This window comes from Levilactobacillus namurensis (genome assembly GCF_032197885.1).
Taxonomy (GTDB): Bacteria; Bacillota; Bacilli; order Lactobacillales; family Lactobacillaceae; genus Levilactobacillus; species Levilactobacillus namurensis_A.
This window is the reverse complement of the sequence record NZ_CP134159.1, coordinates 1497593-1555263: the sequence shown is the minus strand read 5'-3', so window position 1 is coordinate 1555263 and position 57671 is coordinate 1497593. Positions and strand designations below refer to the sequence as shown.

At 52.2% G+C, this 57671-nt stretch carries 53 protein-coding genes and 1 pseudogene (2 of these 54 running past the window's edge); 49 read left to right on the top strand and 5 right to left on the bottom strand.

Annotation, left to right across the window (positions count from 1 at the left end):
- From frr to lepA, 26 genes are all read left to right on the top strand, one after another.
- Positions 1-92: the end of a ribosome recycling factor gene (frr, locus tag RIN67_RS07440; RefSeq protein ID WP_034544743.1), read on the top strand. It extends 466 nt beyond the left edge of the window; the window shows 92 of its 558 coding nt (coding positions 467-558); its start codon lies off the left edge, out of view; it ends in the stop codon at positions 90-92.
- A 28-nt stretch (positions 93-120) separates the two neighbouring features.
- The gene (locus RIN67_RS07435) at positions 121-543 is read left to right on the top strand and encodes a hypothetical protein (protein WP_024746161.1); all 423 of its coding nucleotides are present in this window, start codon (positions 121-123) and stop codon (positions 541-543) included.
- A 101-nt stretch (positions 544-644) separates the two neighbouring features.
- On the top strand, positions 645-1424 hold the full coding sequence (locus tag RIN67_RS07430) for an isoprenyl transferase (RefSeq protein WP_264998915.1): 780 nt from the start codon (positions 645-647) through the stop codon (positions 1422-1424).
- Positions 1425-1450: 26 nt separating this feature from the next.
- Complete coding sequence (locus RIN67_RS07425; RefSeq protein ID WP_264998914.1) at positions 1451-2239, top strand: phosphatidate cytidylyltransferase; 789 nt, start codon at positions 1451-1453, stop codon at positions 2237-2239.
- A gap of 88 nt (positions 2240-2327) precedes the next feature.
- Positions 2328-3605, top strand: a complete 1278-nt coding sequence (rseP, locus tag RIN67_RS07420) for an RIP metalloprotease RseP (RefSeq protein WP_264998913.1) — start codon at positions 2328-2330, stop codon at positions 3603-3605.
- Between the two features lie 31 nt (positions 3606-3636).
- Positions 3637-5349 carry a proline--tRNA ligase gene (locus tag RIN67_RS07415; protein WP_264998912.1) on the top strand — a complete coding sequence of 571 codons (1713 nt, stop codon included), beginning with the start codon at positions 3637-3639 and terminating at the stop codon, positions 5347-5349.
- 74 nt (positions 5350-5423) lie between these two features.
- Positions 5424-9758 carry a PolC-type DNA polymerase III gene (locus RIN67_RS07410; RefSeq protein ID WP_313825945.1) on the top strand — a complete coding sequence of 1445 codons (4335 nt, stop codon included), beginning with the start codon at positions 5424-5426 and terminating at the stop codon, positions 9756-9758.
- A 220-nt stretch (positions 9759-9978) separates the two neighbouring features.
- Positions 9979-10251: a hypothetical protein gene (locus tag RIN67_RS07405; protein WP_024746167.1), complete on the top strand. Its 273-nt coding sequence runs from the start codon at positions 9979-9981 to the stop codon at positions 10249-10251.
- A 128-nt stretch (positions 10252-10379) separates the two neighbouring features.
- Entirely contained in the window at positions 10380-10853 is a 474-nt protein-coding gene (rimP, locus tag RIN67_RS07400; RefSeq protein ID WP_024746168.1) for a ribosome maturation factor RimP, read from the top strand.
- 21 nt (positions 10854-10874) lie between these two features.
- Positions 10875-12125 carry a transcription termination factor NusA gene (nusA, locus tag RIN67_RS07395; protein WP_264998910.1) on the top strand — a complete coding sequence of 417 codons (1251 nt, stop codon included), beginning with the start codon at positions 10875-10877 and terminating at the stop codon, positions 12123-12125.
- 27 nt (positions 12126-12152) lie between these two features.
- Positions 12153-12449, top strand: coding sequence for an RNase P modulator RnpM (rnpM, locus tag RIN67_RS07390; protein ID WP_024746170.1), 297 nt, complete (start codon positions 12153-12155; stop codon positions 12447-12449).
- Positions 12442-12747: a L7Ae/L30e/S12e/Gadd45 family ribosomal protein gene (locus RIN67_RS07385; protein WP_264998909.1), complete on the top strand. Its 306-nt coding sequence runs from the start codon at positions 12442-12444 to the stop codon at positions 12745-12747. The genes rnpM and RIN67_RS07385 overlap by 8 nt, the downstream gene beginning before the upstream one ends.
- A 46-nt stretch (positions 12748-12793) precedes the next feature.
- Entirely contained in the window at positions 12794-15145 is a 2352-nt protein-coding gene (infB, locus tag RIN67_RS07380; RefSeq protein ID WP_264998908.1) for a translation initiation factor IF-2, read from the top strand.
- A gap of 21 nt (positions 15146-15166) precedes the next feature.
- The gene (rbfA, locus tag RIN67_RS07375) at positions 15167-15520 is read left to right on the top strand and encodes a 30S ribosome-binding factor RbfA (protein ID WP_024746173.1); all 354 of its coding nucleotides are present in this window, start codon (positions 15167-15169) and stop codon (positions 15518-15520) included.
- A 72-nt stretch (positions 15521-15592) separates the two neighbouring features.
- The gene (truB, locus tag RIN67_RS07370) at positions 15593-16504 is read left to right on the top strand and encodes a tRNA pseudouridine(55) synthase TruB (protein ID WP_264998907.1); all 912 of its coding nucleotides are present in this window, start codon (positions 15593-15595) and stop codon (positions 16502-16504) included.
- A 23-nt stretch (positions 16505-16527) separates the two neighbouring features.
- Positions 16528-17481: a riboflavin biosynthesis protein RibF gene (gene ribF, locus RIN67_RS07365; protein ID WP_264998906.1), complete on the top strand. Its 954-nt coding sequence runs from the start codon at positions 16528-16530 to the stop codon at positions 17479-17481.
- 243 nt (positions 17482-17724) lie between these two features.
- Positions 17725-18762: a heat-inducible transcriptional repressor HrcA gene (gene hrcA / locus RIN67_RS07360; RefSeq protein WP_034544747.1), complete on the top strand. Its 1038-nt coding sequence runs from the start codon at positions 17725-17727 to the stop codon at positions 18760-18762.
- A 21-nt stretch (positions 18763-18783) separates the two neighbouring features.
- Positions 18784-19383: a nucleotide exchange factor GrpE gene (grpE, locus tag RIN67_RS07355; protein ID WP_264998905.1), complete on the top strand. Its 600-nt coding sequence runs from the start codon at positions 18784-18786 to the stop codon at positions 19381-19383.
- Between the two features lie 37 nt (positions 19384-19420).
- On the top strand, positions 19421-21298 hold the full coding sequence (dnaK, locus tag RIN67_RS07350) for a molecular chaperone DnaK (protein ID WP_024746178.1): 1878 nt from the start codon (positions 19421-19423) through the stop codon (positions 21296-21298).
- Between the two features lie 116 nt (positions 21299-21414).
- Positions 21415-22560 (top strand): molecular chaperone DnaJ, encoded by a 1146-nt coding sequence (gene dnaJ, locus RIN67_RS07345; protein ID WP_024746179.1) that lies wholly within the window; start codon positions 21415-21417, stop codon positions 22558-22560.
- Positions 22561-22862: 302 nt separating this feature from the next.
- Positions 22863-23012: a teichoic acid D-Ala incorporation-associated protein DltX gene (locus RIN67_RS07340; RefSeq protein WP_024746180.1), complete on the top strand. Its 150-nt coding sequence runs from the start codon at positions 22863-22865 to the stop codon at positions 23010-23012.
- Positions 23013-23054: 42 nt separating this feature from the next.
- Complete coding sequence (dltA, locus tag RIN67_RS07335; protein WP_264998904.1) at positions 23055-24581, top strand: D-alanine--poly(phosphoribitol) ligase subunit DltA; 1527 nt, start codon at positions 23055-23057, stop codon at positions 24579-24581.
- On the top strand, positions 24581-25792 hold the full coding sequence (gene dltB / locus RIN67_RS07330; RefSeq protein WP_024746182.1) for a D-alanyl-lipoteichoic acid biosynthesis protein DltB: 1212 nt from the start codon (positions 24581-24583) through the stop codon (positions 25790-25792). The genes dltA and dltB overlap by 1 nt, the downstream gene beginning before the upstream one ends.
- 36 nt (positions 25793-25828) lie before the next feature.
- Positions 25829-26062 carry a D-alanine--poly(phosphoribitol) ligase subunit DltC gene (gene dltC, locus RIN67_RS07325; protein ID WP_024746183.1) on the top strand — a complete coding sequence of 78 codons (234 nt, stop codon included), beginning with the start codon at positions 25829-25831 and terminating at the stop codon, positions 26060-26062.
- 3 nt (positions 26063-26065) lie between these two features.
- Positions 26066-27355 carry a D-alanyl-lipoteichoic acid biosynthesis protein DltD gene (gene dltD / locus RIN67_RS07320; RefSeq protein WP_107738542.1) on the top strand — a complete coding sequence of 430 codons (1290 nt, stop codon included), beginning with the start codon at positions 26066-26068 and terminating at the stop codon, positions 27353-27355.
- 114 nt (positions 27356-27469) lie between these two features.
- Positions 27470-29302 carry a translation elongation factor 4 gene (gene lepA / locus RIN67_RS07315; protein ID WP_313825947.1) on the top strand — a complete coding sequence of 611 codons (1833 nt, stop codon included), beginning with the start codon at positions 27470-27472 and terminating at the stop codon, positions 29300-29302.
- Between the two features lie 185 nt (positions 29303-29487).
- Here the strand turns inward: lepA and RIN67_RS07310 are convergent, their stop codons facing one another.
- The gene (locus tag RIN67_RS07310; protein WP_264998903.1) at positions 29488-29709 is read right to left on the bottom strand and encodes a CsbD family protein; all 222 of its coding nucleotides are present in this window, start codon (positions 29707-29709) and stop codon (positions 29488-29490) included.
- Between the two features lie 440 nt (positions 29710-30149).
- Between RIN67_RS07310 and RIN67_RS07305 the strand changes: the two genes are divergently transcribed.
- The 9 genes from RIN67_RS07305 (at position 30150) to RIN67_RS07265 (ending at position 40831) form a co-directional block, all read left to right on the top strand.
- Positions 30150-32615 (top strand): bacterial Ig-like domain-containing protein, encoded by a 2466-nt coding sequence (locus RIN67_RS07305; protein WP_264998902.1) that lies wholly within the window; start codon positions 30150-30152, stop codon positions 32613-32615.
- 187 nt (positions 32616-32802) lie between these two features.
- Positions 32803-33093, top strand: a complete 291-nt coding sequence (locus tag RIN67_RS07300) for a hypothetical protein (protein ID WP_264998901.1) — start codon at positions 32803-32805, stop codon at positions 33091-33093.
- Between the two features lie 477 nt (positions 33094-33570).
- The gene (locus RIN67_RS07295; RefSeq protein WP_264998900.1) at positions 33571-34659 is read left to right on the top strand and encodes a bifunctional glycosyltransferase family 2/GtrA family protein; all 1089 of its coding nucleotides are present in this window, start codon (positions 33571-33573) and stop codon (positions 34657-34659) included.
- The gene (locus RIN67_RS07290; RefSeq protein WP_313825949.1) at positions 34649-36391 is read left to right on the top strand and encodes a glycosyltransferase family 2 protein; all 1743 of its coding nucleotides are present in this window, start codon (positions 34649-34651) and stop codon (positions 36389-36391) included. The genes RIN67_RS07295 and RIN67_RS07290 overlap by 11 nt, the downstream gene beginning before the upstream one ends.
- A 6-nt stretch (positions 36392-36397) precedes the next feature.
- Positions 36398-36640 (top strand): hypothetical protein, encoded by a 243-nt coding sequence (locus RIN67_RS07285; RefSeq protein ID WP_313825950.1) that lies wholly within the window; start codon positions 36398-36400, stop codon positions 36638-36640.
- 31 nt (positions 36641-36671) lie between these two features.
- Positions 36672-37442 (top strand): hypothetical protein, encoded by a 771-nt coding sequence (locus RIN67_RS07280; RefSeq protein WP_313825951.1) that lies wholly within the window; start codon positions 36672-36674, stop codon positions 37440-37442.
- Complete coding sequence (locus tag RIN67_RS07275) at positions 37439-38506, top strand: hypothetical protein (protein ID WP_313825952.1); 1068 nt, start codon at positions 37439-37441, stop codon at positions 38504-38506. Before RIN67_RS07280 ends, RIN67_RS07275 begins: the two co-directional genes overlap by 4 nt.
- 17 nt (positions 38507-38523) lie before the next feature.
- On the top strand, positions 38524-40377 hold the full coding sequence (locus tag RIN67_RS07270) for an ABC transporter permease (RefSeq protein ID WP_313825953.1): 1854 nt from the start codon (positions 38524-38526) through the stop codon (positions 40375-40377).
- Between the two features lie 130 nt (positions 40378-40507).
- On the top strand, positions 40508-40831 hold the full coding sequence (locus tag RIN67_RS07265) for a DMT family transporter (protein WP_024746196.1): 324 nt from the start codon (positions 40508-40510) through the stop codon (positions 40829-40831).
- A gap of 50 nt (positions 40832-40881) precedes the next feature.
- Here the strand turns inward: RIN67_RS07265 and RIN67_RS07260 are convergent, their stop codons facing one another.
- Together RIN67_RS07260 and mscL are read right to left on the bottom strand one after the other, a co-directional pair.
- Entirely contained in the window at positions 40882-41244 is a 363-nt protein-coding gene (locus RIN67_RS07260; RefSeq protein WP_024746197.1) for a hypothetical protein, read from the bottom strand.
- Positions 41245-41444: 200 nt separating this feature from the next.
- The gene (mscL, locus tag RIN67_RS07255; RefSeq protein WP_024746198.1) at positions 41445-41825 is read right to left on the bottom strand and encodes a large-conductance mechanosensitive channel protein MscL; all 381 of its coding nucleotides are present in this window, start codon (positions 41823-41825) and stop codon (positions 41445-41447) included.
- Between the two features lie 342 nt (positions 41826-42167).
- Here mscL and RIN67_RS07250 point away from each other — a divergent pair, with 342 nt between their 5' ends.
- The 7 genes from RIN67_RS07250 to RIN67_RS07220 all read left to right on the top strand — a co-directional run bounded on the left by RIN67_RS07250 (position 42168) and on the right by RIN67_RS07220 (position 48105).
- Positions 42168-42485, top strand: a complete 318-nt coding sequence (locus RIN67_RS07250; protein ID WP_024746199.1) for a hypothetical protein — start codon at positions 42168-42170, stop codon at positions 42483-42485.
- A 92-nt stretch (positions 42486-42577) separates the two neighbouring features.
- Complete coding sequence (gene prmA, locus RIN67_RS07245; protein WP_264998897.1) at positions 42578-43525, top strand: 50S ribosomal protein L11 methyltransferase; 948 nt, start codon at positions 42578-42580, stop codon at positions 43523-43525.
- 2 nt (positions 43526-43527) lie between these two features.
- Positions 43528-44271, top strand: coding sequence for a 16S rRNA (uracil(1498)-N(3))-methyltransferase (locus RIN67_RS07240; RefSeq protein WP_264998896.1), 744 nt, complete (start codon positions 43528-43530; stop codon positions 44269-44271).
- 83 nt (positions 44272-44354) lie between these two features.
- A complete protein-coding gene (locus tag RIN67_RS07235) occupies positions 44355-44696 on the top strand; it encodes a hypothetical protein (protein ID WP_264998895.1) in 342 nt (113 codons plus the stop codon).
- A gap of 17 nt (positions 44697-44713) precedes the next feature.
- Positions 44714-46942, top strand: coding sequence for a RelA/SpoT family protein (locus RIN67_RS07230; RefSeq protein ID WP_264998894.1), 2229 nt, complete (start codon positions 44714-44716; stop codon positions 46940-46942).
- An 11-nt stretch (positions 46943-46953) separates the two neighbouring features.
- The gene (dtd, locus tag RIN67_RS07225; RefSeq protein ID WP_024746204.1) at positions 46954-47400 is read left to right on the top strand and encodes a D-aminoacyl-tRNA deacylase; all 447 of its coding nucleotides are present in this window, start codon (positions 46954-46956) and stop codon (positions 47398-47400) included.
- A 60-nt stretch (positions 47401-47460) separates the two neighbouring features.
- Positions 47461-48105, top strand: coding sequence for an HAD-IA family hydrolase (locus RIN67_RS07220; RefSeq protein ID WP_313825954.1), 645 nt, complete (start codon positions 47461-47463; stop codon positions 48103-48105).
- Positions 48106-48191: 86 nt separating this feature from the next.
- On the opposite strand, the pseudogene RIN67_RS07215 reads toward RIN67_RS07220, so the two are convergent.
- A pseudogene (locus tag RIN67_RS07215) lies at positions 48192-49036 on the bottom strand (fructosamine kinase family protein).
- A gap of 24 nt (positions 49037-49060) precedes the next feature.
- On the bottom strand, positions 49061-49912 hold the full coding sequence (locus tag RIN67_RS07210) for an N-acetylmuramoyl-L-alanine amidase (RefSeq protein WP_264998892.1): 852 nt from the start codon (positions 49910-49912) through the stop codon (positions 49061-49063).
- Between the two features lie 360 nt (positions 49913-50272).
- On the opposite strand from RIN67_RS07210, the gene hisS reads away from it, so the two are divergent.
- The 7 genes from hisS to RIN67_RS07175 form a co-directional block, all read left to right on the top strand.
- Positions 50273-51568, top strand: a complete 1296-nt coding sequence (hisS, locus tag RIN67_RS07205; protein ID WP_024746208.1) for a histidine--tRNA ligase — start codon at positions 50273-50275, stop codon at positions 51566-51568.
- A gap of 25 nt (positions 51569-51593) precedes the next feature.
- Positions 51594-53384 (top strand): aspartate--tRNA ligase, encoded by a 1791-nt coding sequence (gene aspS / locus RIN67_RS07200; RefSeq protein WP_056943839.1) that lies wholly within the window; start codon positions 51594-51596, stop codon positions 53382-53384.
- 163 nt (positions 53385-53547) lie between these two features.
- Positions 53548-54072, top strand: a complete 525-nt coding sequence (gene msrA, locus RIN67_RS07195) for a peptide-methionine (S)-S-oxide reductase MsrA (protein ID WP_107738515.1) — start codon at positions 53548-53550, stop codon at positions 54070-54072.
- 104 nt (positions 54073-54176) lie between these two features.
- Positions 54177-55052, top strand: coding sequence for a YitT family protein (locus tag RIN67_RS07190; protein ID WP_024746211.1), 876 nt, complete (start codon positions 54177-54179; stop codon positions 55050-55052).
- A gap of 160 nt (positions 55053-55212) precedes the next feature.
- On the top strand, positions 55213-55410 hold the full coding sequence (locus tag RIN67_RS07185; RefSeq protein ID WP_024746212.1) for a hypothetical protein: 198 nt from the start codon (positions 55213-55215) through the stop codon (positions 55408-55410).
- Positions 55411-55777: 367 nt separating this feature from the next.
- Positions 55778-56905 (top strand): CDP-glycerol glycerophosphotransferase family protein, encoded by a 1128-nt coding sequence (locus tag RIN67_RS07180; protein ID WP_313825955.1) that lies wholly within the window; start codon positions 55778-55780, stop codon positions 56903-56905.
- A gap of 21 nt (positions 56906-56926) precedes the next feature.
- Positions 56927-57671: the 5' portion of an ABC transporter permease gene (locus tag RIN67_RS07175; RefSeq protein WP_024746214.1), read on the top strand. The gene runs 65 nt beyond the window's last position; 745 of the gene's 810 nt are visible here — the first part of the coding sequence; it begins with the start codon at positions 56927-56929; the stop codon falls past the right edge of the window.

The following is a 57671-nucleotide window of genomic DNA, read 5'->3' as shown; positions in this document are numbered from 1 at the left end:
TAGAGGACCAAGTTCAAAAGGAAACGGATAAGGCCATCAAGGGTGTCGACGCCATTGCGGCAGATAAAGAAAAAGAAGTTATGACGGACTAGTTACCGACTAAAAGGAGAGTGCTGGATTATGGCAGAAGATAACCAACAAGAACCAGAAAACATCGAAATCACCCCCGGTTCCAAAGAATTTGGGAAGATGGTCTTTCGTTTGAACAACCCGGTCAACGCCGAGAATGTTTCGGTCTTGAACTACAACGGTGCTGAATTGGAGGAAATCCAAGACGGCGTCTACGCCCAACCAGCTTTTGTCAGTGATGATTTCAACTTGTTCTTCGTGGTCACCCAATTGATTGGGGATGACTGGATTGTGGCGTTCTCGAAGGCTACGATTGAGAACGGCAACGAAATCACCGACTTATCCGATCCGTTACCAACGGGTGAGGGCTTGAACCTGTTGGGGCAAGTCAGCGCCGATGACGCAAATAACCTGTTGAGCTATTTTGGCACGTTAACGGATGCGAAACGCGGTGAATGGCGGTTAATCGAATAATCGCACAAAGCTAAAGATTTCGCACAATTTTGGGGCTAGGATAGTATCCTAGCCCTTTTTTTGTTAAGATGAGAGGTTGTAAAGAGCAATGGAGGTGCGCTGTGTTCTCATTTTTAAATAAGGATCAACAAACCGGCGAGGTCGCCGAGCGACAGCTTGATGAAAGCAACATTCCCGCCCACGTTGCCATCATTATGGATGGTAACGGTCGGTGGGCGCAGCAGCGGCATTTACCGCGAATCGCTGGTCATAAGCAGGGGATGTATACTGTGAAGACGGTCGCCAAAGCGGCCAGTCAGCTGGGTGTGAAGGTGTTGACGCTCTACGCGTTCTCAACGGAAAATTGGAAACGGCCGATAGCAGAAGTCAATTACCTCATGAAATTACCGGTCGACTTCTTCAGCACGTTCGTTCCGGACCTGGTGAAGAATAATATCCGCGTCAAAGTGATGGGGTATACGGATAAGCTTCCTGCGGCCACGCAACAAGCGGTACAGGATGCGATTACGGCGACTCAGGATTGTACGGGGATGGTCTTAAACTTCGCCTTGAACTATGGTGGTCGGGCCGAAATCGTCACGGCGATGCAGCAGTTGGCCCAACGCGTTCAAGCGGGCGACTTAGCGCCGGAAGCCATTGACGAAGCCTTGATCAGTCAACACTTGATGACGGGTGACTTGGGGGACTTACAAGACCCTGACCTGTTGATTCGGACCAGTGGGGAAGAGCGACTGTCGAACTTTATGCTTTGGCAGGTCGCCTACAGCGAGTTCGTCTTTATGGCGGACCATTGGCCGGACTTTGATCAAACGACGTTAGAACGGGCCATCTACGCTTACCAGCAACGGCATCGGCGGTTTGGTGGTTTAACCAATAAGTAAATTCTTTATATTGAGGAGCTTGGAAGATGAAACAACGGGTTATTACGGCGATCGTGGCGTTGGTTATTTTTATCCCCATTATTATCGCCGGCGGAGTTTGGGTCGATATTGCGGCCTTTGCATTAGGGTTAGTGGCGTTATCGGAAGTCTTGATCATGCGGAAAAAATTGTTGATCAGTCCAGAAGCCATCATTTCGGGACTAGGGATCTTAGTGGTGATTGCGCCAACGACGTGGTTCAACCACTTACTCCACTATCTTACGTCGTGGTATTTGGTCTACTTGTTCGTCCTGTTACTCTTAGTGCGGACGGTCTTCTCCCGCAACCGGTTCTCCTTTGACGACGCCGGGGTGATTACGCTGAGCATGTTATACATCGGGATCGGGTTCCACTTCTTCGTGGCGGCCCGGGCCGTGAGCTTGGTCACCTTATTGTACGCGCTGTTCATTGTCTGGCTGACGGATTCTGGAGCTTACATGATTGGCCGGAAGCTGGGGCGGCATAAATTAGCACCGCACATTAGTCCTAATAAGACTTGGGAAGGGTCCATCGGGGGCACCCTGGTCGCGACGATTCTGGTTTCGATTTTCTGGTACTTCTTCCCGACCGGGGACTACAGTCTGATTACGATGGTGGGGTTGACGTTGATCTTCTCCATCGTGGGTCAATTGGGGGATTTGGTAGAATCCGCTTTGAAACGCTACTACGGCGTCAAGGACTCTGGGAAGATTCTTCCGGGTCACGGGGGAATCTTAGACCGGTTTGATAGTTTACTGTTAGTTTTACCCGTGATTCATCTCTTTGGTTTGATTTAGAGTGACACGTTCGCTTGCGTCCGCGCGGGGGCTAAGGTATGCTTAAAAGCAGCAATTAAGACTACGGACTGAAGAAGGGACGACATCTGTGATTACAACGATTATTACCTTTATCATTGTCTTTGGTATCTTGGTCATCGTGCATGAGTTTGGGCATTTTTACTTTGCCAAGCGTGGCGGGATCCTGGTACGGGAATTCTCCATCGGTATGGGACCTAAGCTGGTCTACCACCGGGGGAAGGACGGGACGACTTACACGTTACGGCTACTCCCCGTCGGTGGGTACGTCCGGATGGCGGGCGCCGAAGATGACGAAGAAGAGCTGAAGCCTGGGACGCCGGTGAGCTTGTATCTCGGGGCCAACGATACGGTGGAACGGATCAATACCAGTAAAAAATCGACGCTGTTTAACGGCATCCCGTTAGAAGTCACGGCCACGGATCTAGAAGATGACCTGTGGATTGAAGGGTACGAGAACGGTGACGAATCAGCCGTTAAACGCTACCCCGTGGCGCACGACGCGACGATTATTGAAAATGATGGGACGGAACTCCGAATCGCCCCACGCGACGTTCAGTTTCAAGCGGCTTCGCTGGGGCGCCGCCTGGTCACCAACTTTGCGGGACCGATGAACAACATCTTGTTGGCTATTGTGACGTTTATGTTGATGGCGGTAGCTCAAGGCGGTGTTGCCATGGGCACCAACCAAGTGCAGGTGTCCACGACCCCGGTTTCGGTCGCCAAGCAAGCGGGGATTCGGAATAACGATAAGATTTTAAGCGTCAACGGACAAAAGACTAAGGATTGGACGGCGCTGAGTCAGGCCATTCAACCCCGGGCCAACAAGGCCACCAAAGTGACCATTGACCGCAACGGGACGCTCAAGCACCTGACTTTAACGCCGAAGGGGGAGACCTCTAACGGGAAGACGGTCGGCATGATCGGTATCACGCAGGCCCAAGACAAGCGTGTGGGGACGATTCTGCTGTCCGGGTTCACACAGACTTGGACCATGACCAAAGCGCTGTTTGGTGCGTTATGGCACATGGTTTCGGGTCACTTTAGCTTAAACGATCTGGGGGGGCCGGTGGCTATTTTCGCCACGACTTCTGAGGCCGCCAAGTTTGGGTTGGTCGGGATTCTGAACTTCCTGGCCTTCCTGTCCTTGAACTTAGCAATTGTGAATTTACTGCCAATTCCAGCCTTGGATGGTGGTAAAATATTATTAAACCTAATCGAAGCCGTTCGCCGTAAACCACTTTCGGAAAACGTGGAAGCGGGGATTACCTTAGTTGGGGTGGCCTTCTTGGTCGTCTTGATGTTGTTGGTAACCTGGAACGATATCGAACGCTACTTTATTCGATGATTAGGACGTTACGAGAAGGGAATATTTGACTATGAAGCAATCAAAACTACTCATTCCAACCTTGAAAGAGGTGCCGAATGATGCTGAGGCTCTCAGCCATCAAATGATGCTGCGGGCTGGTTATATCCGTCAGGTGACGGCGGGGATGTACGCTTACCTCCCACTAGCCTTTCGGGTCTTGACCAACATCGAAACCATCATTCGCGAAGAAATGGACAAGATCGACGCCGTGGAAACGTTGATGCCGGCGGTCTTACCGGCCTCTTTGTGGCGGGATTCCGGCCGTTATGAGACTTACGGTCCTAACCTGTTCAAGTTCAAGAACCGGCATGACAGTGACTTTATCTTGGCACCGACGCACGAAGAAACTTACACCATGTTGATTCGCGATGCCGTGAAGTCCTACAAGCGGTTGCCTCTCGTGATGTACCAAATCCAAGCGAAGTACCGCGATGAAGACCGGCCACGGTATGGGTTGTTACGGGGTCGTGAGTTCATCATGAAGGATGCCTACTCCTTCTCCCTGGACGATGCTGATTTGGACCGGATTTATGGTCAGATGGAAGGGGCTTACGAGCGCATCTTCGATCGAATCGGGTTGAACTACCGGGCAATCGTCGGGGATGGCGGTGCCATGGGTGGCAAAGATTCCAAGGAATTCTCCGCCATCGCACCAGTGGGTGAAGACACCATCGTCTACTCGGATTCTTCCGACTACGCGGCAAACCTGGAAATGGCCAAGAGTCTCTTTATCAGCAAGAAGTCGCACGCAACGCCAGCTGACCTGGAGAAGATTGCCACCCCAGGCGTGAAGAGTATTGAGGACTTGGCGGCCTTCTTAAAGGTCCAACCAGCTGACCTAGTCAAGAGTATGCTCTACATGGCGGATAAGGACCAACCGGTCTTGGTTCTGGTTCGTGGCGACCACGAAGTCAACGAAACCAAGCTGAAGAATTACTTGAATGCGGACTTCTTGGACCCTGCAACGCCGGAAGATGCTGAAAAGTACCTGGGGGCTAGCTTTGGCTCCCTGGGTCCGGTTGGCGTCGGCGAAGACGTTAAGATCTTAGCGGACCAATACGTGGGTGACATGGTCAACGTGGCCGTGGGCGCCAATGAAGATGGCCACCATTACATTAACGCGAATATTGACCGGGACTTCCGGGTCGATGCTTACGTGGACTTACGGACGGTTCAGGCAGGGGATGTCTCCCCGGACGGCTCTGGCGTCTTGAAGTTTACTAAGGGCATCGAAATTGGCCACATTTTCAAGCTGGGGACGCGGTACTCGGACGCCTTGGGTGCAACGGTCTTAGATGAGAACGGGCGGCAACAACCCGTGGTCATGGGATGCTACGGTATCGGAGTGAGCCGGTTGCTGTCCGCAGTGGCGGAACAACAAGCGGATGAACACGGGCTGGTTTGGCCCCGGAACATCGCACCGTTCGACATTCACTTGATTCCGGTTAACCTGAAGAAGGCGGAACAAGCTGATTTGACGGCTGAACTGGAAAAGCAACTGACGGCTGCAGGATACCGGGTCTTGACCGATGACCGGAAGGAACGGCCAGGGGTCAAGTTTGCGGATTCCGATTTGATGGGGATTCCAGCTCGGATCACCGTCGGTAAAAAAGCCGGTGAAGGCATCGTCGAAATCAAGATTCGCAAGACCGGTGAGACGGTCGAAGCCATCAAAGACGAGGTTGCCAGCACCATTGAAATTTTGTTTAAAGATATTGACTAGCGTTTCGCGGGAGAAGGCCAGCTTGACTTGCTGGCCTTTTTTCGACGCGTAACGTCACGGAAAGGAGCTTCCTTGTGGACGAAGATCGGCACAGTTTATTTCAGAAACTCTTACAGCAGCTTGATTTGACCAGTATGGCGGATCAACCAGCCTTTCAGGGGGCCACGCTAAACAAGCTGACGGTTCATGACCAGTCACGCCGGTGGCAGTTTTATCTGCAATTTCCGCAGATTCTGCCCTTCACCTTGTTTGCGGACTTCCATCAGCACCTGCAAATCGCGTTTCACGAAATCGCGACGGTGGGGGCGACCGTGGTCGTCGCCGAACCGGAGCTGACCAACCGCTTGTTGGGTGACTATTGGCAATGGGTCGTCAAGAATAGTGGCCTGACGAATAATCTGGTCATGGAGCTGACCCAATCGCAGGTGCCCGAACTGGATGCAGACGGGCGGGTCCTCCTGTACGCGCAGAACGAAGTAGTCAAAGACTTCCTGCAGAATCAGGCATTGGGGCCGCTGGAGGCGACCTACCGGCAGGCGGGCTTCCCTAAGTTCAACATTCAGGTCATGGTCGACGAGTCCAAGTCGCAGGCGAAGATCAATGAGTTTAAGGCTCGTCAAGAAAAGACGGATGCGCAACTGGCAAAGCAAGCGGCCGCGGCGATTGCTAAGGCGAACCAGAAGCGGCAATCGGATGAGCCAATCGCCGCGAGTGGACCAACGCAGATTGGGAAGACCATCAAGGGGGACCAACCCGTTATGCGAATGGTCGACATTACCCAAGAAGAACGGTCGGTCATCGTTGAAGGTTACGTTTTCGATAAGGAAATTCGGAAGTTACGGTCCGGTCGGCAATTACTGACCCTGAAGATCACCGACTACACGTCTTCCATCGTGGTCAAGAAGTTCTCTCGCGGCGCTGAAGATGAAGCCCAATTTGCCGGTGTTGCCGAGGGGAGCTGGGTCAAGGTACGGGGGAGCGTCCAAGAAGACAGCTTCATGCGTGACCTGGCATTGAACGCCTACGACATCAACGAAGTTAAGCACGCTTCCCGCCAGGATACGGCACCAGCTGATCAGAAACGGGTCGAGTTACACTTACACACCACCATGAGTCAGATGGATGCGACCAATCCCATTGGAGACTTTGTGGGGCAAGCCAAGAAGTGGGGAATGCCGGCGATTGGTATTACCGATCACGCCGACGTTCAGGGCTTCCCAGCGGCGTTTAACGCGGCGTCTAAGGCGGGCGTTAAGATGCTCTACGGGGTCGAAGCCAACTTGGTGGATGATGGGGTACCCATTGGGTATGACAGCGCTCACGTGCCCCTAGATGGCGCAACTTACGTGGTCTTTGACGTGGAAACCACGGGACTGTCGGCGATTTATGATAAAGTGATCGAATTATCGGCGGTCAAGATGCAGCACAAGAACGTGATCGACCAATTCGAAGAGTTCATTGATCCGGGCTTCCCGCTGTCGGAACAGACCACGAATCTGACCAGTATCACGGATGATATGGTAGCGGGATCGAAGACCGAAGAAGAGGTCTTTAAGCTGTTCCGTGACTTCTGTGGTGATGCCATTATCGTTGGGCACAACGTCACGTTTGACGTGGGCTTCATGAACACGGGGTACCAGCGTCACGGGATGCCGGAAATCAGTAATCCCATTATCGATACCTTAACGTTGGCGCGTTGGCTCTACCCGACGTTGAAGAGTTACCGGCTGAACACGTTAGCGAAACGGTTCCATGTGAGCTTGGAGCACCATCACCGGGCCGTCTATGATGCGGAATCAACCGGTCATCTGAACTACCTGTTCTTGAAGGACGCGGAGGAGCGCTACCATGTTCAGTTCCATGATCAATTGAACGATCATATGACGGACAACGATGCCTATAAGCATGCCCGACCGAACCACGCGATTATTTATGCGCAGACTCAGGCGGGGTTGAAGAACCTCTTCAAGTTAGTGTCGGCGTCGAACGTAGACTACTTTTACCGGGTTCCGCGGGTGCCCCGGAGTGTCTTAGACCATTACCGGGAGGGCCTGTTAGTCGGCTCGGCATGTGCTTCGGGTGAAGTCTTTACCGCGATGATGCAAAAGGGGCAGGTCGAAGCGGCGGCTAAGGCGAAGTACTATGACTACTTGGAAGTGCAACCGCCTCAAGCCTACCAACCCCTGTTGGAATCGAAATTGATTGCGGATAAAGAGCACCTACACGAAATCTTAAAGAACATGATTCAGCTGGGGCATGACTTGAATAAGCCCGTGGTGGCGACTGGAGACGTACATTATCTAAATCCGGTCGATGCTATTTACCGCAAGATCCTGATTCATTCGCAAGGTGGGGCGAACCCACTGAACCGGCAGGAGTTGCCACCAGTGCCGTTCTTGAGTACCGACGAAATGTTGAAGCAGTTTGACTTTTTGGATGACCAGACGGCTCACGAAATCGTGGTTACCAATACCCAAAAGATTGCTGACCAGATCGACGATATCCACCCGCTGAAGGATAAGCTGTACACGCCACGGATGGAAGGGGCCGAAGACGAAATTCGGGAACGGACCATGAACACGGCGCATGCCTGGTACGGAGATCCGTTACCGGAATTGGTTCAGCACCGAGTCGACCGGGAACTGAAGTCCATTATTGGAAACGGGTTCTCCGTGATCTACTTGATCGCCCAACGGCTGGTAGCCAAGTCGAACAAGGACGGGTATTTAGTTGGGTCCCGGGGGTCCGTCGGGTCCAGTGTGGTCGCGACGCTCACGGGAATCACCGAAGTGAACCCACTCCCACCGCACTATCGTTGCCCGAACTGCCAGTACTCGCACTTCTACACCAAAGGGGAGTACAGTTCGGGATACGATTTACCGGAAAAGAAGTGCCCTAAGTGTGGGACCTTGATGATCGGCGACGGGCATAACATCCCCTTCGAAACCTTCTTAGGATTCAAGGGAAACAAGGTCCCCGATATCGATCTGAACTTCTCCGGGGACTACCAACCGATTGCCCATAACTACACCAAGGTCTTGTTCGGTGAGAAGAACGTGTACCGGGCCGGAACCATCGGCACGGTGGCCGACAAGACGGCGTACGGGTACGTGAAAGCCTACGAACGGGATACCGAGCAGACCTTCCGGGGAGCCGAAGTAGACCGGCTAGCCAAGGGCGCGACCGGGGTCAAGCGGACCACCGGGCAACACCCCGCGGGGATCATCGTTGTGCCGGACTACATGGACATCTACGACTTTACGCCGATCCAGTACCCGGCGGATGACCAGAACGCGGCTTGGCAAACCACCCACTTTGATTTCCATTCGATTCATGACAATATCTTGAAGATCGATATTCTGGGACATGATGACCCGACCATGATTCGGATGCTGCAAGACCTGTCCGGGGTCGACCCAACGACCATTCCGATGGATGACCCGGGTGTCATGGGGCTGTTCTCCGGGACAGATTCGTTAGGTGTGACGCCGGAACAGATTCAATCGAAGACGGGGACGCTGGGCGTTCCTGAATTTGGGACACGGTTCGTGCGGGGAATGCTGGAACAGACTCACCCGCAGAACTACTCACAGCTCCTACAAATTTCCGGGTTGTCCCACGGGACCGACGTGTGGTTAGGCAACGCCGATGAACTGATCAAGAACGGTACGGCGACGATTGCCAACGTTATTGGTTGTCGGGATAACATCATGACCGACTTGATCAACTACGGGCTGGATTCAGAAACGTCCTTCCAGATCATGGAACAGGTGCGTCACGGCCGAGGAATCAAGGACGAGTGGCAAGAGAAGATGCGTGAGACCGACGTTCCCGAGTGGTATATCGATTCGTGTCTGAAGATTAAGTACATGTTCCCCCGGGCCCACGCGGCGGCTTACGTCTTGATGGCGTTGCGGGTCGCCTACTTTAAGGTCTATTTCCCCATCATCTACTACGCGGCGTACTTCTCCGTGCGGGCCGATGACTTTGACGTGGTCGCCATGTCGCAAGGTAAGACGGCGGTCAAAGCGGCGATGAAAGCCATCAACGACCAGGGGATGGACGCGTCTGCTAAGGACAAGAACCTGCTGACGGTCTTGGAGTTAGCGAATGAAATGCTAGAACGCGGTTACGAGTTTAAGATGATTGATCTGGAGAAGTCGGATGCTGCGGATTGGATCATTGAGGGCAAGACCTTGATTGCGCCATTCCGAGCAGCGCCTGGATTGGGGTTGAACGTGGCGAAGCAAATCGTGGCCGCCCGTAACGACCGGCCCTTCATTTCCAAGGAAGATCTGGCCAAGCGAGGAAGGGTCTCGAAGACGTTGATCGACTTCATGACCGAAAACGGTGTGTTGACCGGCTTACCGGACGAAAACCAACTAAGTTTGTTTGATGATATGATGTAAAAATTAATGACGTTACCGGGAGTTCATTGGTAGCGTTAGGGCCTCAGCTGGGTGTGTTTGCCAGCTGAGGCTTTTTTGATAGGTTCGGGTTGGGTTAATCCCTTAATTAGCCGGATTTAAAGTATAGGAAACGCTTACAAAGGGGGCAATTGATGGTATACTGGAGTTGAGGAATTCCAAGCTTAGTACGATTCGACAATCACGAAAGTAGGTGATCACCATGTTACGGCAATTCACTAAATTACCCGATGGTTGGATCTTTTTCACGGGCTACTGCCTGATTGCGTTGGGGTATGTTTTGTGTGGGCTGTTGACTAGCGTTGCGGCCACACCGTTTTTGGCTTTAGTTGTGGCATATTTTACAATTGCGTTTATCCTGACGATTTTTAAGGTGATTGGGTTACGGCGGATGGAATTGAGTCAATTAAACTTCTTGGTATTTGAATTTGTGACGATTTCAGGGTTCTTAATTCTCTTGGCAACCTGTGAGTAACCGCCTCAAGAGTTGCAATCGCGGGGTATCTGTAGTAAAGTTAAGAATGTAGTTAAACTCGTTTTTTAAATGAGTGAGCAGTTATTGCTCACTCTTTTTAATGGAAAAATATAGGAGGCGGATAGTCGTTGAGTACAGTCGTCGAGACCGTAACGGATTTAGTTCAACCAATCATGGCCCAGCACCAGTTCGACCTGGTCGATGTGGAATTCGTTAAAGAGGGTAAGAGCTGGTACCTTCGGGTTTATATTGATAAGCCGGGTGGCATCAACATTGAAGAATGTGCTACTGTGAGTGATGAGTTGTCGGAAAAGCTCGACGCTCTCGATCCAGATCCCATTCCACAAGCGTACTTCTTAGAAGTTTCTTCACCGGGCGCCGAACGGCCGTTGAAGAAGCCAGAAGACTTTGAAAAGGCCGTGGGTGAATACATCCACGTGTCGTTGTACCAGAAGATTGGCGCCAGCAAGGTCTATGAAGGCACCTTGTTGCAGCTGACCGATGAATCGCTGGACTTGAAGGTGAACCTGAAAGGGCGCATCAAGACCTTAACGATTCCACGTGCGGGGATTGCCCAGGCACGGTTAGCCATCAAGTTCTAAATTTAAGGAGCGAAAGACAGTATGAGTAAAGAATTACTGGGTGCCTTAGACGTCCTCGAGACGGAAAAGGGCATCAAAAAAGAAGTGGTCATCGAAGCCTTAGAAGCGGCGTTGGTTTCAGCTTACAAGCGCAATTACGACCAAGCGCAAAACGTTGAGGTCAACTTCGATGCGCGGAAGGGCGATATTCACGTCTTTGCCGTGAAGAAGGTCGTGGATCAAGTTTACGATTCTCGTCTGGAAGTCGGCTTGGATGAAGCCCTGGCCATCAACAAGGGATACGAATTAGGGGACGACATCAAGTTTGAAGTTACCCCTAAGAACTTCGGTCGGATCGCTGCCCAAACGGCCAAGCAGGTGATCATGCAACGGGTTCGAGAAGCTGAACGGAACATTATCTATGATCAATACAGCCAATACGAAAATGAAATCGTCACGGGAGAAGTGGAACGCCAAGACACCCGGTTCGTTTACGTGAACTTAGGGAAGGTCGAAGCCGTCATGGGTCGTCAAGACCAGATGCCTAACGAGACTTACCGGATCCATGATAAGATCAAAGTTTACGTGACGCGGGTCGAAAACGCGACTAAGGGACCACAAGTCTTTGTTAGTCGGACGGCGGCTGACTTGTTGAAGCGGTTGTTTGAACAAGAAGTTCCAGAAATTTACGATGGAACCGTGGAAATCATGGCGATTGCGCGGGAAGCCGGCGACCGGGCCAAGGTTGCGGTTCGTTCGAATAATCCGGATATCGATCCTGTGGGGACCAGTGTGGGACCACGGGGCCAACGGGTCCAAACGATCGTGAATGAACTGGGTGGCGAAAACATGGATATCGTGGAATGGACGGACGACGAAGCGAAGTTTATCGCCAACGCCCTGAACCCGGCGGAAGTATTAGACGTCATCTTTGACCCGAATAATGAACGGGCGTGCGAAGTTGTGGTTCCGGATTACCAGCTATCCTTAGCGATTGGTAAGCGGGGTCAAAACGCACGATTAGCCGCAAAGTTGACCGGTTATAAGATTGATATTAAATCAGAATCTGAAGCTTCTGCTATAATGGAAGCAGATCAGGCCGAAACTGAGGACGCGTCTGAAGCAGATGCCACGGACGAAACGGCCGCGGCTGAAGCAACGGCATCCGAGTCAACAACCGAAACACCTGCAGACGCTGCAGACGAAACGACCGATGATGCAACACCGGTTGATGACGCCCCAGCGTCCGATGGAACGGAAGATGACGAACACGACGCCCCATCAGCCGAATAAGCTGCTGGTAAAGGAGGGTTTCACGTCATGAAACAACGTAAGGTCCCGATGCGTAAAGACATCGTTACGGGAGAAATGGCACCGAAGAAACAATTAGTCCGGATCGTCCGGAACCAAGACCAGGAAGTGAGTGTTGATCCGACGGGTAAAAAGTCCGGGCGGGGCGCTTATATTTCGTTAGACGTTGCGGTAGCTCAACGCGCCAAGAAAGAACGGACCTTTGATCACGTTTTTGGAGTCAAGCTCGACGAACAGTTTTACGACGACTTGATTGCTTACGTGGATCATCAACAGGCTCGGCGAGAATTATTCGACCATGACTAATTCGCAACGTGCCTTACAACTTTTAGGATTGATTCGGCGGGCAGGCAAACTGGTCACCGGTGAATCCTTTGTCCTGGCAGCGGTGCGTGACGGCTCAGCTAAGTTAGTTTTAATGGCTAACGATACCGGGGCTAGCAGTCAAAAGCAGTTCCGTGATAAAACGGCCAGTTACCAGGTGCCACTAGATGAAACATTTACGAAAGACCAACTGAGCACGGCCATTGGGTCGGCGCGCACGGTCATTGCCATCACCAATCCGGGATTCGTCCGGAAACTCCAACAATTACTTGCTGACTAGACCCTGACGTTCTCGTGATCGATGTGATTTTAAGGAGAGTGAAGATATGGGGAAAAAGCGACTTTACGAACTTGCTAAAGAAATCAACGTCTCCAGTAAACAATTAATCGCGAAAGCTGAGGAAAAGGGCTTTCCGGTGAAAAATCATATGTCAACGCTCGGCGAGAACGAAGAACGTCAACTGCGGGCAGCTTTTAAGAAGCCCGCAGCGGGACAGTCAGCTAAAAAGCCGGTCGCATCCGCAACGCAGCGACCGACTAACCACTCGTCCCAACACGGTCAGGCGACGAATAAGGCGACCGCTAAGTCGTCGCAGTCGACCAACCATTCTTCTTCGACTAATGCTACGCACCAGTCGAAGAATTCCCAGCAACACACGCAACATAATAAAAATAATGGCCAGACCGGAACGCAACATGGGACGCGTAATTCCGGCACCGGCAGATTTGGTGGAAGCTTGAATAATAATACAAACAATAATAATGGTCGTCGTGGCGGGAATAGCCGCGGTGGGCGGAATAACCGCAATAACCGGAATAACCGACGACGCAATAATAATAACAACCGTTACAAGAAGAACCAACGGATCAAAGATGTGAACCAACACAAGGGCGCTCCTGAACGGAAGAACAAGGCGTTACCAGAAGTCTTGCAATATACGGACGGAATGAACGCTCAAGACTTGGCAAAGCTCTTACACCGTTCTTCAGCCGAAATCGTGAAGAAGCTCTTCATGCTGGGGGTTATGGTCAACCAAAACCAATCCCTGGATAAGGATACGATTGAAATCCTGGCTTCCGATTATGGGATTCAGGCTCAAGAAAAGGTTCAAGTCGATGTTTCGGATATCGACAAGGCCTTTGATGAAGAAATGGCTAACCAGAAGCACCAGGTCACCCGGGCACCTGTGGTCACGATCATGGGACACGTTGACCATGGGAAGACCACGCTGTTGGACCACTTGCGGCACTCCCACATTACGGCAGGTGAAGCCGGGGGGATCACGCAAGCCATCGGGGCTTACCAAGTGCACTACAATGATAAGCTGATCACCTTCTTGGATACGCCAGGACACGCGGCCTTCACCGAAATGCGGGCCCGTGGTGCGGAAATTACCGACATTACCATCTTGGTCGTGGCGGCAGATGATGGTGTGATGCCTCAAACGATTGAAGCTATTCACCATGCGAAGGCTGCGGGGACGCCAATTATCGTGGCGGTTAACAAGATCGATAAGCCAGGCGCTAACCCGAACCACGTAATGGAACAGTTAACGGAATATGAATTGATTCCTGAAGACTGGGGTGGCGACACCATCTTCGTGAACATCTCAGCGAAGTTCGGGAAGAACATTGATGAACTGCTGGACATGATCCTGCTCCAAGCGGAAGTCATGGAATTAAAGGCTAACCCAGATCAAAATGGGGCCGGTTCTGTGATCGAAGCACGGTTGGACCAAGGGAAAGGGTCCGTGGCGACCTTACTGGTTCAGACGGGGACCTTACACGTCGGCGACCCAATCGTCGTGGGGAACACCTTCGGTCGGGTACGGACCATGACCAACGAACGCGGTTCTGCTATCAAGTCAGCGGTACCGTCAACGCCTGTGGAAATCACAGGGTTGAACGATGTGCCGGAAGCCGGGGACCGGTTCGTGGTCTTTGACGACGAAAAGACGGCCCGGGCGGCTGGTGAAGAACGGGCCAAGGAAGCCTTGGTCAAGGAACGCCAGAATACCAGTCACGTGACGTTGGACAACCTGTTCGATTCCCTTAAGGAAGGCGAAATGAAGGAAGTTGACGTCATCATCAAGGCGGACGTTCAAGGGTCCGTTGAAGCCTTAGCGGGGAGCCTGAAGAAGATTGACGTTGCCGGTGTGCGGGTCAACATCATTCACTCGGCCGTCGGTGCCATTAACGAAAGTGATGTCACGTTGGCGGAAGCCTCCGATGCCATCATTATCGGGTTCAACGTTCGCCCAACGCCGCAAGCACGGTCTCAAGCGGATAGCGATAAGGTCGACATTCGTCTCCACAACGTCATCTACAACGCCATCGATGAAATCGAAGCGGCGATGAAGGGGATGCTGGAGCCAACCTACGAAGAACAAGTTATCGGTCAAGTGGAAGTACGGCAGATTTACCATGCTTCTAAGGTCGGTACGATCGTCGGTGGGATGGTTACAGATGGTAAAGTCACCTCTGACGCTGATATTCGGTTGATTCGGGATGGCGTGGTCATCTACGAAGGTAAGCTGGGTAGCTTGAAGCGCTTCAAGGACGACGTGAAGGAAGTTAAGCAAGGATACGAACTGGGATTGACGATTGAAAACTACAATGACATCAAGGTTGACGATGTGATTGAAGCGTACGTCATGAAGGAAGTTCCTGTTAAGTAAAGAACGGAGGCACAACGTAAAATGGCACAATATCGAGTTGGTCGCTTAGAACAAGAGATCCAGCGTGAGGTCACGGATATCCTGTTAAAACGGGTACGGGATCCTCGCGTCGAGGGTGTTACCGTTACGGGTGTGGAAGTTACTGGTGACTTACAAGAAGCCACGATTTACTACAGTATCTTGTCGGACAAGGCGTCATCAGCTGAGAAGACGGCTGAGGGCTTAAAGAAGGCCACCGGGCTGATTCGTTCTGAATTAGGTTCGCGGTTGAGCATCTATAAGACTCCAGAGCTGTTCTTTGAACGTGATAAGTCTGTCCAATACGGTAGCCGGATTGATGAACTGTTAAATGATCTTCATCACCAAGACAAGTAGTCTGGTCGATGAGCGGTTGAGGACGCTGACCCGTTGGGGGACAGCGTCCTTTTGATTAATGGAGGAATGCATATGAACGGAATTATTCCCCTGTATAAGCCCCGCGGGATGACCAGCTTCGACTGTATTGCGAAGCTGCGGCACATTCTGCATACCAAGAAGGTGGGCCATAGCGGGACCTTGGACCCTAGTGTCGATGGGGTCTTACCGATTTGTATCGGAACGGCCACTAAGGTGGTGCCCTATCTGATGGCGTCCGGAAAGGTTTACCAGGGCCAGGTGACCTTGGGATTCGCGACGACTACGGAAGACCTAGATGGTGACGAGGTAAGCCGCCAAACCCTGAGTCAACCCTTCACGGCTGCGGCGATTCAAGCGGCTGCAGCCACGTTGACGGGGGAGATTCAACAGACGCCCCCCATGTATTCGGCTGTGAAGGTTCACGGGCGGCGACTGTATGAATACGCTCGAGCGGGCGAGACCGTGGAACGGCCGACCCGGACGGTGACGGTCGATGCGTTTGACCTTGACGGCGCGGGGACCTTTGATGCCGCAGCGGGGACCCAGACCATCGACTTTAAGATTGCGTGTTCTAAGGGCACCTATGTCCGGACGCTGGCTGTCGATCTAGGCCGTCAGTTGGGAGTTCCCGCCGTTATGGCGTCTTTGACGCGTTTAAAGAGCGGCGGGTTCACGTTAGACCAAGCGGTGACCTTAGAAGCGGTCAGTGCGGCGATGGCAACCGACACCCTAGACCAAGTCTTGCGGCCCATCGATTACGCGCTGGACGGATACCCGCAAGTCGAGCTTTCGGAGCGACTGTGGGGGCTGGTGAGAAACGGCGTCTTCTTGACTCCTGAGGAGTTGCCGGGACAGACGGCTCCGGTATTGGCCTTCCGCTATGCAGGTGAGATCAAGTGTCTCTATCAATGGACGGCGGCCAAGCACGCGTATAAGCCACTGAAAATGTTTGCTGTTAATTAACAGGTAAGGAGAAGCTATTAACGATGGAAGTTATTCGAATACACCACCCGCTGGATGCACGACAGTTGCCTGAGGACCCGGTCGTTTTGGCCATGGGCTTCTTTGATGGCGTCCACCGCGGGCATCAGGCTGTGATCAACCGGGCCAAGGCATTGGCGCGGGTTCAGGGCGTCAAACTGGCTGTGCTGACGTATGATCATCATCCTGCCTTGGTTTACCGGCCCCTGACGGTCGATGACCAGAAGTACCTGAGTACGCCGGAGCGAAAGTTACGGCAATTGGAACGCTTAGGCGTTGATCGGGTCTTCTTGGTTAACTACACGGGCGAATTTGCGGCCCAGACGCCGCAAGAGTTTGTGGACCACTACCTGGTAGCCTTTCATACGACGACGGCTGTCGCGGGATTTGACCACACTTATGGGCCCAAAGATATTGCGACCATGGCGCGGTTGCCTGAATACGCCCAAGGGCGGTTTCAGGTCGAAACCGTTCCTGAGGAGACGGCAACGCAGGATAAGATCAGTTCGACGCGTATTCGCCAGGCCATGAAAGCGGGCCAAATCGATACGGTCAACGACCTGTTGGGGTACACTTACCGGACCACGGGCGTGGTGGTCCACGGGGAAGCTCGGGGCCGTACGATTGGGTTCCCGACAGCCAACGTCTTGACGCCCACGAATGAGTGGCAACCGGGGATTGGGATTTACACGGCCCGGTTGAAAGTCGGTGCAATCTGGTACCCGGGGATGGTCTCAGTGGGCCGTAACGTGACGTTCGGGGATGACCGGCCGATCACTGTCGAGATGAATCTCCTGGATTTCCACGGTAACCTATACGGCGAACCCGTTGAAGTGGAATGGCATCACCGGTTGCGCGGCGAGGTCAAGTTCACCGGTGCGGATGCACTAGTGGAACAATTGAAAAAAGATGAGGTGGCGACCCGGGCGTACTTTACCGCGTTAGCTGCTCATGAATAAGTAACCAATAGGACGCGAACGGTGAGTTCGCGTCCTATTTGGGTTTGGGGGTTCGTTTGGAAACTTCATTGGCACTGGTGGTGAGAAGTGGTAAACTGGGCCTCTTGGTAAAAAAATTAGCACTTAACCAAAGAGATTGCTAAAATTCTTGCCAGATTTCTTGACTTAAAAACGGTGTTTTGCTACATTATATATGTGTCTTAGCACTTAATAACTTTGAGTGCTAAAAAAGGGGTGATTGTGATGCTGTCAGAAAGACAGATGATGATTCTGCGAGCCGTTGTCCGTGATTTCACTAACAGTGGTGTTCCAGTGGGATCCAAGGCACTAGCTAAGCAGTTACCCATCCACGTTAGCTCAGCGACCATTCGTAACGAGATGGCGGCGCTCGAGGAACAGGGATTGATTCGCAAGACGCATTCGTCGTCTGGGCGGATTCCGTCGGTGGAAGGTTACCGGTATTACGTCGACCATTTGGTCAAGCCGGACCCGTTGCGGCCCAATGACCTGAACATGATTCAGTCCGCGTTGGGCGGTGACTTTCACAAGATTGATGAGATTATTTCGCAGTCTGCGACGATTCTCTCGAACTTGACCAGTTACACCGCGTTTACGCTGAAGCCGGAGCTTAAGGATAGTCGGTTAAGCGGCTTTCGGTTAGTTCCCCTAGGTCGCCGGCAAGTCATGGCGATTCTGGTAACGGATAGTGGCGACGTGGAGAACCAAACGTTTGATGTCAACGAGACGGTCACGGGAGAACAACTCGAGGCGGTCGTGCGGTTGATCAATGACCAACTGGTTGGCTTAACGTTACCCGAGGTTCTCAAGAAGCTCCAAACCGATATTCCGGTCAAAATTGCGAGTTACTTACAGAGTCCAGAAGGCTTTTTGGACATCTTCGGGAACGTGTTGACTAAGGCCGCGCAAGAGCGGTTCTACGTCGGTGGGCGACTCAACCTGCTGAACTTCGCGGAAGATGGTGACGTGGATTCCCTGAAGTCGCTATATTCGTTGATCGATAAGACCGACGATATTGCGGATGTTTTGGGGCAACCGCGAGATAACATCTCCGTTCAAATTGGTAACGAAATGACCAATGATGCGTTACGGCATTATAGCTTAATCACGGCGACTTATGACGTCGATCAACACGGTCAAGGGATGATTGCCATCTTGGGACCGACGCGGATGCCTTATTCGCGGATGATCGGCATCGTGGGGGCGTTTCGTGAAGAGTTGGCCAAAAAACTACTCGATTATTATCGTTACTATGACGAGTAATAGAAAGGAAGGGGTTCAATCGTGGCTGAAGAACAATCGACATCTGCTGAAAGCCAAAAGTCGGCAACCACTGAAGGGCCGGTAACGGAACAAGCTACCAGCACGACAGCGGCTGCAGATGCGGCTAAACAAGCGACAGACCAAGCACAAGCTAAGCCCGATCCAGCGGCCGAAGCTCTAGCTGCTTTGAAGCAAAAGTCCGCAGACATGGAAGACAAGTATTTGCGGGCCGAAGCTGAAATTCAAAATATGCAAACCCGGTTTGAAAAGGAGCAGGCAACGTTGATCAAGTACGATGGTCAACAGTTAGCCAAGGATGTGTTACCCGTAATCGATAACTTGGAACGGGCCTTAGCCGTCGATGCTGACGACCAGGCTGCTCAAAGTTTGAAGAAGGGGGTCCAAATGACCTATGATCATTTACAAGACGCCCTTAAGCGGAACAACATCACCGAGATTGGTGCGTTGGGTGAGAAGTTCGATCCCACTAAGCACCAAGCTGTTCAAACCGTTCCTGCCTCGGATGATCAACCGGCAGAAACTGTGGCACAGGTCCTCCAGAAGGGTTACCTTCTCAAGGACCGGGTCTTACGACCAGCCATGGTGGTCGTAGCACAGTAATTTAATTCAAAAATAAACGAAAAAGAGGGAATTTTTGATGGCAAGCAATAAAATTATTGGGATTGATTTAGGGACGACCAACTCAGCCGTTGCCGTTCTAGAAGGTAGTACCCCCAAGATCATTGCGAACAAGGAAGGCGCTCGGACGACGCCATCCGTCGTTGCGTTTAAAGATGGTGAAACCCAAGTTGGTGAAGTTGCCAAGCGGCAAGCAATCACGAACCCTAACACGATTTCATCAATTAAGAGCCACATGGGTGAAGCCGGATACAAGGTTGCCGTGGATGGCAAGGACTACACGCCAGAACAAATCTCCGCGATGATTCTGCAACACTTGAAGTCGTTTGCTGAAGACTACATTGGTGACACGGTCGACAAGGCGGTCATCACGGTCCCAGCTTACTTCAACGATGCCCAACGGCAAGCAACTAAGGATGCCGGTAAGATTGCGGGTCTGAACGTTGAACGGATTATCAACGAACCAACGGCGGCTGCTTTAGCTTACGGTTTGGATAAGCAGGATAAAGACGAAAAGATCATGGTTTACGACCTTGGTGGTGGGACGTTTGATGTGTCCATCCTGGACTTAGGGGATGGCGTCTTCGATGTTCTGTCCACTAACGGGGATACTCACTTAGGTGGGGATGACTTTGACCAAAAGATCATGGACTGGTTGATTGCTGGTTTCAAGGATGAAAACGGTGTGGACTTGTCCAAGGATAAGATGGCACTGCAACGGCTGAAGGATGCCGCTGAAAAGGCTAAGAAGGACCTCTCTGGGGTTACTGAAGCCCAAATCAGCTTGCCATTTATTTCGGCTGGTGAAAACGGCCCATTGCACTTGGAAAAGAGCTTGTCACGGGCTAAGTTCAACGAATTAACGGCGGACTTGGTTGACAAGACCCGGATCCCTGTTCAAAATGCGTTGAAGGATGCGGACTTACAAGCCAGCGACATTGACGTGGTCATCTTAAACGGTGGGTCAACTCGGATTCCAGCCGTTCAAGAAGCGGTCAAGAACTGGACGGGTAAGGAGCCAAGCCACTCCATCAACCCTGATGAAGCCGTTGCTTTAGGTGCCGCCGTTCAAGGTGGGGTCATCACCGGTGACGTCAAGGACGTTGTGCTGTTGGATGTGACGCCATTGTCCTTGGGGATTGAAACCATGGGTGGTGTCTTCACGAAGTTGATCGATCGGAACACGACGATCCCAACCAGCAAGTCCCAAGTCTTCTCTACGGCTGCGGATAACCAACCAGCCGTTGATATCCACGTCTTACAAGGTGAACGGCCAATGGCTGCGGACAACAAGACGTTGGGGAACTTCCAACTGACAGACATTCCAGCTGCCCCTCGTGGTGTTCCTCAAATCCAAGTAACGTTCGATATCGATAAGAACGGGATCGTTAACGTTTCCGCTAAGGATATGGGCACGAACAAGGAACAAAAGATCACCATCAAGAGTTCCGATGGCCTGTCCGATGACGAAATCGAAAAGATGATGAAGGCAGCTAAGGAAAACGAAGCAGCCGACAAGAAGCGTAAGGAAGAAGTCGACACCAAGAACGAAGTCGACCAACTCTTGTTCCAGACGGATAAGACGCTGAAGGAAGTTAAGGGCAAGGTTTCTGATGACGAAATCAAGAAGGCTGAAGATGCGCGTGACGCGTTGAAGAAGGCCCAAGAAGCGAACAACCTCGACGACATGAAGACCAAGAAGGATGATTTGACTAAGATTATCCAAGACTTGTCTGTCAAGTTATACCAACAAGCCCAAAACGCCCAAGGCGGCGCTAATGGTGCGGCTGGTGCCGGTGCCCAAGGTGGTGCTCAAGGAACCAGTGACAACGGTGGCAAGGGTGACGATACCGTTGATGGTGACTTCCACGAAGTTCACGATGACGATAACAAGTAAGCTGACTGCCGAACTTTTAAATAAGTAAGGGCAAAAAGCCAGAGTCCGCGGGGCTTTGGCTTTTTGTTTCGAGGTGTGCTATTCTAACAAGTAGCTTTTAGATTGGGAGGAAAACGATGGCGCAAAAGGACTTATACGGTGTCCTAGGAGTGTCTAAGGACGCCAGTCAAGACGAAATCAAAAAGGCCTACCGGAAGTTATCCAAGAAGTATCATCCGGACCTCAATAAGGCACCTGACGCCGCGGAGAAATTCAAGGAAGTTCAGGACGCCTACGACGTTTTAGGCGACAAAGACAAGCGGCAAAACTATGACCAATACGGTTCAGCTGACGGTGCCCAAGGTGGCTTTGGCGGCTTTGGTGGCGGCCAAGCTGGCGGCTTCGGCGGCTTTAGCGGTGGCGGCGGTTTTGACGACATCTTCAACCAGTTCTTTGGCGGGGGTGGTCAACGCAACCCGAATGCGCCCCGACCTGGACGGGACTTACAGTACCAGATGACGTTGAAGTTCGAAGAAGCCATCTTTGGTAAGAAGACCAAGATCACTTACACCCGGGAAGCACAATGCCACACGTGTGGTGGTAACGGTGCGAAGCCGGGAACCTCACCAGTGACCTGTCAACGGTGTGGCGGCTCGGGTTACGTGACGACGGTCACCAATACGCCACTGGGCCGGATGCAGAGTCAACAACCTTGCCCGGTCTGCCACGGTACGGGGCAAGAGATCAAGGAAAAGTGCCCAACTTGTGGCGGTTCTGGCCACGAGGAACAACGGCATGAAGTTGAAGTTACGATTCCAGCCGGGGTCGATGACGGACAACAGATGCGCTTACAGGGCCAAGGTGAAGCCGGTCAAAACGGCGGGGGTTACGGTGACCTCTTTATCATCTTCCAAGTTCAACCTAGCAAGGACTTCCGCCGTGACGGTACCGAAATCTTCTTTGACCAACCAATCTCCTTTGTCCAAGCGGCAATGGGTGATGAGGTCACGGTCAAGACGGTGCATGGTGACGTGAAGCTGAAGGTGCCAGCCGGGACCCAAGGGGGCACAACTTTCCGCTTACGTGGCAAGGGTGCGCCGCGCCTGCGGGGGAACGGTAACGGTGATGAACACGTCACGGTTAAGGTCGTCACGCCGAAGAACCTGAATAAGGGGCAACGTGATGCGCTGCGGGACTTCGCGAAAGCCAGTGGCGAAAGCGTGTCTGGCACGGGAAAAGGTAATTTGTTCGACAAGATGCGTGATAAATTTAATGACAACTAATTATGGTCACAAGTGTCTGTGATTAAACCCTTCAAGGCTACTGAAAGTTTTCAGTAGCCTTTTTTGGGCCACTCAACTAACTAAACGCGGTCAAAAAATGAAAAGAAAGCGTTAAGGTTAGGGGGTGTTGTTTGCAATCTGGTTTTCGCAATGATAATCTCAAACTATAAACATTTACCGGAAACAGCAGGTAAATGGGACGGTTTTAAGGGGGTGTCCGGGAGCACCAAAACTGTTCGTGAACGACTATCGACTACGGGGATGTAACATATCAGTCGACAAAAAAGTTGGGGGTGAAACTCATGCGCACAAAGTGGCTGGCGATTTGGCATCAGCCAGTGATAGCCTTTATTGGCTGGACGATATTCTACTTTGCGATTTTAATGGCGTTAGTTTATTTATATGGCTATAGCGGCCTAAACAGCACGACATTTATTTACAATGAGTTTTAAGCGGAGTACCGTAAGGACGGTTATTCTTTGGGGGGATAAATAGTGATAAAAAACATGATCACGGCGATTGACCAAATCGCAACAACGGACCCAGATCGGATTGTTTACGACGATTTGGGTCACACGAATACGTACGGAGAACTGAAGCGCTACTCGGACGCTTTGGCGGCGCGCTTAGATGCGCTGAAGTTACCACGAGAGGCCCCCATTTTAGTTTATGGTGGGCAGACCTTTACCATGATTGCCACGTTTGTAGGGATTACTAAGAGTGGTCATGCGTATGTGCCGATTGATACGCACTCGCCGCTCGAGCGGATTACTACGATCAATGAGATTGCGCAACCCGCAGCGGCCATCGCGGTGGCTCCCTTACCGACGGACCTGCCACACACCATCGTCATCACACCGGATGACCTGGAGGCGATTTTCCAGCAACCGGCACCCGATTATGTGGTGTCGCACGAAGTGACAGAAGATGAGACTTACTACATCATCTTCACGTCTGGTACCACGGGGAAGCCCAAGGGGGTCCAGATTTCACACACGAATTTATTGAGTTACGTCAATTGGATGCTGAGTGATGATTTCACGTTACCCCAACAGCCACGGACCTTATCGCAAGCCCCGTACTCCTTTGACCTCTCTGTCATGGATTGGGGACCAACGTTAGCGAGCGGGGGGACATTGGTAGCCTTGCCCAAGCAGGTGACGGATAATTTCAAGGAACTCTTTGAGACGTTACCTAAGATGGGCTTGGACGTGTGGGTTTCGACACCGTCCTTTATGGACATTTGCTTGCTGGAACCAACGTTTGACGCGGCCCATTATCCGGACCTCCAACGGTTCCTCTTCTGTGGTGAAGAGTTGACCCACGCAACGGCGCAGACCTTGCACAACCGTTTCCCAGCAGCCAAAATCTTCAACACCTATGGCCCAACAGAAACGACGGTCGCGGTGACCCAAGTTGAAATTACCGACCAGATTTTAGCGGATTACTCTCGGTTACCAATCGGGTACGCCAAGGGCGATACCACTATGAAGGTCGTCGACGACCAGTTGAATGAAGTTTCCGCCGGTACGGAAGGCGAGATTTTGATTTACGGACCGTCCATGTCGAAAGGATACCTGCATAACCCAGAGAAGACGGCTAAGGCCTTCATTGATTGGCACGGTCAACGGGTCTACCGTTCAGGCGACTTAGGGGTTCAATTGGATAACGGCTTGATCATGTACCATGGTCGGACGGACTTCCAGATTAAGCTCCACGGTTACCGGATTGAGTTGGAAGAAGTGAACCACTACTTGTCCCAAGAAGACCATATTCAAGCGGGAGTAGCGGTTCCCCGGTATGATCGCAACCATAAGGTCAGCCAGTTGATTGCCTGGGTCGTTCCAGAAGCGACTGACCTGTCTGAGTTAGACTTAACCAAGGCGATTAAGGAGAACTTACAGGGTGGCGACATGATGGAATACATGATTCCGCAACGGTTCGTGTATAAAGAAAGCTTACCGATGACCCCCAACGGCAAGGTGGATATTAAGTCAATTATCGCTGAGGTCAATCAGTAATGCTTTCATTTGAACCATATGGTAACCCGACCTATTTCGCCTTATTAGGGGTTGCCATGATTCCGCTGATGATCGGGTTGCTTTACGGTAAACGTTCACGGCTGTACGAGACACTGATTTCAATCTTCTTTCTGGTCCTGACGTTTGGGGGACCGAAGTGGACGCAAGGGATTGCGTTAATCATCTATATCTTGTATGAAGTGGCGTTAACTTGGGGGTACGCTGTTTATCGTAAGCAGAAAAACTCCGGTCCGGTCTTTTACCTGTTAGTCATTCTCGCTATCTTACCGTTGACCATCGTGAAGGTCACCCCGGCCGTGGAAAACGGTCAGGCGTCCTTAATTGGGTTCCTGGGAATCAGTTATCTGACGTTCCGGGCGGTCCAGACCATGATGGAGACACGGGATGGCACGTTGAAGGACTATCAGGTGATGACGTTCCTGCAATTCATGCTCTTCTTCCCCACGATTTCGTCGGGGCCCATTGACCGTTATCGGCGGTTTGAGCACGATTATCGGACCGTTCCGAGTCGCGAGAAGTATCTGGGGATGATCCAGAAGGGTATTCGATATATCTTTGTGGGGTTCTTGTATAAGTTCCTGTTAGCGTACTACTTCGGGACCATCTTGATGCCTAAGTTGCAGGTCATGGCGATGCATTCACGGGGTGGCTTCATGGATCTTTCATGGCCCGTCCTGGGATACATGTACGCGTACAGTGCGGATTTGTTCTTTGACTTCGCCGGCTATAGTTTGTTCGCTGTCGGGACGTCTTACTTGATGGGCATCGAAACGCCAATGAACTTTAAGCAGCCTTGGCGTTCGCCGAACATCAAGGACTTCTGGAATCGGTGGCACATTACGCTGTCCTTCTGGTTCCGGGACTTCATCTACATGCGGTTGGTCTTCTGGTTCATGAAGCACCGCATCTTCAAGAGTCCGCGGACGACCGCCAACGTGACGTACATTATTAACATGTTAGTCATGGGGTTCTGGCACGGGGTCACCTGGTACTATATCACTTACGGGCTGTTCCACGGGGTCGCACTGGTGGTTAACGATGCTTGGTTGCGGTACAAGAAGAAGCACCGGGCCAGCGTACCGCACAACGGTTTCACGCAGATCTTTGCCATTTTCTTAACGGCTAACTTGGTCTGCTTTAGTTTCCTGATTTTCTCAGGATTCTTAAATACACTCTGGTTTACCAAATAATAAAAGTAGGATTATTTCATTTAGGGGGAAATTATCATGGATGTAAAAGAAACGGTATTATCAATTTTATCTGATTTAACGGGGAACGATGTTAGTGGTGCGATGGATGACAACTTGTTTGATAGTGGGTTGTTAGACTCCATGGGTTCCGTTCAACTGTTGTTACAACTACAGTCACAGCTGGGTGTCAACGTGCCAGTTTCTGAATTTGAGCGGTCAGAGTGGGACACGCCCAACAAGATCATTGCGAAAGTCGAAAGCCTGGCCTAGCACATGGCAAAGCGATTACTACGGATCTTTGGTCCGTTAATTCTCGCGGCTATCTTGGTTTTGGCGGTATTGGTCTCACCGGTGACCTTTGGGTTTAAGAAGGTCAGCGCAGGTGAAGAACGCCAAGCGGCGGTTTCCTTGTCGCCTAACGTGTTAAAGGGTAAGCGGATTAAGGAAGCGGCGTTGAAGCAAAACTACGTGCCGTTCTTCGGCTCGTCGGAATGGTCTCGAATCGATCCCATGCACCCATCGGTCTTAGCCCAGAAGTATCACCGGGACTACCGGCCGTTTCTACTGGGTGCTCGGGGGACGCAATCTTTGACCCAGTTCTTCGTGATGCAAAACATCCAATCGGAGCTGAAGAACAAGAAGGCGGTCTTCGTGATTTCGCCACAATGGTTCGTCAAAGACGGGACGCGGAAGGATGCCTTTGCCTTCTACTACTCACAATTGCAGACGACGGAGTGGTTGTCACACTACCGTCACGACGCTATCGATCAGTATGCGGCGAAGCGGTTGCTGCAGATGCCAGTGGCCAAGTCAGACCATTTCCTCTACGCAGCCTTAAAGCGGGTATCGGCTGGTCAATCGTTGACGAGTAACCAACGTTTCTACCTCAAAGCCAAGCAAAACATGTTAACTCAAGAGGATGAATTCTTCTCGGGAATCAACATGCCATCGCAGAACCTGAATAAGGTTAACCAGCAAGCGAAGAAGTTACCCACTCAATACTCCTTCTCGAAGTTGGATGCCTTGGCAGGCCGCATTGGGAAGTCCCAAACGGGGAATAACCGGTTCCAAATCAGTGATTCGTTCTATAACCATGGACTGAAACAGGAGTTAAAGGGTGGGAAGTTAGCTGGGTTCCAAAAGAACCTGAGCTATACGAAGTCACCTGAATTCGCCGATTTCCAATTGGTTCTGGATCAGTTTGCACGGTTGCATACGAATGTGATGTTCATTATTCCACCAGTGAATGCGAAGTGGTCGGCCTACACGGGTCTGTCGCAAAGCATGCTCCGGCAGTTTGATCAGAAGATTCGTTATCAGTTGCAGTCGCAAGGGTTTAACAACATTTGCGACCTGACGGATAAGAGCAACGTGCCTTACTTCATGACGGATACGATTCATTTAGGCTGGCGGGGCTGGCTGGCGGTTGACCAAAAGGTCGATCCGTTCTTGACCCAGCCACAAGCTAAGCCCAAGTACAAGATTAACGACAAGTTCTATTCACAGGAATGGCAACAGTTGAACCCTAACGAGTTGACCACTTATGCGGATACGACGAATTAGATAAAAGCGTTCGGCCTTGAGTCGGACGCTTTTTGCATGAGTTGGCGTTTGTACTTGCCAAGAATGGTTGGTATAATTGTCTGGACATGGTACTTAGGAAAGTAGGAATTCAACATGGATCTGGAAAAATTAAAGCAACATCAAAAATATATTCGTAACTTTTCCATTGTGGCCCATATTGACCACGGAAAGTCGACGCTCGCGGATCGGATTCTGGAACTAACGGATACGATTTCCAAACGCGACATGCAAGATCAAGTGTTGGACGACATGGATCTGGAACGTGAACGGGGCATCACCATCAAGTTGAACGCGGTTGAACTGACCTATCACGCGAAGGATGGTCACGACTATGAATTTCACCTGATCGATACGCCCGGTCACGTCGACTTCTCATACGAAGTCTCACGAAGCCTGGCAGCTTGTGAGGGGGCCATTCTGGTCGTTGATGCCGCACAAGGGGTGGAGGCCCAGACGCTGGCTAACGTTTACCTGGCGCTAGACGATGACTTGGAAATCGTGCCGGTCATCAATAAGATTGACCTCCCCGCAGCGGATCCAGATAAGGTGAAGAGCGAGATTGAAGACGTCATTGGTCTGGACGCTTCGGATGCCGTTTTGGCCAGTGCCAAGCAAGGCATTGGGATTCCGGAATTACTGGAACAGATTGTGCATAAGATTCCAGCTCCTCAAGGAGACTTAACGGCTCCTCTAAAGGCGTTAGTCTTTGATTCGGTCTATGACGATTACCGGGGTGTGGTCTTGAGCGTGCGGATCACGGAAGGCATGGTCAAGCCCGGGGACAAAATCCGGCTGATGAACAGCGGGAGCGAATACGAAGTGACTGAGGTGGGGGTGAACTCACCGAAGCCGATTAGTCGGGACCTGTTGATTGCTGGGGACGTGGGCTACATCACGGCCAGCATCAAGGACATCACGGAGACCCGAGTCGGGGATACGGTCACCAGTGCCGATAATCCTGCGGAAAAGGCGCTACCGGGATACCGGGAAATGAGCCCGATGGTCTACGCGGGGTTATACCCCACCGATAACGCGAAGTTAAACGACTTGCGTGAGGCCTTGGAGAAGCTGAAGTTAAATGATGCGGCGTTGGAATTTGAACCCGAATCGTCTCAAGCGTTAGGCTTTGGGTTCCGGTGTGGGTTCTTGGGGATGCTCCACATGGATGTCGTCCAAGAACGACTTGAGCGGGAATTTAACCTCGACTTGATTACCACGGCGCCATCGGTTACCTACCATGCGTACTTGATGGATGGGACCATGAAGGAAGTCGAAAACCCGGCCGAAATGCCGGAAGCTTCCGCCATCAAGCGGATTGAAGAACCCATCGTGAAGGCTACGATTATGGCACCGAACGATTATGTGGGCGCGGTCATGGAATTGTGCCAGCACCGTCGGGGGCAATTCTTGACCATGGAGTACCTGGATGATTACCGGGTCAACATTATCTACAATATGCCGCTGTCAGAAATCATTTTTGACTTCTTTGATAAGTTGAAGTCGAGTACGCGTGGTTACGCCTCGCTGGATTACGAGCGGAACGGGTACATGGAAGCGGACTTGGTCAAGATTGACTTGTTGCTGAACGGCGATAAGGTCGATGCGTTGAGCTTTATTGCGCACCGGACGTTTGCGGCACAACGAGGTCGTGAGATTGCAACGCGGTTAAAGGGCATCATTCCACGGCAAAACTTCGAAATTCCGGTTCAAGCGGCGATTGGGGCGAAGGTAATTGCCCGAACCACCATCAAGGCTTACCGGAAGGACGTGACGGCCCACCTGTACGGTGGTGACCGTACTCGGCGGATGAAGCTGCTGGAAAAGCAAAAAGTCGGGAAAAAGCGGATGAAGGCTGTGGGGAAGGTTGACATTCCCCAAGAAGCCTTCATGGCAGTTTTGAAGACTGACGAGGATGAAACTAAGTAGATAAATAGTGTCATATCAGCGTTTAGGCCCGATTTCAGGTGGTAGGTTACCATCCAAAATCGGGCCTTTTTTGCGTATTTTCCCACATTCTTCCCACATAAGCCGTATAAAGCCCCCAAGAAAGTCTAAAGGGCAACCATTGGTCCCAATTAAAAAAGGGGGCGACCAATGGCCACCCCCACAGTTTATTCTCGGGTTTTCTCTTCTTCTAATTTGCGCTTAACGTCATCGGCGGTATCTTTAGCGGCGTCCTTTAACTCGGAGAATTTATCCTTAGCTTTCCCCCAGGCGGCTTGTCCTTTACCTTCAGCCTCGCGTAACTTATCGTTGGTTGCCTTACCTTCTAATTCCTTGGCCTTACCGCTAACCTGGTCCTTAGTGCTGTCAATCTTGTCGTTGAGACTCATTGTCAAAACCTCCTATAAGTTATTTGTTAACGTCATTATTTCATATATTGAATGTACTGTCTATCGAAATGCTCATTCACATCTCGTTAAGGATAAAAAGACTTGTTACGGTTTGGATGAAGTGACGGTGCGAGCCGAATAGTAAGCTCTAATCGGAAGGGGATAGTGGCCTTGCTTTTAAGGAAACAGAATATTGAAAGTGGCTAATTTAAAAAGTAATTAAATGTTATTCACAAGCAAGCATTAAGACTAATAAGCTTAATTGGCTGATTTTGCGGGAATTGTGCGACTAATGATAATTTGTATTCACAAATGGTTACCCGAAAATAAATCATAGTTGTAAATTTCACATTGACTTATTAATGCTAGGAACTATAATGGAGGCGAATAAGGGGATAAAAGGTTACACACTAAAATAAATGAATTGGAGGATGAGTGGTATGTTTGAGACGAAAGTTCACTACAAAAGCTATAAGGCTGGGAAGCGGTGGCTGTTTACTGCGATTGGTGTGACCACGCTGTGTGCCGGATTGTCATTAGCGGTTCCGGCGCAAGCGGATAGCACGCCAACGTCTGGGGCCAATACGACTGAGGTAACGAGTGGCCAGGTCGTGAAGACGCCCGCAACGCCGCAGGCTGAATCAGCGTCATTGACTAGCTCATCCGATAATTCAACGGATGATCAGTCCGACGCTACCGAATCCTCGGTACAACCCACAACCGAAGCTACGGACCAGCCAGCAACCACGACGTCTACGACGAACACAACGCCTAAGTCGGCTGCCAGTTCCGAGACAACGCCCGTCAATCCCATGGATGACGATCCCATGCCTTCGAATCCGTACATTGGCAAGCCCATTACGGATGATGCGTCTAACTATGTGATTCCAGACCCAACGCCATCACAGACGCCCGGCAAGACCATCGATCCCAACGCACCGGTTGCGCCAATTCAAGCCATTACGAACCATCCAGATGGGCATTTTGAAGACGAACGGGGGAATTCTTACGCGATTGCTTCGGCTTACTTGACGGCCAAGAATGCCCAGGGAACCAGTACGTCTCTGTCGACGGATAACGATGTGGATGATGGAATTCAAGCCATCGTTGACCCGCAGGCCACGGATGTGACGTTACACGTTCACGTTCATATGGCGTCGTCGTTACCTTATAAGAGCGGGTATTCGACGATTGACCTCTCGTTACCCAACAGCGTTAAGTTCTATACGCCGACTTCTGACGTCACCATTGACCAGAGCATGACCGCGACCGATATTGCTGCCCAAGTCGGACCAGGGATTACCACGCATTACTATCTTGGGACCCACCCGTATACGGCGCAAGCCTTTGACCAAGCGGTGCAAGCAGGTCAGTTGACCTGGGACGACGTGGATAAAATTGAATTTACGGGTGACTTAGTGCCGAACCAAAGCTACGACGTGACCTTACCCATTGTAGCCAATAAGATTGATCAATTCTCACCGAACGGTTACGCCGAATTTCGACTCCTCGATCGAGACAGCCTCGGTGGAAACGGTGGTGGCCTCTTACGGATTCGGTATGCTGATCCGCGGCGTAACGTCCAAGGGCAGTATGAAGCGGTTGTTCAAGATCCGACCACGGGGGCTTATGCGGTGGCCCCAGACGAAGTTCAGAACATCATGCCGGACGTAGGCTTAGACCAAGTTGCTTACCATAACGATTTTTCGGATACCCATTCGCCGTATTGGAACCACGACCAGACTAATTCTGACCCCGTCTTCTTCAACGGTGGAACGGCTATCGTTAACTGGAAGAATATCAAGACGGCTGATGGCGACTCGCTGGCTCAAGCTTTAGCTAAGCTGGGCTATTCCCTAGCCTTAGACGACAACGGCCAACCCTTTCAGACTTATAACTACACGTCTAACGGACAGGACTTACAAATTGCGGGTGACTTGGTGGCGAGTGGCTATCAAGGTAAACCAATTGCGCCTTCCGTCTATATTATTGTTCGACAGGTCCTGCAGACTAAGGACAGCCAGCTAACAGTCGGTGAAGACTGGCACGCAGCGGATAACTTTGTTGCGGGATTGAACGACCAGAATCAACCGTTAGCGGTTAGTGACGTGACGGCGACGCCAGACAATTCGGGTGTTATCGTGAACGGCAAGGCCGCCAAGGCGGGAACGGCAACGATTACCTACACGTACCGCGTTGCCGATGACTATAATGACACGGGTACCCCGTACATTGTGCAACGGACAGCTCTTGTGACGGTCACCGATCCGAATACGGGGAAACAACCGGATACAGGTTCGACCGGTACGGGGACGACGCCGACCAAGCCCGGAACGGATACCGGATCAACGGGCACAACCACCCCAACTAAGCCAGACACTGGTTCCACGGGGACGACCACCACGCCAACGGAATCGAATGCTGGCGCTGGCGATGTTGGCGACCCGACACCGAGCGTCTCCGTAGCTTCTGACGGTGGGGCCGGGGATGAAGTCACCCACAAGGTTCAGACGGATGCGCCGGTTACACCGGCTGCAGACCCAAGCACGCCAATCACGACACCGAAGTTAGTCACTACCGGTGCGGCTGATCAGGCCATGACGCCAAAGGCGAAATTAGTTCGGAGTGGCGATGGTGACCGCGTGGTTAAGCAGTCCCGAACATCTGCACCGACTAGCGAAACTCAAGTAACGAGGACGACCACGACGCAAGGAACCGCAACCCAGCCGTTACTGGCGGCGACGACTACTCATCAGGCGACACAGGCCGCGGGCGTGCAAGTGAACACGGCAACCACCTTGCCGCAGACGGCGGATCACCAGCAGTCCGGGTGGTTGGCTGTTGGATTGAGTACGCTAGTGGGGCTACTGGGCTTCGCGGGTGCGCACCGGCGGCACCACGCGTAATTTAAGACTTAAGTGAAACTTGAAAATGGATTTTCCGTGCGACGAGTCGTGCGGGAAACCCATTTTTGACCTTTAGGATGGGCAAGTGACAGAATCAAGTCCTTTGGGGGAGATGGTTTTGGTAGGGGTCATTTGTCTGTTATTTTATAATGGGGTTATCAAATTTGATTAGTAGTCATTGAGGGGGATGAAGATGATGTTAGGGTTTGTTTTGGGGACGGACGGCAGTCTCAGCACCTTCTTCGAGGCGTTTAAGCGAACGGGTGATCAGCTGACGGCAGCGGAGTATGACTTATTGAAAGAGTTGGTTCATCTGGCACGGCATCCGGGGGTCGTGGTCAACCTGGCCCAGAAACTGGCACTAACGACGGCTGAATTAGATGCGCAGATGACGCATCTCCAAGACTTGGGGCTGATTGCGTACTGGTCAGACACTACGGACCATCAGTCGTCAATGCCCGTGTTGTTAGTCCGATAGAATGAAGTAAGCGCTGTGGTCTGGGGACTGCGGCGCTTTTTGCGTGGGTTTAAGGTCTTAAGTGCCATACTGGATACCTCTTGATTGTTAATCTATCCTAAAAATGGTTCAAGGGACTGATGAATTAAATGCGTTTTTAACGGAAGAACTCGCTTGTGATGGCTTACACGATATACTAATTTTGATGAAACTGCCGGAGTTAGTGAAACCGCATGTGAGATAGAACCAATCACACCTGAGATGTTGAACGAACGTATAATTCGTTTATAGGGGATAATAATTCACCGGAAAATGGTATCCGGTTTGGAAGAAAGTCACTTAACCATTTCACGATAGGTGGTTAAAAACGACTAGTTTATTCGGTTTAAAACAATTAATATGTTAATTAGATAAACAATCATCCCCAAATCAGGCACCACTGCCTGATTTGGGGATGAGCGATCTCAGGGGAGATCAGACAAAGGATAGAGGACAGTTATGTTAAACTTCGGTATTTTGATTCCAGCGCTGAATCCGGATGCGCAACTCTTACAATTAGTGCGCCAACTTTTGGCCCAGCAGCCAGCACTGGCCAGTATAGTCGTGGTCGACGATGGCAGCGACGCGAAGCATCAAGCTATTTTTGAGCAGCTGCAGCACCTGGACGATTCCCGGCTGCACCTACTTCGTCATGCCCAGAATCAGGGGAAGGGCGCGGCTCTCAAGACGGGGTTCCGGTATTACCTTCAGCAGACCGATTTGCCAGCATTGGCGGGGATTGCGACCATGGATGCTGACGGACAGCACACGGTGGCAGCCCTTGAGAAGTGCCTTCATTTGGCCACTCAGCGACCGGATGACCTGATTATCGGAGCGCGACAATTTACGGGAGACATTCCTTGGCGGAGTCGTTTTGGGAATATCTTAACGGATAATCTAGTTCGTGTATTAACCCATCAGACGATTAGTGATACGCAGACGGGACTCCGGGTGATTCCCTGGACTTACCTGACCACTGCACTGACGTTTCCTGGTGAGCGCTTTGAGTTTGAATTCGACATGTTACTCGAGGCTAAGAAGCATCACGTGACCATTAGCGAACAGCCGATTCCCACCATTTACCTTGACGGCAACGCCTCGTCGCATTTTCGGGTGGTTCGAGACTCGCTGGCTATCTACGCCCGCTTTTTTAAGTTTGCGGCTAGTGGCTTGGCGTCTTTCGTGATTGATATCGGGTTGTTCAGCCTGTTCATGTTGCTATTAGGCCAACAACAGTCGTTGGCGGTGATCATGGGGGCGACCGTTCTCGCCCGGTTAGCTTCGGCCGTTGTGAATTACCAGATCAACCGCCACGTGGTCTTCGAGAATGCCGGGGAACGTACGTTGTGGAAGTATGGTCTGTTGCTGGTTCTTCAGACCCTGGCCTCGGGTTATCTGACCCACGGGTTGACCGAACTCTTAAGTATCGTTTGGCAGAGCGCGTTGACGCCGACCGTTGCCAAGTTAGTCGGGGACTTCTGCTTATTCCTGCTCAGCTATTATTTGCAAAAGAACTTTATTTTCAAGAGGCGATCCCATGTCAAATAAGCGACGGGTTTTAAACGTTTTAGCCATTATCTTATCCGTGATTTACCTCCTATGGCGGGTATTCTTTACGATTCCCTGGCACGCCCACTTATTTACGCTGATCTTCGCGTTGCTGTTGGTGCTGAGTGAAATCGTCTCGAACTTTACGGGCTTTATGCTGATTTTCTTCCGCATGTTAGCCACCCGTAAGAAACAGGACTTAGAGATTCCCGACTACGATGCCCGGCAACCCTTGCCAGACGTCGATCTAATCATCGTGACGCATAACGAAGACGTCGAGTTGTTGCGCAAGACCATCAACGCGGCGACCTACATCAAGTATCCTAACCGTAAGCAGTTGCACATCGTGGTGGCCGATGACGGCAATCGGCCAGAGGTGCAAGCCCTGACGGCTTACTATCACGTCGGGTACATTGGTATGACGGATAATAAGCAGGCCAAGGCGGGGAACATCAATCACGCCCTAGAGCAGTTGCATTCCCCGTTATTCGTGATCTTTGATACGGATATGATTCCCTTTTCGGGCTTTCTCAACCAGACCGTGCCCCTGTTCCAGCAGAACTTTCAAGCCTTACAGGACGATCCAGACCACACGGAACCCCTGGGCTTTGTACAGACGCCACAAAGCTTTTACAATGCCGACATCTTTCAGTTCAATCTGTTCTCCGAAAGAATCGTCCCCAACGAACAGGACTTCTTCTCACGGGACGTGAACGTCCTAAATGGGGGGAATAAGCGGGCTTTGTTTACTGGGTCAAACGCGGTCTTCTTGCGTCAGGCGGTCGATGAGGTGGGCGGCTTTCCCACGGATACCATCACTGAAGACTTTGAACTGGGGACCGAGTTGAACATGGCCGGGTATATTAGTCTGGCGACTAAGGTTCTGCAGTCCAGTGGGATTACCCCCATTGACCTAAAGGGGGTCATTAAGCAGCGGACCCGTTGGGCGCGGGGCGTTATTCAGAGTTGCCGGAACCTCCACATCTTCTGGAATCCGAAGCTGTCGTGGATGAACCGTCTGATTCTGATCAACACTTACTTTTACTGGTGGGCCTTTTTCCGCCGAATTATTTATATCATTGCACCGATTCTCTATGCCCTATGGAAGATTCAAGTGGTCAACGCGAACTTCTGGATCTTGATGATCGTCTGGGCTCCGGGGTACTTCCTCCTGCACTATGTGATGGGGGACACATCGGGCCGCGGTGATCGGGAAGGTATGATTCGTAATGAACGGTGGGGGGAAGTCCAAGAGACGTTCTTTGCGCCGTACCTGTTTATTCCGGTAATTATGGAAACGATTGGGATCAAGACTAAGAAGTTTAAGGTGACGTCTAAGAATGTGACTTTTTCGCTTAAGGATAAGCTATATATTATTCCCTACTTTGTGTTATGGGCCGTGACGTTGATTGCTATTGTGAAATTCAACTATGGTAAGTACGGTTCGGAGATCTTGGTGGGAAGCGTGATTACCTTCTGGCTCTTGATGCACTTTATCAACCTGAGTATGTGTCTGTTCATCGCCATGGGCCGCCATGTGTACCGGAAGAACGAGCGCTTTATTCGAACGGTCGACGGCAAGGTCAAGCTGGCTGGTGGCCGGGACTGGCACCCCTTGGAGACTACCGATGTGTCGGAAGGGGGCGTGGCCTTTACCTTCACCGACACCGGAGACATGCCGCTGGCAACGGGTGACGCCGTTGAGATTCGGCTACGGCGCCGGCGAAGTTGAATCACGTTGACCGGAACGGTCGCGAGAATCGCGCACCGGGGACAGCAACCGATTTATAGTGCGCAGGTCGCCGTAGCCCCCGACCATAACCGGGACAATTACCTGCAATTGATCTATGACGGGGCGAACCAGACGTTGCCCCAAGTTCAAGATGCGTGGATTACACCATTTGATGAATTATACATGAACCTGGTCGTGCGGACTCAGGCCTACGAACGGCGGCTGAGTCGCTGGTTCAACCGGGTCTAGCTGCACAGGCTCAAGGCCAGGAAGTAAGGAGATGAGGATGACGGCAGCTTGGTTGGGTGGCGCAAGTTATTTAATCGGTCTATTGGGCTACACGGGCTCGCTACGGCGACTTGGCGTGAGTCCTTATTTACGGTGGATTACCGCCATGTTGTTGCAGATTCTCTTGCTGTATGGTGCGGCCATGCTGGGGCAGTTGCGATTAGGTATTTATGGCGTGACGGGACTCGGCGTGGTTCTATGGGGAACTTGGCAGGTCTTGGGCCTGTTTCACCGCGGCAGCTTACCCTTTGAAGGCATTCACCTGTTTGACTTTTGGATGTTAGGCTTAGGCGGTGCCATGGTAGAGGTCCTGGCTCGCAGTCCCTTGGTCCACTACGATAACTTTTCGCACTGGGCGGTCATGGTCAAGTTTTTAGTCTTTAGTGGCCACTTACCGGCGGCGACCGATCATCTAATCTCGTTTACCTCGTATCCGCCCGCCACGGCACTGTTTATCACCCAGTTCGTCACCTGGATCGGGTTCAGCGAAGGGGCGATGTTGGTGGCCCAGTTCCTATTGATCTGGGCGGCCGCTTACGCTGTATTCGCGGTACTTCGTGACCGGACGCGCGCGCTGACGGCCATGATCCTGTGTTTCACGATTGCGGGCTCACTGGTGTTTAACGTGGCGATTCGGCTCAATAACTTGTTAGTGGACTACGTGTTGCCCATCTTAACGTCGCGGGAATCTTCGCTTACCGGACGCGGACATGGCTGCTGTGCGGTCACGTGGCGGTGTTCAGTGCGGCGTTATTGTTGGTGAAAAATTCGGCGACGTTCTTTGTGGTGGTTATCGCGGGGGCCTTTCTGGTCACCCTGTTGAAGACCAACCGGACAGGGTGGGCCTTGCCCGGCAACCTGCTACGGTTTGCGGGAACGATGGGGGTGGCGAGTCTGCCGTTTCTGCTCTGGCAGTGGCACGTCCACGCCACGTTCACCGTCTCGAAACACGAGATTAGTGCGCAGGCCTACCGACACCAGCTGACCAGTGAGAGTCCAGCGACCATACTTAAGATTGCCCGTAAATTTGGGGAACAGATTTTAAACCCCCAGTCGTTATCGACCCAGGGCATTCTGTTACTCAACCTTTTGTTAGTGGGGGCTTGGATCGTGATTCGTCTGGGCAACCGCCGACGGAACCCGTTGCTGAAGACGGCGGCGTGGTTAGACGGGATGTTTGGCCTGTATTACCTGAGTTTGTTGGGGATGTATGTCTTGTCCATGCCCTACGCGGAAGCCATTTTATTGGATGGGTTTGAGCGGTACATGGGCAGTGTCGTGATCTTGGGCCTTTATCTGGGCGCCATGGTGTTTGTCCGGGTCTTAGACGCGACATTTTACGAACAGAACTTTGAGAAACGAAATTCACGGTCGTTTGCCACGATCATGTCGAAGAATGCGTACCAGTTGAGCACGTTGGTCGCGGGCTTCTTTGCGATTACGTTGATGTATTCAGAAATCACGGGGACGAACTTTACGAACCGCATGAACCAGCAGACTTTACCGCTCCAACTCCAGCGGTGTTCGCGGCCGTGGACGCACTTGAATCATCAAAAGGTGTTGGTGGTCGATCCACACGCTACGGACGTGAACGACTACTATGCCGGTTACGCGGCACGGTACTACTACTTCACGGATCGGGCGGTCGGTCAGGAGAACTTTATGGTCTCGCCGGCGGCCTTCCGCCAAATCGTGCAACAGTATGATTACGTGGTGATTCCGGAATTTCACCGCACGTTTACGGTCTTGACCCAGAAGGTTTACCATCAACGGGTCATCACAGGACTGTATCGGGTTACACCACAACGATTGTTGCGGCAACGTTAGGAAGTAAGGGGAACAATATGACATGGGTTTTAGGATTAGGGGGTTATAGCTTAGGCGTTCTGGGGTATAACGCCACGGTTCGACGCTTAGGCGTGAGTCCTTACCTGTCTTGGATCACGGTGTTTTTGGTACAGATCATCTTATTGTATGGTTTTGCGATGGTGGGGTGGCTGAATCCGGGGATTTGGGTCATCACGCTTTTGGGTATCGCACTGTTACTGTACTGGTGGCTGCTAGGCTTCTGGGGCAAAGGCGCGTTACCTTTTGAAGGCCTGCACCTCTTTGATGGGTGGATGGTCGGTCTAGGACTGGTCATGCTTCAGGTCTTGGGCCATAGTCCACTCGTCCACTATGATAACTTTTCGCATTGGGCGGTCATGGTCAAGTTTCTGGCCTTTACGGGACACTTGCCTGGCGCTCACGATACGATTATCTCCTTCACGTCGTATCCGCCCGCAACAGCGTTGTTTATCACGCAGTTCGTTCACTGGGTCGGGTTCAGCGAAGGCGCCATGTTGATTGCACAGTTCTTACTGATCTGGGCAGCTTCGTATTCAGTCTTTGCGGTGCTACGGGATCGGACCCGGGCGCTCACGTCCTTCTTATTATGCTTGACGATTGCCGTCTCGTACGTGTTTAACATCAACATCCGCTTGAACAACCTCTTAGTGGACTACGTGCTGCCCATTTTGACGGTTGCCGGGTTGGTCGGGGTCTACGTCTATCGCCAGAAGCCTTGGCTCCAGTGTGGCCACGTGGCTTTGGTGGGAGCCGTTCTCTTATTGGTCAAGAATTCGGCGACCTTCTTCGTGGCGGTCCTGGCCAGCTACTTTTTGGGGATGCTCTGGACCACGCGTCCGCAGATCTTCCAGCGCTGGCCTCGTCGCTGGGCCAGTGTGTGGGGACGCTTTACGGGGACCCTAGTGGTCTTAGCGGTGCCCTTTCTGTGGTGGGAATGGCACGTGAAGCACACGTTTACGGTGTCCAAACACGAGATCAGCGCGGCCGCGTACCGACAACAGTTACAACACGAAGGGGACGGGACGGTCCTGAAGCTGGGCCATCAGTTCTTAAAACAAGTGGTGAACGGTCAGTCGTTGTCGACCCAGGGGATTCTCCTGATCAATGCTCTGTTGCTGGGGAGCTACATCTTGATTCGGTGGCGCAGTCATCAGAAGAATCCGTTATTAAAGACCTTAGTGGCCGTGGACGTCATCTTTGGACTGTATTATGCCAGTTTATTTGGGATGTACGTTTTATCGATGCCCTATGCGGAGGCTATCCGGTTAGATGGCTTCGAACGGTATATGGGCAGTACCGTGATTCTGGCACTGTTTATCGGGGCCATGGTTCTGTCCCGGACCATCGACTACGCGTTTTACGAGCAAGAATTTGCCAAGCGTGACTTGCAATCTTTCCGGTCGATTGTGACCAAGAATGCGTATCAGATGGGAAGCTTCTTGATGATCTTCTTTGCCATCATCATGATGTATTCGGAGATTAACGGGACCAAGTTCACCAACCAGATGAACCGGGGGACGCTGCCCGTGCAGTTAGCACAGATTGCTTCGCCGAGCACGCGATTGACTCACCGACGCGTGCTACTAGTTGATCCGCACCCGGGCGATGTGGACAGTTACTATGCGGGCTTCTTAGCCAACTACTACTTTTTTACCAACCACGGTGTGGGGCAAGAGAACTTTATGGAGTCCCCGGCCCAGTTCAAGCAAAACGTGCAGCGTTACCAGTACATTGCGATTCCGGAGTATCACCACACCTTCACGGTCATGATGCGTAAGACCTACCATCAAGAGATTCGGACCGGGTGGTTTAAGGTGACGCCGACGGGGTTGGTCCCACAGAAATCGTAGGTCGTCCGGCCGGAAGCGTCGCGTCGAATGGTCCGGTGTGGTAGAATTCTAGGGGATGACATTAAGACGCGGCACGGTGAGTGACTAAGCATGACAGTCGCTGAGCCGACGCGATGGGGGTCGTTGGATTATGGGATACTTGTATTTAGCGGTGTCGATTGTGACGGAACTTTTGGGCACCACAATGTTACGCTACTCGAACGGGTTTACGCGGCTAGGGCCGACGCTGACGTCGTTGGTCGCCTATACGATTTGTTTTTACTTCCTATCACTCACGTTACGGACCGTGAACATGAGTGTCGCGTATGCGTTGTGGGGTGGGGTCGGCATTGTGTTGACCACCCTGGTCGCCGTCCTCTTCATGCATGCGCCCATCAACTTGGCCAGTGTCTTAGGCATCGGCATGATTCTGGTGGGGAGCTTGATTCTTAACCTTTATGGGACGGGGCATTAGACCCAAAAAACGCGCTGACTTTGGTCAGCGCGTTTTGTTCATTATGGGGGTTAGCCTTCACGGTCGGCATCTTCGGCTAGTTCTAGCCAAATCGTAAGTGGTGACGGGATGTAGTCGGGCCACTTTTCCATCTTTTTGGCACACCGATCTAGGACGTGGCTCTGGCCGTCAGTAGCGAGGTCCTCAAAGACCGTTTCGGCCATCGCATTATCGGTCAGGTCCGTCATCAGGGTCGGGAGGTTGTGCTTCCACTCCTGAACGAGGTCCTGGTAGATAACGATTCGGCGGGCTTGCAGGATGGTGTAGTCAACGCCTTCGACGTGAAGCCGCTTGATCAACCGGTCATATTCGTTATAGACTGCGGCTTGAGCCCGCTGCCAGTCCGTTTCAGTGAATGCTTTTTCTTCTTTCATGGTGGTTACCTCGCTTTAAAAGGATTATGAAACTTTTGGGCGCATCCGGACCGTTAGTCGTTTTGGTCACGGTTCTCAGTATAGCATTTTTTTGTGCGGGATAACGCCATCATCCCTAGAATCCGGCGGGACGCTCTTTAGGAACCGTTGCGAATAAAAAAAGACTGATCGTCGCAGTGAGGCGGTCAGTCCCGGTAAAGCTATTTCTTTTGGTCCTTTAACAGGGTCACGATTTCTTTAAGGTATTGTTCTTCCGCGGATGGTTCCGGCGTTTCTTCGGGTTCTTCCGGTTTCTTCGGAACAAGTCGGTTCAGGAACTTGACCAGTAGGAAGACCACGAACGCAATGATTAGGAAGTTGATGACGGAATTGATAAACGCCCCGTATTTAAAGTGGGCGTCTCCCACGGTGAAGACCAGATTGGAAAAATCGATGTTGCCGACAAAGACTCCCAGCAGCGGGTTGATCAGGTTAGTGACCAGTGACTTGACGATGGCCGTGAATGCAGCCCCGACAATGACCCCAACGGCTAGGTCCATGACGTTGCCGCGCGCGATAAACTCTTTGAACTCTTTGAGCATGGTACGGACCTCCCTTAGTAATTACCTTTAATTTTTAGCGTTTCTGAGTGAAATTGCAACCTAAACGCAATAAAAATCATTATTTTAAGCGGACTTAGGATTGGCGCTGAAAAAGTTGGGGGAAGTATGCTATAATAATGTAAGTGGTTTCATGAATAGTCGTCGCAATGAAATCAAGTGACAATCGTTGACACAGTAAGTTGATTTGCGAACGTTTTACTTGCATTTGAGGACGGAATCCTCTATTATTGTGCATTGATATATTCAGAAGTATTTAGATAATCTCGGGTGGTTGTAACCCTTGATTTACCGGGGATTATCGCAAATTAGGAGGTGATTACCATGCTGAGTCGAACCAAACAATTCTTACGGCAACATAATTATCGTTATGAGAAGTCGTACATTCGACCGTTGATGGCGCCGGAGAGCGTCTACGTTTTTAAATTTGGCCATGATTCGCTCAATAATCGGGTAATCATTCGTTATGGTCACACGTGGACCGGGCGTCAGCGGATCAACGAGATTGATCTGCGGCTGCACAAGCAGAAGCATCCACGGGTTTTCCAAAATGAAGCGGATATGCTGGATTATTTAGAAGCACATCTTGCTGAACGGGAACAACGTCACGCCGACCACTCGACTAATCCTGAAAAAGTGTAGTGTCGCGGGACAATAATTTGATAGGCTAATGGTGAGCCGGCGACAAACTTAGTTGTCGCTGGCTTTTTGTAGTTCAAGGAGGAATTTAACTGATGCAATGGACTGAGGTCAGTGTTTTGACCACCAACGAGGCCGTAGAAGCGGTCAGCAACATCTTACAAGAAGCGGGCGCCAGTGGCGTTAAGATTGATGACGCGGCGGATTACCAGCATTTACAAGCTCGACCCGATGAGATCCTCGACCTGGGAGATATCCCGCATCGCACCACGGGGGCTGAAGTCACGGCGTACTATCCGGCCACGGTCTTCGTACCGGAAATCTTACCCACCATTAAACAACGGGTCGATGAGCTGGCCAGCTTTGGTTTAAACGCCGCCCCCGGAAAAGTGACCACCCAAGCGGTGGCAGATGAGAGCTGGGCGACCGCTTGGCAGAAATATTACCATCCAGTCCGGATCACCCGGCATTTGACCGTGACCCCTAGCTGGGAAGACTATCAACCGGTTCAACCGGGCGAGCAAGTGATTCGCCTGGACCCGGGGATGGCGTTCGGGACGGGGACCCATCCGACCACGCAACTTTCCCTGACAGCCTTGGAAATGGTGGTTCGGGGCGGCGAGCGGATGTACGACGTGGGAACGGGTTCCGGGGTCTTAAGCATCGCCGCTAAATTCTTAGGCGTTGACCAGATTACGGCGTTTGACCTTGATGACGTTGCCGTGCGGTCTGCAAAGGCCAATTTGGCGTTGAATCCAATTGCTGCGGACGTTGTGGCTAAGCCCAATGATCTGTTGAACGGGATTCACCAGCCGGTCGACTTAGTCGTAGCTAATATCCTGGCTGAGATCATTGTTCCGTTAGTTCCGCAGGCGTGGGAAAACTTGACGCCCGGGGGTTATTTCCTGACATCGGGGATTATTGCGGATAAACTAGAGACGGTGGTTGCCGCTCAGAAGAAGCAGGGTTTCATCATTGACAACATCTTACAGATGAAGGATTGGCGCGGCGTGATCGCACATAAACCAACGGAGGATGAGTAAGGATGCAACGCTATTTCTTAGAGCACAAGCATCAAGATGGTGACCAGGTCACGCTGGATGCGGCAACTACCCACCACTGGGTCGTGGTCTTACGCGCGGCAGTGGGCGATACGGCGGAATTCGTGGATGCTAAGGCCCACCTCTTCCACGGCGAGCTCCTGACGGCAGATACCACAGCGGCGACCATCCGGCTACAAGCGGTACCGACGCCAGCCGTTGAGTTGCCCGCAGCCATTACGATTGCCTGCGGCTTACCTAAGCAGGAGAAGGCGGAATGGATCACGCAGAAGGCCACCGAAATGGGGGTCGCCCACGTGATCTTCTACGGTGCCGATTGGTCAGTGGCCAAGTGGCAGGGGAATAAAGTGGCGAAGAAGTTGGCGCGTTTGACCAAGGTCGCTCACGGGGCAGCGGAACAGTCCCACCGGTTACGCCGACCGGATGTAACGTATGCACCGACGCTACAAGCCGTTTTACAGTCGGCCTATGACCATTCCGTCATGGCCTACGAGGAGTCGGCCAAGCAGGGGGAACACAGCGCACTTAAAACGGCGTTGCAAGCGGTCACTCCGGGACAGACGGTTCTGGCCATCTTCGGGCCCGAGGGGGGGATTAGCCCCGCTGAGGTCACCCTGGCGCAGACGGCTGGTGCGACCCTGGTGGGCTTGGGTCCGCGTATCTTGCGGACCGAGACGGCGCCCCTGTATTTCTTAACGGCGGCCTCGGTCTTGTGGGAACTGCAGTAATCCTGAAAATCAGGTGAAATCAGCCTGAAAACATGCTAAAATGGTTGCAATTATTCTTGAAAGAGAGTTAGGTGGGGGTCAGAATGGATCATTTGAAGAAGCTCGGGTGGCCCTATTGGGTCGTCGGCATCGGTTTGGGGCTAGTGGTCCCGGCAGTGGCTCAACTGTTAGCCGTGAGTGCCGTGATTCGTTTCGGCATCTTGCTGCTGGTGATCAACGGCGGCGCGGCGATTGCGGTGGGACGGGTGATTGCCCGTCGGCAGCAGCCTAAATGGTGGGTCCTGATTTTTCCAGTCTGTTACTGGCTAGGGGCGTATGCCTTCTTGCCGAGATATACCCAGTACTTTGCACTGGTGTACCTGTGCCTGTCATATTTGACGGCCGGGTTAAGTACCATGGTCACAACACAAGAAACTAAAAACTAAGGGTGGTGACGGCCGATATGACCAAAGAACGCGTTTGGACGGCTGAAGATGTAATTGCCAGAGTGGGACAATATATGAATGCGGAACACGTTGAAATGGTGGTCAAAGCCTGTCATTTTGCAACGGTTGCCCATCAAGATCAGTTCCGGCAGTCTGGCCAACCCTATATTATGCATCCCATTCAGGTGGCGGGAATCCTGGCTGACCTGAACATGGATCCCGAAACCGTTTCTGCCGGGTTCCTGCACGATATCGTGGAGGATACGGGGGTCACGTTGGGGGATGTCCGGGAACTATTTGGCGACGACGTGGCTTTGATCGTCGATGGCGTCACCAAGCTTGGAAAGATCAAGTACAAATCAAATAAGGAACAGCTGGCGGAAAATCACCGGAAATTGCTCTTGGCAATGTCAAAGGATATCCGGGTGATGATTGTGAAGTTAGCCGACCGGCTGCACAACATGCGGACGTTGCAACACTTACGTCCGGATAAGCAACGGCGTATCGCCAACGAGACGTTGGAAATTTACGCGCCGTTGGCCGACCGGTTGGGGATCAGTACCATTAAGTGGGAGCTGGAAGATATTTCGCTGCGGTACCTGAACCCCCAACAATATTACCGCATTGTCCACCTGATGAACTCACGGCGGGACCAGCGGGAGTCTTACATTGCGGCGGCAATCCAGGACATTCAGACGTCAATCGCGGATTTGAAGCTGAATCCGGAAATTTATGGTCGGCCCAAGCACATTTACTCGATTTACCGTAAGATGAAGGACCAACATAAACAATTTAGCCAAATTTATGACCTGTTAGCGATTCGGGTGATCGTGGACACCATCAAGGACTGTTACGCGGTTTTGGGAGCGATTCACTCCCAGTGGAAGCCCATGCCGGGCCGGTTCAAAGACTACATTGCCATGCCTAAGGCCAACATGTACCAGTCGCTACATACCACGGTGATTGGTCCCGAAGGTAAGCCGCTGGAGGTTCAGATCCGGACTAAGGAAATGCACGCCGTGGCAGAATACGGGGTCGCGGCGCATTGGGCTTACAAGGAAGGTGTGAAGGATAAGGTTCAGGCCACCAACACGGGGGACAAGCTGAACCTGTTCAAGCACATCATCGAACTTCAAGAAGACACCGATGACGCGGCCGACTTCATGGACAGTGTTAAGGGTGAGCTCTTCGGGGACCACGTGTACGCGTTCACGCCCAAAGGTGACGTCTTAGAGTTGCCCAAGGGGGCTGGTCCGTTAGATATGGCCTACGCGATCCACACGGAGGTCGGGCACCACACCACGGGCGCGACCATCAACGGTAAAATCGTGCCGCTGGATTACGAGATCAAGAATGGAGACATCGTGGACATTCGGACTTCCAGTAGTTCGGCAGGTCCTAGTCGGGATTGGTTGAAGCTGGTTTCCACGCGGCGCGCACGTAATAAGATCAAGCAGTTCTTCCGACAACGGGATCGGGAACAAAACATCGACCAGGGAGAAGAAATGGTCGAGCGGATGGTTCGTGATTTGGGTTATGATCCTAAAGCGACCCTGACCAAGGAGAACCTGGATAAGGTCACGGCTAAGCTGCATTACCAGCAAGTCGATGACCTGATGGCCGCCATTGGGTTCGGTGATCTGCAGCCCCGCGGGGTGGTTAACCGTCTGACGGAAGATCAGCGACAAGCCGCTGAGGACGAACGCCGCCGCCAAGAAGAACGCGAGCTGTTGGAAGAGCACCAGACCATCAAGAACGATGGGGATACGGACAAAAAGGACCGGAAGAAGCAACCGGATGGCGTCGTGATCGAAGGCGTCGATAACCTGTTGGTCCGGCTGAGTCACTGTTGTTCACCGGTACCGGGAGACCCCATTGTGGGGTACATCACCAAGGGCCGGGGAGTTTCCGTGCACCGGACGGATTGTCCCAACGTTCGCCACGCTGAAGAGAACGGCGAACGAATCGTCTCCGTCAAGTGGGGCGACGAACACGGGAACCGGACCAATTACAACGCCAACATTGAAGTTCAAGGTTACAACCGGAACGGCCTGCTAAACGAGGTCTTGCGAATGATCAACAACTCCACCAAGGATCTGACATCGATCAACGGGAAGGTCGACCATAATAAGATGGTCATCATCTCGGTGAGCCTGGGAATCCGTAACAAGTGGGAGCTGCAACGGGTCATGGATAATATCAAGAACGTACCGGACGTTTACGTGGTTAAGCGCCCGTTCCGTTAGGAGGACACGAGATGCGAATTTTACTGCAACGGGTCACCCAAGCCAGTGTGACCATCGATGGTCAGGTCCAGGGTCAGATTGGCCCGGGCTTCTGCCTATTGGTGGGTGCCGAGGATAGTGATACCAGCGAACAGGTGGACTACCTGGTGCGCAAGATCAGTCGGTTGCGGGTCTTCAGTGATGCGGCGGGCAAGATGAACCTGAGCATCGCCGATGTCCAGGGCAGCGTTCTGTCGGTCTCCCAGTTTACGCTATACGCCAACACCAAGAAGGGCAACCGGCCCAGCTTCGTGGGGGCGGGAGATCCCGACCACGCGCATCAGCTATACGACGAGTTCAACACTAAGCTAGCGGCTACGGGGATTCCCGTGGAGACGGGCGTCTTTGGTGCGGACATGCAAGTCGCACTGACCAACGACGGACCGGTAACGATTTGGTTCGATACGGATCAACTTTAAACGATAATCGAAACGACCAGTGTTCCTGCTGGCCGTTTTTTTGAGGAGGTAGCCCAGATCATGCGTTATCAGAATTTATTTTGGGATTTTGACGGGACTTTGGTCAATACTTATCCGGGGATGGTCGCCGCGTTCAGCGAGGCCCTGGTAGATGATGGGGTCAACGATTTTGAGATCGATACGGTAGAAATTTACAAGACCATGCGGCAACATAGTCTGGGGACCGCCCTGCAGCGGTTCTCAGCGGAGTTTAGCCTGGGAAAGGAGCGACTGGCCAAGCTCTACCAGCTCGCCGCTGCCCCTAAGCTGGCACAAGCCCAGGCGTTTGCCGGAGCCGCGGAATTGTTAACCGCCGTGGGTCACCAGGGCGGGCATCACTTTTTAGTGACGCACCGGGATGCCAAGGCGTTGGATCGGTTGGCCGAGTTAGGGTTGAAGGCGGCCTTCACGGGGGCCGTGACAGCGGCAGATCAGTATCCACGGAAGCCGGACCCCACTAGCCTGCAAGCGCTATGTCGGCAATATGACGTTGACCCGCAAACGGCCATCATGATTGGTGACCGGAACTTAGATGTGCAAGCGGGCCACCGGGCGGGAATGGCTGGTGCCCTCTTCGACTCGGAACACCTAATCGTTGATGAGAGTCAACCAGAGATTCGGGTCACGCAATTGGGTGAGCTGCAGACCTGGCTATTGGCCAAGTAACTATCAGCTACGAATTAAGCTAATTAAAAAGCCTCAGCACGCGTTAAGGTGCTGAGGCTTTTAGCGTCTAGTTGAAGGGATGACGCCTATCCTCGACTTAAGGTGACATCAACGGCTTCACCGTAAGTCTCACCGAAGAGGTTCAGGTGGGCTAGGAGGTAGTAGAGCTGGTAATGGGGCAACCGGTCAGCGTACCCGGCGTCGAGTGGGTAGGCGTCTTGGTAGCCCTTATAGAAGTCGCCATCGAAGCCGCCGAAGATGGTGGTCATGGCCAGGTCGAACTCGCGGTCACCGTACAGGGTATCGGGATCAATCAACGTGGGGGTGCCTTCGGCGGTGAAGAGGTAATTTCCCGCCCAGAGGTCGCCGTGAAGTAGGGCGGACACGATTTTGCGGTCCTGGTTCTCGGTAATGATGGCCTGACGAACCCGTTGATACTCACGCTCCCGGTGTGCGTTCCAGAGGTGATGGGCTTGGGCCCGTTGCACCAGCGGGTCGAGTCGTTGTTGCAGGTAAAAGGTGGTCCAATCAGACTGCCACTGGTTATGCTTGGGAAGCTTGGCGACCAGGTTGTCCTGGTCGCCAAGCCGAATTTGGGCGCAGTCACTTGGTGGACCCGGGCGACGGCTTGCCCCAGTTGGTACTGGGAACCGGTACCCGTTTCCAGAAATTCCAACAATAGGTAGGCGTCCCCGTCGATGGTGCCGGTGCCGATCACGTCGGGAACGTTGAAGGCCTGGCCAAGCGCGTGCAGTCCCGCCACCTCGTGGGTGTAGAAGCTCGCAGGTGTCTGGGGTTGGACCAGTAAAAAGTAGGGCCCTTCGGCGGTCGTTAGGCGAAACGCCTGGTTGATGTCGCCACCGGAGACGGGGGTGGCGGCGGTAACGGTAGGTACTGGTAATTGGGCGAGCCAATTTGCTGATAGTTGCATAGAGATTCGCTTCTTTCTAAATGATTAATGCTGAGTCGTAAAGTAGCGACTGAGGCCTTGAACGACGTTGTTGGCTACCGTCTCTTGGTAGTGTGCGTTGCGAATGTCGTTAAAGTCCTTTTTAGTGTTGATGTAGCCCATTTCTAACAGGAGGGCTGGTTGCCGGTTATCCCGAATGACTTCGAAGTTTCCGTAACGGATGCCCCGATTAGTCAGCGGTAAATCGTTCATCTCCTGGTTGACGGCCTGTGCCAGGGCGTATGAGGTCTTGCGGTGGTAGTAGTAGGTCGTGGTCCCGGAAGCCAGGTTATCGGTGGGAGAGGAATCAAAGTGGAAGCTGATGAAAGCGTCCGCTTGGTGGGTGTTGGCGAGTTCGGGGCGGTGAGCTAAGCTGACCGTGGTATCCGAATTGCGGGTCATGATGACGTGAGCCCCCTTGGCCCGGAGCAGGCGAGCCACCCGTTGGGCCAACTCGAGGGTGTAGGTCTTCTCATCGTGTTTCTGGTCGATCGACAGAGCACCGGAATCGCTGCCCCCGTGTCCGGGGTCCAGGACAATGGTGGCTTCGGAGAGGGTGGTGGCGTGAGTCAATTTGCCCGGATGATCAACTAACCAACTGGCGACCCACCCGAAGTGGTTCTGGCTGTCGCGCACGTGGTACCAGTTATCTTTTTCGCCGATGATGGTGAGCCGGCTATTTTTGGCCACTTTGGTGGTCACGGCGTAGGTCAATCCCGGGCCCCGTCGCAGGTTTAGATTGCTGACGGTGGCGGTTACGGCGTTGTTGCGGACGAACGCAATCAGCAGGCCCCCGGCGACCAGTAAAATAATTAGGCTGGTGACCAGGCCAGCCCAGTTCTTTGGTTTAAAATGCATGTCCGTGCTCCCTTTTTCAAATTATGACAATTATACCACGCCCGACGGGGACAACCTGCTAACTTATCAGCGGGAACCTTGACTTTTGGCAAAGCTTTCAGTATTCTTAAGGAGAATAAAATAGAAGCCGATGAGAAAGACTAGTAGAAGGTTATCCGTTTACAGAGAGGTTGTCTCGCTGAAAGCAACCAACGTGGTGAATTTGAAGACACTTTTGAGGCTAATGGTCCTGATGTGGCCATTCGTTTGCAACGTTATCCTGCTGAGAAAATAAAAAGGTGGTACCGTGCATACCTGCGCCCTTGTCAATTGACAGGGGCGTTTTTTATTTTGGGCAGCGCCAAGAAAGGAAGAATGTATATGCGTTACCAACGGCCAAAAGGAACGGCGGATATTTTACCCGGGACCTCTGAGACCTGGCAATTCGTCGAAGCCACGGCGCGGGACTTGTTCGCCCGTTACCGGTTCGATGAGATTCGGACGCCGATGTTTGAGAACTTCGACGTCTTCTCCCGGACATCCGGGGATACTTCGGATATCGTGACGAAGGAAATGTACGACTTTAAGGATAAGGGGGATCGGCACTTATCCCTGCGTCCGGAAGGAACGGCGGGGGTCGTGCGGGCCTTCGTTGAAAATAAGCTGTATGGTCCGGAGACCACTAAGCCTTACAAGGTCTACTACATGGGCCCCATGTTCCGTTACGAACGGCCCCAATCCGGTCGGCAACGGGAATTCCATCAGATCGGGGTGGAAGCCTTCGGGAGTGATGCGCCGGAGTTAGACGTTGAAGTGATTGCTTTGGGGATGAACCTCCTCAGCAAGCTGGGGTTGACCCACTTACGGTTAGCGCTGAACACGTTGGGCGACAAAGAGACCCGGGATGCTTACCGGCAAGCCCTCATTGCGTTCTTGGAACCCCACTTTGAAGAGTTAAGTGATGATTCCAAGGTCCGGTTGCACAAGAACCCGTTGCGAGTCTTGGACAGCAAGGACCAACACGATCAGGCCATCGTTGCGGATGCACCGTCGATTCTGGACTTCTTGACGCCCGAAGCCACGGCCCACTTTGACCAGGTCAAGGCGAGCCTGGATGCTTTAGGCATCGCTTACGACGTCGATGCGACCATGGTACGGGGGTTGGATTACTACAACCACACCATTTTCGAAATCATGGCGGATTCACCGGCATTGGGCGAAGGATACACCACGGTCTTGGCCGGTGGCCGGTACAACGGACTGGTCAAGGAACTGGGTGGCCCCGAAATGCCTGGTGTGGGCTTCGGGATGGGTGTCGAACGGTTAGTCTTGCTGATGGAAGCCGAACAAGTGGCGGTTCCTAACGACCATCCGTTAGATGTCTACATCGTAGGAATCGGGGATGACACGTCGATTGAGACGTTGAAGCTGGTTCAGGCGATTCGGCACGCGGGCTTGACGGCCGACCGGGACTATCTTGGCCGTAAGCCTAAGGCCCAGTTCAAGACGGCTAACCGTTTAGCCGCCAAGTACACCCTGACGATTGGAGACCAAGAGTTGGCCAATCAGACGGCGAACTTAAAGGCCATGGCCACGGGTGAAGAAATCAGTGTGCCGTTGGCGGATATTTACCAAGATTTTCAAAAAGTTGTGAGCGAAGGCTTCAACACAAAATAAGAGGGGAAAATCAATGGAAAAAGATTTGAAACGTACCACGTACGCCGGCTTAGTCGACGAACAGTATCTGGACCAAACCATTGTCTTAAAGGGTTGGGTCCAAAAACGCCGGGACTTAGGCGGCTTGATCTTCGTTGATCTGCGGGACCGCGAAGGCATCGTCCAACTGGTCTTTAGTGAAAAGTATGATAAGGACGCCTTTGCCGTTGCGGAACAATTACGGAGCGAATACGTGATTGAGATCCAAGGGAAAGTCGTTGCGCGGGTCGGTAAGGAAATCAATCCGGATATGCGGACGGGGAAAGTGGAAGTCCAAGTTCTGGGAATCAACCTGTTGAACAAGGCCAAGACGCCGCCGTTTGACATCAAGGACGGCATCACGGCGTCCGATGACCTGCGGTTACAGTACCGTTACCTGGACTTGCGGCGTCCGGAAATGCAACAAGGGATTATGTTGCGGAACCGGATCATTCAATCCGTCCACAGCTACTTCGACAATAACGGCTTTATTGACATCGAAACGCCGGATTTGACTAAGTCAACGCCAGAAGGCGCTCGGGACTACCTGGTGCCTTCCCGGATCTATAAGGGTCACTTCTACGCCTTGCCACAATCCCCACAACTCTTTAAGCAGTTGCTGATGGGTGCGGGCTTCGACCGGTACTACCAGATTGCACGGTGCTTCCGGGACGAAGACTTGCGGGGTGACCGGCAACCTGAATTCACCCAGATTGATTTGGAAACGTCCTTCTTAACGGCTGAAGAAATCCAAGACATTACCGAAGGCCTGATTGCGAAGGTTATGAAGGATACCTTAAACGTCGACGTGACCTTACCATTCAAGCGGATGGACTGGGATGAATCCATGGCACGCTTCGGGACCGACCAACCGGATGTCCGGTTCGGTATGGAACTGAAGGACCTGTCAGAGATCATGAAGGACACCGACTTTAAGGTCTTCTCTGGCGCCGTTGAAAATGGTGGCCAGGTCAAAGCCATCGCCGTACCAGGCGGGGCTGACCTATACAGTCGTAAGGACCTGGACAAGTACGCGAAATACATCGAACGCTTCGGTGCGAAGGGCTTAGCCTGGATGAAGGTTACCGATGATGGCTTTAGCGGGCCTATCGCGAAGTTCTTCAAGGATGGCGACTACTTCGCCAAGATCACGGCCGCAACGGGCGCCAAGAGTGGCGACCTATTGCTGTTCGCTGCGGACTCCAAGCGAGTCGTTGCCCAAACGTTGTCTTACTTGCGGGTCGACATTGCCAAGCACCAAGGCATGATCGACGAAAACAAGTGGGCCTTCCTGTGGATTGTGAACTGGCCACTGTTCGACTACGATGTGGACTTGAAGCGTTGGGTACCTGCACATCACCCATTCACGATGCCTAAGCAGGGTGATGAGCATTACTTGAACGAGGGTGAAGACCCCCACAAGGCTTATGCACAGAGCTACGACATCATCTTGAACGGTCTGGAATTAGGGGGTGGGTCCATCCGGATTCACACGCGCGACCTGCAGATGAAGATGCTCAAGGCCTTGGGCTTTACGCCAGAACGGGCCGAAAAGCAGTTTGGCTTCCTGTTAAAGGCGTTAGATTACGGGTTCCCGCCTCATGGTGGTCTGGCGATTGGCCTAGATCGGTTTGCTCGCTTGTTAGCTAAGCGCGACAACATCCGTGACGTGATTGCCTTCCCGAAGAACTCGAAGGCTACGGAACCAATGACTCAAGCGCCAAGTACGGTTGCTCCCAAGCAACTGGATGACTTGGACTTGGCCATCACCGATGAGGATCAAGATCAGGACAACTAATTAAGTCATTGACGAAAGGGCGATTACTTCGGTAGTCGTCCTTTTTTAGATGACTCCCTTGACCTTTGTGCCTAAAAGCCGTTTAATTAAGCCAATGAAGCGTCCTGATTTCAAGTGTTTTGAGGTCAGGATGGGAATCGTTGAGAAAGAAAGTTGGGATAAAATGAGTTTGGAAACAGCAACGTTTGCCGGTGGGTGTTTTTGGTGCATGGTTCAACCGTTTGAGGAACAACCGGGGATTCACAAGGTCTTATCCGGGTACACCGGGGGGACGGTCGCCAATCCCACCTATGAACAGGTTAAGGCGCACACCACGGGACACACCGAAGCGGTGAAAATCTGGTTCGATCCCGCCGTGGTGAGCTATGCCCAGTTGGTAGAGCTCTACTGGCAACAAACAGATCCAACTGATGCCGGTGGACAATTTCAGGATCGGGGCGATAACTATCGGCCAGTGATCTTCGTGAACAGCGCGGCCCAGCAGGCGACCGCGGCAGCGTCCAAACGGGCGTTGCAGGCCCGCGAGCAATTTGACCGGCCCATCGTAACGCAGATTCAAGTGGTTCAGCCGTTCTATCCGGCCGAGGAACGCCACCAGCAGTTCTACCGGAAGAATCCGGCACGGATGGCTGAACAGGAAGCCGGCGGCCGGGAAGCGTTCGTCAAGGAACACTGGCAACAGCATTAGAAGTCACTAAGAGATTGGCTTTTCCGTTGGTGGCCATTCGCGATAAATGCTATACTTAGGCGCGCGATATTAAAGATAAAGTAAGTGAGGTTGGGGTTTAAATCATGGACGATGTGCAGCAGTTATTCAGACGGCATACCTATACGGCCAAGTTTTCCGTGGCGTTTTTCTACGGGGTCTTGGTGTCAATTGCGGTGAACTTTTTCTGGACCCCCGGACACATTTATTCCTCCGGGGCGACGGGGCTTGCCCAATTGATCAATACGTTGACCGGACGGTATGCTCCCGTGCAGATCACGACAGCCCTCGGGCTCTTCTTGATCAACGTGCCGCTGTTCGTGTTGGCATGGAAACAAATTGGTAAATCCTTTACGGTCTTTACGTTTATCTGTGTCGTCTTTGCCTCCACGATGATTCGGGTCATTCAACCGGTTCATCTGACCACGGACCCCATTATTTGTGCGATCTTCGGGGGCGCCGTGAACGGGTACGGGACGGGATTTGCGTTGAAGAACAGTATCTCGACCGGGGGACTGGACATCATCGGTATCGTGGTCCGGCGTAAGACGGGGCGCAGTATGGGGTCTATCAACATGGCCTTCAACAGCTTGATCGTGATCAGTGCCGGCTTCGTCTACGGTTGGCCGTACGCGTTTTACTCTGCGCTGGGGCTGTTTGTGAACGCCAAAGTCATTGACATGACGTTCACCCGACAACAGCGGATGCAGGTCATGGTGATCACCAGTCGGCCCAAGACCGTGATCGATAGTATCCAGAACCACATGCGGCGGGGGATCACCATCGTTCACGGGGCGGAAGGGGCCTACCACCATGATGAGAAGACGATTCTGTTTACCGTGATTACACGGTATGAGATGGACGCGTTGGAAGTTGCGATGGAAGAGGCGGATCCGAAAGCGTTCGTCAGCATCTCGGATACGGTCAAGGTCCTTGGCCATTTCTACGAGCCTAAATGGTAAATTGTTCAGAAGTCGTCGGCAAGACCGGCGGCTTTTTTGCTACGCTGTTTTCGGTCAATAAATTTTTTTACCCGCTCCGCGCGATTTGTGGTTGCAATTTTAAGGACGTTGTTTTAAACTGATGAAACAATGTATAAATAAGCAAAAGGGAGCCTTAAATATGAATAAAAATTGGCATGAACAAGCTGCAAGTATTGCTTCTGAATCATTAGTAGACGCGTTGCAGGACCGGATGATGGTGGCCACTTCTCGTGATAAGGCGACCGACCGAATCGTTGCCCAAGCCGCAGATGCAGGCATGCTGGACTATGAAAATCGGGAACTTTATGGCCAATGGGTCACCAAGATGATGTATTAATCACGAAAGCCTTTTCAAAAAACGGTTATGAATTTTTAATGAATATATACATTTTAAAAAGCGGCCGTTAATAAGGCTGACCACGCTAACCTGTTAGGATAGTTGTGGTCTGCTGGTGAAACTGTTAGGATACAGTTGTCCAGAAGACAAAGGAGCCACCCTCACTAACCAGGGTGGCTTTTTTTATGGTCAGCGGACGACTATTCAGCGGAATGACCGCCGATTTTGGGGCAGAATCCTTAAAGCTTCCTAAAAACTGCTGGGTTCACTTGAGAGATGTGGTATAATTTCCAATGTTATGGGCCGCAAAAATTGAAAACTATTGGTGATGAATGTGAAAGAATTTTATTTGTGGTTGGTGCGGCTGATGTCTCATGTAACGGGGATGCGCCGTCGAAACAACGTGGTGTACCTGATGAGCTTCAACGATAACGTTGCGTTGATTCGCTCGTTGGCCCAGGCGTTACCGACGGGTTCCCAGCTGGTGGTGTTTTACCGACCGGCTCAAGCGGCGGTCGCTCAGGAACTGGCAGCCGGCGGCATTCAAACGCATGTCTTTCGGGACGGGTTACGGTTCGTTTTAACGGGGATTCCCGTGATCATGACGGCCCATATCCTGTTTTGCGACAACTACTACGCCTTTTTAGGGGGACTTTATCATCCCCAGGGAATGCGTATCGTTCAGTTGTGGCATGCGGCCGGGGCCATTAAGCGCTTCGGTTGGGAAGACCCAACGACCAAGCAGCGGTCGGCGAGTGACCAACGACGGTTCCAAGCCGTTTATGATCACTTTGACGAGTACGTGGTGGGCTCCCCCGCGATGGGGGCGGTCTTTCAACGCAGCTATCACGCGCCGGCGAATAAGATGCGCGTCTTGGGTTACCCGCGATCGGACCGGTTGCGGGATGACCAGTGGGTCGAACGGACCCGGCAACGGGTCTACCAAGCAGTACCGGCTTTAATGGGTCACCGGGTTATCTTGTACGCCCCCACGTATCGTGAGGGCGTGACGTTCACGCCACCTCAAGGGTTAAGTCAGGCCTTGGCTGCGGATCCGCAGGCCAGAGTTGTGGTGAAGCTCCATCCGGCTTTGGCGACAGCGGCCAGCGATCTGCACCGGGAGCTGGGCGACCAAGTCGTCTCTGCACCGATGGTCAGTACCACGGAACTGTTGACGGTGGCGGAGACGGTGGTTACAGATTACTCATCCGTGGCCTTCGACTACAGTCTGTTGAGCAACGCCCACAGTCTGCTGTTTTATTTATTTGATTTACCCAGTTACACGCGTAACCCCGGGGTTCAATCGGACCTCTTGGATTGGTTGCCAGGTCCGGTCTTACGGACGAGCCAAGAATTGGCCGCGGCTATCGTAGCCGACCGTCAGACGGACTTGACGCAATTCAATGCGCGGTGGAATACGGCCAACGATGGTCGGGCCACCGACCGGGTCGTGGACCACTACTTGACGGTGTTCAAGCCGGTCGCGAACGATTAAAATTTAAAGGAGTGCAGTGCCTTGAAAGAGGTCATGACCTTATTCAAAGAACAGATCTCGAGTCTGGGAATTATTTTTCGGATTTCCCGCTACGAAGATCAAGCGAGTTATCAAAGCCATTATTTAGGGTTAATGTGGGAATACTTGTACCCACTGATTCAGATTGGAATCTACTGGTTAGTCTTCGGGGTCGGGTTAAAGCACGGCCAACCGTTGAATGGGACCAGTTACCTGCCTTGGATGGTGATTGGAATCTCCCCGTGGTTCTTCATGAACCGTTCGACGTTGGACGCGTCTAAGAGTATTTACCAACGGGTCAACATGGTCGCTAAGATGAAGTTTCCCGTTTCGGTCTTGCCGACCATCAAAGTCGTCAGCAACCTGAGCTCGTTTTGGACCATGATGGCGTTTTCCATCGTGATCGGGCTGCTGAACGGGGTCTACCCTAAAGTGGCTTGGTTCCAGTGGTTGTATTACTTCTTCGCGATGATTATGTTACTGGTCGCGTTAGGGGTCTTCAACTCATGTATCAGTGTGCTGGTCCGTGACTACCACATCTTGTTACAATCCGTGATGCGGATGCTGTTCTATGTGTCCGGTGTCCTGTTCAACTTTGTGACTACGTCCTTCCCAGCACCATTCGTGCACTTGTTGGAACTGAACCCGTATTACTACATCGTTAACGGGTTCCGGGAATCCTTCTTGGGAACCGGCTGGTTCTGGCAACACCCCTTATTGACGTTAGAATTCTGGGCGTTCGTGTTCT

Coding starts and splice junctions, on each gene's coding strand:
- RIN67_RS07435 (WP_024746161.1), top strand. CDS start 121: ATGGCAGAAGATAACCAACAAGAACCAGAAAACATCGAAATCACCCCC.
- RIN67_RS07425 (WP_264998914.1), top strand. CDS start 1,451: ATGAAACAACGGGTTATTACGGCGATCGTGGCGTTGGTTATTTTTATC.
- RIN67_RS07415 (WP_264998912.1), top strand. CDS start 3,637: ATGAAGCAATCAAAACTACTCATTCCAACCTTGAAAGAGGTGCCGAAT.
- RIN67_RS07405 (WP_024746167.1), top strand. CDS start 9,979: ATGTTACGGCAATTCACTAAATTACCCGATGGTTGGATCTTTTTCACG.
- nusA (WP_264998910.1), top strand. CDS start 10,875: ATGAGTAAAGAATTACTGGGTGCCTTAGACGTCCTCGAGACGGAAAAG.
- rnpM (WP_024746170.1), top strand. CDS start 12,153: ATGAAACAACGTAAGGTCCCGATGCGTAAAGACATCGTTACGGGAGAA.
- RIN67_RS07385 (WP_264998909.1), top strand. CDS start 12,442: ATGACTAATTCGCAACGTGCCTTACAACTTTTAGGATTGATTCGGCGG.
- infB (WP_264998908.1), top strand. CDS start 12,794: ATGGGGAAAAAGCGACTTTACGAACTTGCTAAAGAAATCAACGTCTCC.
- rbfA (WP_024746173.1), top strand. CDS start 15,167: ATGGCACAATATCGAGTTGGTCGCTTAGAACAAGAGATCCAGCGTGAG.
- truB (WP_264998907.1), top strand. CDS start 15,593: ATGAACGGAATTATTCCCCTGTATAAGCCCCGCGGGATGACCAGCTTC.
- ribF (WP_264998906.1), top strand. CDS start 16,528: ATGGAAGTTATTCGAATACACCACCCGCTGGATGCACGACAGTTGCCT.
- hrcA (WP_034544747.1), top strand. CDS start 17,725: ATGCTGTCAGAAAGACAGATGATGATTCTGCGAGCCGTTGTCCGTGAT.
- dnaK (WP_024746178.1), top strand. CDS start 19,421: ATGGCAAGCAATAAAATTATTGGGATTGATTTAGGGACGACCAACTCA.
- dnaJ (WP_024746179.1), top strand. CDS start 21,415: ATGGCGCAAAAGGACTTATACGGTGTCCTAGGAGTGTCTAAGGACGCC.
- RIN67_RS07340 (WP_024746180.1), top strand. CDS start 22,863: ATGCGCACAAAGTGGCTGGCGATTTGGCATCAGCCAGTGATAGCCTTT.
- dltB (WP_024746182.1), top strand. CDS start 24,581: ATGCTTTCATTTGAACCATATGGTAACCCGACCTATTTCGCCTTATTA.
- dltC (WP_024746183.1), top strand. CDS start 25,829: ATGGATGTAAAAGAAACGGTATTATCAATTTTATCTGATTTAACGGGG.
- dltD (WP_107738542.1), top strand. CDS start 26,066: ATGGCAAAGCGATTACTACGGATCTTTGGTCCGTTAATTCTCGCGGCT.
- lepA (WP_313825947.1), top strand. CDS start 27,470: ATGGATCTGGAAAAATTAAAGCAACATCAAAAATATATTCGTAACTTT.
- RIN67_RS07310 (WP_264998903.1), bottom strand. CDS start 29,709: ATGAGTCTCAACGACAAGATTGACAGCACTAAGGACCAGGTTAGCGGT.
- RIN67_RS07305 (WP_264998902.1), top strand. CDS start 30,150: ATGTTTGAGACGAAAGTTCACTACAAAAGCTATAAGGCTGGGAAGCGG.
- RIN67_RS07300 (WP_264998901.1), top strand. CDS start 32,803: ATGAAGATGATGTTAGGGTTTGTTTTGGGGACGGACGGCAGTCTCAGC.
- RIN67_RS07295 (WP_264998900.1), top strand. CDS start 33,571: ATGTTAAACTTCGGTATTTTGATTCCAGCGCTGAATCCGGATGCGCAA.
- RIN67_RS07290 (WP_313825949.1), top strand. CDS start 34,649: ATGTCAAATAAGCGACGGGTTTTAAACGTTTTAGCCATTATCTTATCC.
- RIN67_RS07280 (WP_313825951.1), top strand. CDS start 36,672: ATGAGGATGACGGCAGCTTGGTTGGGTGGCGCAAGTTATTTAATCGGT.
- RIN67_RS07270 (WP_313825953.1), top strand. CDS start 38,524: ATGACATGGGTTTTAGGATTAGGGGGTTATAGCTTAGGCGTTCTGGGG.
- RIN67_RS07265 (WP_024746196.1), top strand. CDS start 40,508: ATGGGATACTTGTATTTAGCGGTGTCGATTGTGACGGAACTTTTGGGC.
- RIN67_RS07260 (WP_024746197.1), bottom strand. CDS start 41,244: ATGAAAGAAGAAAAAGCATTCACTGAAACGGACTGGCAGCGGGCTCAA.
- mscL (WP_024746198.1), bottom strand. CDS start 41,825: ATGCTCAAAGAGTTCAAAGAGTTTATCGCGCGCGGCAACGTCATGGAC.
- RIN67_RS07250 (WP_024746199.1), top strand. CDS start 42,168: ATGCTGAGTCGAACCAAACAATTCTTACGGCAACATAATTATCGTTAT.
- prmA (WP_264998897.1), top strand. CDS start 42,578: ATGCAATGGACTGAGGTCAGTGTTTTGACCACCAACGAGGCCGTAGAA.
- RIN67_RS07240 (WP_264998896.1), top strand. CDS start 43,528: ATGCAACGCTATTTCTTAGAGCACAAGCATCAAGATGGTGACCAGGTC.
- RIN67_RS07235 (WP_264998895.1), top strand. CDS start 44,355: ATGGATCATTTGAAGAAGCTCGGGTGGCCCTATTGGGTCGTCGGCATC.
- RIN67_RS07230 (WP_264998894.1), top strand. CDS start 44,714: ATGACCAAAGAACGCGTTTGGACGGCTGAAGATGTAATTGCCAGAGTG.
- dtd (WP_024746204.1), top strand. CDS start 46,954: ATGCGAATTTTACTGCAACGGGTCACCCAAGCCAGTGTGACCATCGAT.
- RIN67_RS07220 (WP_313825954.1), top strand. CDS start 47,461: ATGCGTTATCAGAATTTATTTTGGGATTTTGACGGGACTTTGGTCAAT.
- RIN67_RS07210 (WP_264998892.1), bottom strand. CDS start 49,912: ATGCATTTTAAACCAAAGAACTGGGCTGGCCTGGTCACCAGCCTAATT.
- hisS (WP_024746208.1), top strand. CDS start 50,273: ATGCGTTACCAACGGCCAAAAGGAACGGCGGATATTTTACCCGGGACC.
- msrA (WP_107738515.1), top strand. CDS start 53,548: ATGAGTTTGGAAACAGCAACGTTTGCCGGTGGGTGTTTTTGGTGCATG.
- RIN67_RS07190 (WP_024746211.1), top strand. CDS start 54,177: ATGGACGATGTGCAGCAGTTATTCAGACGGCATACCTATACGGCCAAG.
- RIN67_RS07185 (WP_024746212.1), top strand. CDS start 55,213: ATGAATAAAAATTGGCATGAACAAGCTGCAAGTATTGCTTCTGAATCA.
- RIN67_RS07180 (WP_313825955.1), top strand. CDS start 55,778: ATGTCTCATGTAACGGGGATGCGCCGTCGAAACAACGTGGTGTACCTG.